Source organism: Phenylobacterium ferrooxidans, from assembly GCF_042714595.1.
In the GTDB taxonomy this organism is placed as follows: domain Bacteria; phylum Pseudomonadota; class Alphaproteobacteria; order Caulobacterales; family Caulobacteraceae; genus Phenylobacterium; species Phenylobacterium ferrooxidans.
In genome coordinates, this window is the sequence record NZ_JAOTJD010000030.1 from 1 (window position 1) to 54,040 (window position 54,040).

Annotated in this window: 57 protein-coding genes, 1 tRNA gene and 1 riboswitch (1 of these 59 cut by a window edge); of the genes, 33 read left to right on the top strand and 25 right to left on the bottom strand. The window is 67.9% G+C overall.

Annotated elements, in window-relative coordinates:
- Positions 1–114, top strand: a 114-nt coding sequence (locus tag OCL97_RS15055; protein WP_377370775.1) for a hypothetical protein, incomplete at its 5' end; no start/stop codon positions are given.
- Between the two features lie 9 nt (positions 115–123).
- On the opposite strand, the gene OCL97_RS15060 is transcribed toward OCL97_RS15055, so the two are convergent.
- A complete protein-coding gene (locus OCL97_RS15060) occupies positions 124–732 on the bottom strand; it encodes a TetR/AcrR family transcriptional regulator (RefSeq protein ID WP_377370720.1) in 609 nt (202 codons plus the stop codon).
- A 127-nt stretch (positions 733–859) separates the two neighbouring features.
- Here OCL97_RS15060 and OCL97_RS15065 point away from each other — a divergent pair, with 127 nt between their 5' ends.
- From OCL97_RS15065 to OCL97_RS15075, 3 genes are all read left to right on the top strand, one after another.
- On the top strand, positions 860–1,300 hold the full coding sequence (locus tag OCL97_RS15065) for a tautomerase family protein (protein ID WP_377370721.1): 441 nt from the start codon (positions 860–862) through the stop codon (positions 1,298–1,300).
- Between the two features lie 99 nt (positions 1,301–1,399).
- On the top strand, positions 1,400–2,935 hold the full coding sequence (locus OCL97_RS15070) for a long-chain-fatty-acid--CoA ligase (RefSeq protein ID WP_377370722.1): 1,536 nt from the start codon (positions 1,400–1,402) through the stop codon (positions 2,933–2,935).
- 16 nt (positions 2,936–2,951) lie between these two features.
- Positions 2,952–3,884: an alpha/beta hydrolase gene (locus OCL97_RS15075; protein ID WP_377370723.1), complete on the top strand. Its 933-nt coding sequence runs from the start codon at positions 2,952–2,954 to the stop codon at positions 3,882–3,884.
- Here OCL97_RS15075 and OCL97_RS15080 read toward each other — a convergent pair.
- Positions 3,881–5,134, bottom strand: a complete 1,254-nt coding sequence (locus OCL97_RS15080; RefSeq protein WP_377370724.1) for an adenosylmethionine--8-amino-7-oxononanoate transaminase — start codon at positions 5,132–5,134, stop codon at positions 3,881–3,883. The genes OCL97_RS15075 and OCL97_RS15080 overlap by 4 nt on opposite strands.
- Before the next feature lie 150 nt (positions 5,135–5,284).
- Here OCL97_RS15080 and OCL97_RS15085 point away from each other — a divergent pair, with 150 nt between their 5' ends.
- Both OCL97_RS15085 and OCL97_RS15090 read left to right on the top strand, forming a co-directional pair.
- Positions 5,285–6,196 carry a hypothetical protein gene (locus OCL97_RS15085; RefSeq protein WP_377370725.1) on the top strand — a complete coding sequence of 304 codons (912 nt, stop codon included), beginning with the start codon at positions 5,285–5,287 and terminating at the stop codon, positions 6,194–6,196.
- A 62-nt stretch (positions 6,197–6,258) separates the two neighbouring features.
- A complete protein-coding gene (locus OCL97_RS15090) occupies positions 6,259–8,196 on the top strand; it encodes a hybrid sensor histidine kinase/response regulator (RefSeq protein WP_377370726.1) in 1,938 nt (645 codons plus the stop codon).
- Between the two features lie 31 nt (positions 8,197–8,227).
- Here the strand turns inward: OCL97_RS15090 and OCL97_RS15095 are convergent, their stop codons facing one another.
- Complete coding sequence (locus OCL97_RS15095; protein WP_377370727.1) at positions 8,228–8,836, bottom strand: TetR/AcrR family transcriptional regulator; 609 nt, start codon at positions 8,834–8,836, stop codon at positions 8,228–8,230.
- A gap of 108 nt (positions 8,837–8,944) precedes the next feature.
- Between OCL97_RS15095 and OCL97_RS15100 the strand changes: the two genes are divergently transcribed.
- Positions 8,945–9,643, top strand: coding sequence for a DUF4386 family protein (locus OCL97_RS15100; protein ID WP_377370728.1), 699 nt, complete (start codon positions 8,945–8,947; stop codon positions 9,641–9,643).
- A gap of 72 nt (positions 9,644–9,715) precedes the next feature.
- Here the strand turns inward: OCL97_RS15100 and OCL97_RS15105 are convergent, their stop codons facing one another.
- On the bottom strand, positions 9,716–10,510 hold the full coding sequence (locus OCL97_RS15105) for an enoyl-CoA hydratase/isomerase family protein (RefSeq protein WP_377370729.1): 795 nt from the start codon (positions 10,508–10,510) through the stop codon (positions 9,716–9,718).
- 288 nt (positions 10,511–10,798) lie between these two features.
- On the opposite strand from OCL97_RS15105, the gene OCL97_RS15110 reads away from it, so the two are divergent.
- The 4 genes from OCL97_RS15110 to OCL97_RS15125 all read left to right on the top strand — a co-directional run bounded on the left by OCL97_RS15110 (position 10,799) and on the right by OCL97_RS15125 (position 14,689).
- Entirely contained in the window at positions 10,799–11,623 is an 825-nt protein-coding gene (locus OCL97_RS15110; protein ID WP_377370730.1) for an N-acyl homoserine lactonase family protein, read from the top strand.
- Positions 11,620–12,081 (top strand): GNAT family N-acetyltransferase, encoded by a 462-nt coding sequence (locus OCL97_RS15115; RefSeq protein WP_377370731.1) that lies wholly within the window; start codon positions 11,620–11,622, stop codon positions 12,079–12,081. Before OCL97_RS15110 ends, OCL97_RS15115 begins: the two co-directional genes overlap by 4 nt.
- A gap of 129 nt (positions 12,082–12,210) precedes the next feature.
- Positions 12,211–12,933: a hypothetical protein gene (locus OCL97_RS15120; protein ID WP_377370732.1), complete on the top strand. Its 723-nt coding sequence runs from the start codon at positions 12,211–12,213 to the stop codon at positions 12,931–12,933.
- 652 nt (positions 12,934–13,585) lie between these two features.
- Positions 13,586–14,689, top strand: coding sequence for an MBL fold metallo-hydrolase (locus tag OCL97_RS15125; protein ID WP_377370733.1), 1,104 nt, complete (start codon positions 13,586–13,588; stop codon positions 14,687–14,689).
- A gap of 72 nt (positions 14,690–14,761) precedes the next feature.
- On the opposite strand, the gene OCL97_RS15130 is transcribed toward OCL97_RS15125, so the two are convergent.
- The gene (locus OCL97_RS15130; RefSeq protein ID WP_377370734.1) at positions 14,762–16,321 is read right to left on the bottom strand and encodes an ATP-binding protein; all 1,560 of its coding nucleotides are present in this window, start codon (positions 16,319–16,321) and stop codon (positions 14,762–14,764) included.
- Between the two features lie 158 nt (positions 16,322–16,479).
- Between OCL97_RS15130 and bioF the strand changes: the two genes are divergently transcribed.
- The gene (bioF, locus tag OCL97_RS15135) at positions 16,480–17,631 is read left to right on the top strand and encodes an 8-amino-7-oxononanoate synthase (protein ID WP_377370735.1); all 1,152 of its coding nucleotides are present in this window, start codon (positions 16,480–16,482) and stop codon (positions 17,629–17,631) included.
- Positions 17,628–18,290 carry a dethiobiotin synthase gene (bioD, locus tag OCL97_RS15140; protein ID WP_377370736.1) on the top strand — a complete coding sequence of 221 codons (663 nt, stop codon included), beginning with the start codon at positions 17,628–17,630 and terminating at the stop codon, positions 18,288–18,290. Before bioF ends, bioD begins: the two co-directional genes overlap by 4 nt.
- Here the strand turns inward: bioD and nhaA are convergent.
- The gene (gene nhaA, locus OCL97_RS15145) at positions 18,276–19,463 is read right to left on the bottom strand and encodes a Na+/H+ antiporter NhaA (protein WP_377370737.1); all 1,188 of its coding nucleotides are present in this window, start codon (positions 19,461–19,463) and stop codon (positions 18,276–18,278) included. The genes bioD and nhaA overlap by 15 nt on opposite strands.
- An 82-nt stretch (positions 19,464–19,545) precedes the next feature.
- Between nhaA and OCL97_RS15150 the strand changes: the two genes are divergently transcribed.
- Entirely contained in the window at positions 19,546–20,958 is a 1,413-nt protein-coding gene (locus OCL97_RS15150) for a protein adenylyltransferase SelO (RefSeq protein WP_377370738.1), read from the top strand.
- On the opposite strand, the gene OCL97_RS15155 is transcribed toward OCL97_RS15150, so the two are convergent.
- The 3 genes from OCL97_RS15155 to OCL97_RS15165 are packed head-to-tail and all read right to left on the bottom strand — an operon-like array spanning position 20,955 to position 23,320.
- On the bottom strand, positions 20,955–21,842 hold the full coding sequence (locus OCL97_RS15155) for a DMT family transporter (protein WP_377370739.1): 888 nt from the start codon (positions 21,840–21,842) through the stop codon (positions 20,955–20,957). The two genes, OCL97_RS15150 and OCL97_RS15155, sit on opposite strands and share 4 nt — an antisense overlap.
- Complete coding sequence (gene gluQRS / locus OCL97_RS15160; RefSeq protein ID WP_377370740.1) at positions 21,839–22,681, bottom strand: tRNA glutamyl-Q(34) synthetase GluQRS; 843 nt, start codon at positions 22,679–22,681, stop codon at positions 21,839–21,841. The genes OCL97_RS15155 and gluQRS overlap by 4 nt, the downstream gene beginning before the upstream one ends.
- 9 nt (positions 22,682–22,690) lie before the next feature.
- Positions 22,691–23,320 carry a TetR/AcrR family transcriptional regulator gene (locus OCL97_RS15165; protein WP_304701742.1) on the bottom strand — a complete coding sequence of 210 codons (630 nt, stop codon included), beginning with the start codon at positions 23,318–23,320 and terminating at the stop codon, positions 22,691–22,693.
- 784 nt (positions 23,321–24,104) lie between these two features.
- On the opposite strand from OCL97_RS15165, the gene OCL97_RS15170 reads away from it, so the two are divergent.
- Complete coding sequence (locus OCL97_RS15170) at positions 24,105–24,665, top strand: HNH endonuclease (RefSeq protein ID WP_304701741.1); 561 nt, start codon at positions 24,105–24,107, stop codon at positions 24,663–24,665.
- On the opposite strand, the gene OCL97_RS15175 is transcribed toward OCL97_RS15170, so the two are convergent.
- Positions 24,662–25,312, bottom strand: a complete 651-nt coding sequence (locus OCL97_RS15175) for a 2-hydroxychromene-2-carboxylate isomerase (RefSeq protein WP_377370741.1) — start codon at positions 25,310–25,312, stop codon at positions 24,662–24,664. The genes OCL97_RS15170 and OCL97_RS15175 overlap by 4 nt on opposite strands.
- An 84-nt stretch (positions 25,313–25,396) precedes the next feature.
- Between OCL97_RS15175 and OCL97_RS15180 the strand changes: the two genes are divergently transcribed.
- On the top strand, positions 25,397–25,777 hold the full coding sequence (locus OCL97_RS15180) for a hypothetical protein (RefSeq protein ID WP_377370742.1): 381 nt from the start codon (positions 25,397–25,399) through the stop codon (positions 25,775–25,777).
- Here OCL97_RS15180 and OCL97_RS15185 read toward each other — a convergent pair.
- From OCL97_RS15185 to OCL97_RS15205, 5 genes are read right to left on the bottom strand one after another with little or no spacing between them, the layout of a single operon-like run.
- Entirely contained in the window at positions 25,774–26,967 is a 1,194-nt protein-coding gene (locus OCL97_RS15185; RefSeq protein WP_377370743.1) for an MFS transporter, read from the bottom strand. The two genes, OCL97_RS15180 and OCL97_RS15185, sit on opposite strands and share 4 nt — an antisense overlap.
- Positions 26,964–27,608, bottom strand: coding sequence for a GNAT family N-acetyltransferase (locus OCL97_RS15190; protein ID WP_377370744.1), 645 nt, complete (start codon positions 27,606–27,608; stop codon positions 26,964–26,966). Before OCL97_RS15190 ends, OCL97_RS15185 begins: the two co-directional genes overlap by 4 nt.
- Positions 27,605–28,168 (bottom strand): demethoxyubiquinone hydroxylase family protein, encoded by a 564-nt coding sequence (locus tag OCL97_RS15195; RefSeq protein ID WP_377370745.1) that lies wholly within the window; start codon positions 28,166–28,168, stop codon positions 27,605–27,607. Before OCL97_RS15195 ends, OCL97_RS15190 begins: the two co-directional genes overlap by 4 nt.
- Positions 28,165–28,680 (bottom strand): disulfide bond formation protein B, encoded by a 516-nt coding sequence (locus OCL97_RS15200; RefSeq protein WP_377370746.1) that lies wholly within the window; start codon positions 28,678–28,680, stop codon positions 28,165–28,167. Before OCL97_RS15200 ends, OCL97_RS15195 begins: the two co-directional genes overlap by 4 nt.
- A gap of 28 nt (positions 28,681–28,708) precedes the next feature.
- Entirely contained in the window at positions 28,709–29,287 is a 579-nt protein-coding gene (locus OCL97_RS15205; RefSeq protein ID WP_377370747.1) for a YqaA family protein, read from the bottom strand.
- A gap of 117 nt (positions 29,288–29,404) precedes the next feature.
- Here OCL97_RS15205 and hppD point away from each other — a divergent pair, with 117 nt between their 5' ends.
- From hppD to OCL97_RS15235, 6 genes are all read left to right on the top strand, one after another.
- Positions 29,405–30,499, top strand: coding sequence for a 4-hydroxyphenylpyruvate dioxygenase (gene hppD, locus OCL97_RS15210; protein WP_377370748.1), 1,095 nt, complete (start codon positions 29,405–29,407; stop codon positions 30,497–30,499).
- Positions 30,500–31,480, top strand: a complete 981-nt coding sequence (locus OCL97_RS15215; RefSeq protein WP_377370749.1) for an isoaspartyl peptidase/L-asparaginase family protein — start codon at positions 30,500–30,502, stop codon at positions 31,478–31,480.
- Positions 31,480–32,610, top strand: coding sequence for a homogentisate 1,2-dioxygenase (locus OCL97_RS15220; protein WP_377370751.1), 1,131 nt, complete (start codon positions 31,480–31,482; stop codon positions 32,608–32,610). The genes OCL97_RS15215 and OCL97_RS15220 overlap by 1 nt, the downstream gene beginning before the upstream one ends.
- Positions 32,611–32,676: 66 nt before the next feature.
- On the top strand, positions 32,677–32,985 hold the full coding sequence (locus tag OCL97_RS15225; protein WP_304701731.1) for a hypothetical protein: 309 nt from the start codon (positions 32,677–32,679) through the stop codon (positions 32,983–32,985).
- Positions 32,982–33,989 (top strand): fumarylacetoacetate hydrolase family protein, encoded by a 1,008-nt coding sequence (locus OCL97_RS15230; RefSeq protein WP_377370752.1) that lies wholly within the window; start codon positions 32,982–32,984, stop codon positions 33,987–33,989. Before OCL97_RS15225 ends, OCL97_RS15230 begins: the two co-directional genes overlap by 4 nt.
- Complete coding sequence (locus OCL97_RS15235; RefSeq protein WP_377370753.1) at positions 33,986–34,543, top strand: MarR family winged helix-turn-helix transcriptional regulator; 558 nt, start codon at positions 33,986–33,988, stop codon at positions 34,541–34,543. Before OCL97_RS15230 ends, OCL97_RS15235 begins: the two co-directional genes overlap by 4 nt.
- Here the strand turns inward: OCL97_RS15235 and OCL97_RS15240 are convergent.
- From OCL97_RS15240 to OCL97_RS15250, 3 genes are all read right to left on the bottom strand, one after another.
- Entirely contained in the window at positions 34,479–34,790 is a 312-nt protein-coding gene (locus OCL97_RS15240) for a hypothetical protein (protein WP_304775499.1), read from the bottom strand. The genes OCL97_RS15235 and OCL97_RS15240 overlap by 65 nt on opposite strands.
- Before the next feature lie 83 nt (positions 34,791–34,873).
- Positions 34,874–36,748: a ferrous iron transporter B gene (gene feoB, locus OCL97_RS15245; RefSeq protein ID WP_304775502.1), complete on the bottom strand. Its 1,875-nt coding sequence runs from the start codon at positions 36,746–36,748 to the stop codon at positions 34,874–34,876.
- The gene (locus OCL97_RS15250) at positions 36,745–37,071 is read right to left on the bottom strand and encodes a FeoA family protein (RefSeq protein ID WP_377370754.1); all 327 of its coding nucleotides are present in this window, start codon (positions 37,069–37,071) and stop codon (positions 36,745–36,747) included. Before OCL97_RS15250 ends, feoB begins: the two co-directional genes overlap by 4 nt.
- 140 nt (positions 37,072–37,211) lie before the next feature.
- Here OCL97_RS15250 and OCL97_RS15255 point away from each other — a divergent pair, with 140 nt between their 5' ends.
- Both OCL97_RS15255 and OCL97_RS15260 read left to right on the top strand, forming a co-directional pair.
- Positions 37,212–37,592 carry a hypothetical protein gene (locus OCL97_RS15255; RefSeq protein WP_377370755.1) on the top strand — a complete coding sequence of 127 codons (381 nt, stop codon included), beginning with the start codon at positions 37,212–37,214 and terminating at the stop codon, positions 37,590–37,592.
- A 56-nt stretch (positions 37,593–37,648) separates the two neighbouring features.
- Positions 37,649–37,732: transfer RNA gene (locus OCL97_RS15260), tRNA-Leu, on the top strand.
- 33 nt (positions 37,733–37,765) lie between these two features.
- Here the strand turns inward: OCL97_RS15260 and OCL97_RS15265 are convergent.
- Complete coding sequence (locus OCL97_RS15265) at positions 37,766–38,791, bottom strand: sterol desaturase family protein (RefSeq protein ID WP_377370756.1); 1,026 nt, start codon at positions 38,789–38,791, stop codon at positions 37,766–37,768.
- A gap of 106 nt (positions 38,792–38,897) precedes the next feature.
- Complete coding sequence (locus OCL97_RS15270; protein WP_377370757.1) at positions 38,898–39,275, bottom strand: DUF3597 domain-containing protein; 378 nt, start codon at positions 39,273–39,275, stop codon at positions 38,898–38,900.
- A 339-nt stretch (positions 39,276–39,614) separates the two neighbouring features.
- Between OCL97_RS15270 and OCL97_RS15275 the strand changes: the two genes are divergently transcribed.
- Together OCL97_RS15275 and OCL97_RS15280 are read left to right on the top strand one after the other, a co-directional pair.
- Complete coding sequence (locus OCL97_RS15275; protein ID WP_377370758.1) at positions 39,615–41,618, top strand: alpha-glucosidase; 2,004 nt, start codon at positions 39,615–39,617, stop codon at positions 41,616–41,618.
- A gap of 9 nt (positions 41,619–41,627) precedes the next feature.
- Positions 41,628–42,524, top strand: coding sequence for an alpha/beta hydrolase (locus tag OCL97_RS15280; protein ID WP_377370759.1), 897 nt, complete (start codon positions 41,628–41,630; stop codon positions 42,522–42,524).
- Positions 42,525–42,527: 3 nt separating this feature from the next.
- Here the strand turns inward: OCL97_RS15280 and OCL97_RS15285 are convergent, their stop codons facing one another.
- Positions 42,528–44,264 carry an N-acyl-D-amino-acid deacylase family protein gene (locus OCL97_RS15285; RefSeq protein ID WP_377370760.1) on the bottom strand — a complete coding sequence of 579 codons (1,737 nt, stop codon included), beginning with the start codon at positions 44,262–44,264 and terminating at the stop codon, positions 42,528–42,530.
- A 374-nt stretch (positions 44,265–44,638) separates the two neighbouring features.
- Here OCL97_RS15285 and OCL97_RS15290 point away from each other — a divergent pair, with 374 nt between their 5' ends.
- Positions 44,639–45,001: a hypothetical protein gene (locus OCL97_RS15290; protein WP_377370761.1), complete on the top strand. Its 363-nt coding sequence runs from the start codon at positions 44,639–44,641 to the stop codon at positions 44,999–45,001.
- A gap of 4 nt (positions 45,002–45,005) precedes the next feature.
- Here the strand turns inward: OCL97_RS15290 and trhA are convergent, their stop codons facing one another.
- Positions 45,006–45,656 (bottom strand): PAQR family membrane homeostasis protein TrhA, encoded by a 651-nt coding sequence (gene trhA, locus OCL97_RS15295; RefSeq protein WP_377370762.1) that lies wholly within the window; start codon positions 45,654–45,656, stop codon positions 45,006–45,008.
- Between the two features lie 151 nt (positions 45,657–45,807).
- Between trhA and OCL97_RS15300 the strand changes: the two genes are divergently transcribed.
- The 6 genes from OCL97_RS15300 to ypfJ all read left to right on the top strand — a co-directional run bounded on the left by OCL97_RS15300 (position 45,808) and on the right by ypfJ (position 51,766).
- Positions 45,808–46,755, top strand: coding sequence for a hypothetical protein (locus OCL97_RS15300; RefSeq protein ID WP_377370763.1), 948 nt, complete (start codon positions 45,808–45,810; stop codon positions 46,753–46,755).
- Between the two features lie 49 nt (positions 46,756–46,804).
- Positions 46,805–47,707 carry a DMT family transporter gene (locus OCL97_RS15305; protein ID WP_377370764.1) on the top strand — a complete coding sequence of 301 codons (903 nt, stop codon included), beginning with the start codon at positions 46,805–46,807 and terminating at the stop codon, positions 47,705–47,707.
- A 138-nt stretch (positions 47,708–47,845) separates the two neighbouring features.
- Entirely contained in the window at positions 47,846–48,400 is a 555-nt protein-coding gene (locus OCL97_RS15310; RefSeq protein ID WP_377370766.1) for a tetratricopeptide repeat protein, read from the top strand.
- A 37-nt stretch (positions 48,401–48,437) separates the two neighbouring features.
- Positions 48,438–48,788: a hypothetical protein gene (locus OCL97_RS15315; protein WP_377370767.1), complete on the top strand. Its 351-nt coding sequence runs from the start codon at positions 48,438–48,440 to the stop codon at positions 48,786–48,788.
- A 278-nt stretch (positions 48,789–49,066) separates the two neighbouring features.
- Entirely contained in the window at positions 49,067–50,842 is a 1,776-nt protein-coding gene (locus OCL97_RS15320) for an alpha/beta hydrolase family protein (RefSeq protein ID WP_377370768.1), read from the top strand.
- A gap of 75 nt (positions 50,843–50,917) precedes the next feature.
- Positions 50,918–51,766, top strand: a complete 849-nt coding sequence (gene ypfJ, locus OCL97_RS15325) for a KPN_02809 family neutral zinc metallopeptidase (protein WP_305703037.1) — start codon at positions 50,918–50,920, stop codon at positions 51,764–51,766.
- Here the strand turns inward: ypfJ and cuyB are convergent.
- The 3 genes from cuyB to OCL97_RS15340 are packed head-to-tail and all read right to left on the bottom strand — an operon-like array spanning position 51,755 to position 53,891.
- Positions 51,755–52,450: a cysteate racemase gene (gene cuyB, locus OCL97_RS15330; RefSeq protein ID WP_377370769.1), complete on the bottom strand. Its 696-nt coding sequence runs from the start codon at positions 52,448–52,450 to the stop codon at positions 51,755–51,757. The genes ypfJ and cuyB overlap by 12 nt on opposite strands.
- Positions 52,447–53,451: a D-cysteate sulfo-lyase gene (cuyA, locus tag OCL97_RS15335; RefSeq protein ID WP_377370770.1), complete on the bottom strand. Its 1,005-nt coding sequence runs from the start codon at positions 53,449–53,451 to the stop codon at positions 52,447–52,449. Before cuyA ends, cuyB begins: the two co-directional genes overlap by 4 nt.
- Before the next feature lie 50 nt (positions 53,452–53,501).
- Positions 53,502–53,891, bottom strand: coding sequence for a hypothetical protein (locus OCL97_RS15340; protein ID WP_377370771.1), 390 nt, complete (start codon positions 53,889–53,891; stop codon positions 53,502–53,504).
- A 72-nt stretch (positions 53,892–53,963) separates the two neighbouring features.
- A riboswitch (TPP riboswitch) is annotated at positions 53,964–54,040 on the top strand; it runs 31 nt beyond the window's last position.

Sequence of the window (54,040 nt, forward strand, 5' to 3'; positions counted from 1 at the left end):
TTCGGCGGCTACAAGATGAGCGGCAACGGGCGCGAGTGGGGCGATTTCGGCTTCCACGAGTTCCTGGAAACCAAGGCGATCCTCGGCTACGCGCCGAAGCCCGCCGCGGAATAGTTCAAGACCCTACCGACCCCCGGAGCTCAGCTCCGGGGGTTTTTGGTTCGCCTCGCCCGTCAGGCGCGCGGCGTCCGCTCGGCAGCTATCAAGCGCGGCGGCAAGCACCTCCCGACCCAAGTCTGATGACTCCGGCATCGCCCTGGCCAAGGCCAGCGCGCCCGCCATGCGCGCCAGCAGGGCGATGGCCTGCGCCCGCGCCTCCGGTCCCTCGGGCAGCCGCCCCGCCATCGACTCCACCATCCGCTCGAATCCCTCGGCGAAGACCTGTTTCACTGGTTCGCCCTGTCGCGACACGTCTCCCGCCAGGGCGGCGGCCGGGCACGCCTTCCCCGGCGCGCGGCGAGCGGCTTCCGACAGGTACTGGGCCAGCAAGTCATCCAGGCTCTCCACCCCGGCCCGGTGGTCATCCATCTGGCGGAAGGCCTGGTCCAGCGCCTGCGCCGACAGCGCCTCCTTGGACTTGAAGTGGTTGTAGAACCCGCCGTGGGTGAACCCGGCGGCCTTCATCAGGTCGCCTACCGCCACCCCGTCGAAGCCCCGCTCGCGGAACATTGAGGCCGCCGTGGTCACCACCCGGTCGTGGTTCTGTTGCGCCTGATCGCGGCTGATGCGCATGGCGTCACCCCTTTTTGCGTACAAGCATCATCAATAGAACCCAGGCTCCGCCTGGGCAATGACCCTCCGGTTTGACAGCCTCGATCCCTTATGATGATATTCATCATCATTGAAAACGGAGGCTCCCATGCCGCTCTGGAAGATCTATCATCCCGTCGACGCCTTCTCGGTGGAGGACAAGCACGCCCTGTCCCAGGCGATCACCGCCCTCTACAGCCGTCTGCCCAAGTTCTATGTCGGCGTGGTCTTCCAGGAGGTGGCGAGGGACTCCTTCTTCGTCGGCGGGGAACCGGCCGTCAGGTTCGTGCGCATCTGGGTCGACCACATCGCCCGCACCCTGCCGACCCCGGAGGCCAAGGCCTGGTGGATCAAGGCCTGCGACGAGGCGATGGCGCCCTTCATCCGCGACCGGGGCTTCGACTGGGAATTCCACATCGACGAGACCCCCTTCGACCTCTGGTCCATCCAGGGCCTGCGCCCGCCGCCGGCCAATTCGCAGGCCGAGGCCCGCTGGATCGCCGAGAACAAGGCCACCCCCTACGAGCTGTCGACTGCCGCCGCCACCTGACGTAGCGGCGCCCAAACCCGCCGTTGCCATCCCGGCCATCTGGTGCGAATTCAGATGGCCGGGCCCCCGTCTCGAGGGGCCGGCGAGCCGGGAGGATCGATGTCCCAGGACATCTCGTGCGTGGCCGACGTGGCGCGTCATCATGGGCGCGTTCGCCCTGACGCCCAGGCTCTCTGGTTCGAGGGCCGCGCCACCACCTATGCACAGCTCGACGTCCTGTCATCCCAGTGCGCCCAGGCCCTGATCGCCGCCGGCGCCAAGCCGGGCGACCGCATCGGAACCCTGTCCAAGGGAAACGACGACTTCTTCGTCCTCTGGTTCGGCTGCCTGAAGGCGCGGGTCTGCCTGACCCCGGTGAACTGGCGGCTCGCCGCCCCGGAGGTGGAGTTCATCCTCAAGGACGCCGGCTGCCGCCTCGTGGTGGTGGGTCAGGACTATGCCGACCTGCTGGCCGGTCTCGACCTGCCGGAGCTGGCCACCACCGTGGTCTTCGGCGAGGCCTTCCGCGCCTGGCTGGCGGAGCAGCCGGCTGTCGATCCGAACCTGACGCCGCTGCCCGACGACGACGTCATCCAGCTCTACACCTCGGGCACCACCGGCCTGCCAAAGGGCGTGCAACTCACCGAGACCAACTACGCCCACTGCTTCGATGGGGCCACCAAGGTCTGGGCGCGGTTCGAGCCCGGCGACGGGGTGCTGGTGGCCATGCCCCTGTTCCACGTGGCCGGCGCCAATCTCGGCATGCTGGCCCTGCTACAGGGCGCGCGCACGGTGGTCATGCGCGAGGTCGATCCGGCCTTGCTGCTGCGCCTGACTGGTGAGCACCAGATCCGCCACGCCTTCCTGGCGCCGGCCCTGATCAACATGCTCTTGCAGCATCCGGCGATGACCGACGCCGATCTCACCACGCTCGAGCACGTCTATTACGGCGCCTCGCCGATCTCCGAGGAGGTGCTCAAGCGCGCCCAGGACCGCTTCGGCTCGGAGTTCTCCCAGCTCTACGGCCTGACCGAAACCATCGGCGGCGGCGCCTACCTGCCGCCCTCGGCCCATGATCCCAAGCTCGGCAAGCTGCGCGCCTGCGGCAAACCCTCGCCGGGCTATGAGGTGCGCATCCGCCTCGACGGCCGCGACGCGCAAACCGGCGAGGTCGGCGAGATCGAGATCCGCTCGCCCGGCATCATGAAGGGCTACTGGAACCGCCCCGAGGCCACCGCCCAGGCCATCGACGCGCAGGGGTGGTTCCGCTCGGGCGACGCCGGCTTCTTCGACGCCGACGGCTACCTCTTCATCCACGACCGGGTGAAGGACATGATCGTCACCGGCGGCGAGAACGTCTATCCGGCCGAGGTTGAGAACGCGCTGTTCGCCCATCCCGATGTCGCCGACGCCGCCGTGGTGGGCGTGCCCGACGACCGCTGGGGTGAGGCGGTGAAGGCCATGGTGGTCCTGCGCCCCGGCGCGGCGGGAAATCCCGCCGACATCATCGCCCACTGCCGGCCGCTCATCGCCGGCTACAAGGTTCCCAAGAGCGTCGACTTCGTCGACGTCCTGCCCCGAAACCCCTCCGGCAAGGTGCTGCGCCGTGAACTGCGCGCACCCTACTGGGAAGGCCGCGACCGCCAGGTCGGCTAGCTCAAGGAAAGACCCCATGGATCCGCACATCAAAGCCATGCTCGACGCCGCCGAAGCCGCCTCGGCCGGGCAAGCCGCGCCGCCCCTGGACGCCATCCCGCCGGAGATGATCCGGGCCGGCTACCGCATGCAGCGCCAGGCCCAGAACCTGAACGCCCCCAAGGACGTCACCGCCAGCGACATCAAGGTCGACGGCGCCGACGGACAGGTGCCCGCCCGCCTCTACGTCCCGGCCGGCGCGCCGGCGGTCACGCCGCTGCTGGTCTATTATCACGGCGGCGGCTTCGCCATCGGCGACCTGGAGACCCATGACGGCCACTGCCGCCGCATGGCCGCCTATGCGGGCGTCCGGGTCCTGGCTATCGACTACCGCCTCGCCCCCGAGCACCCCTTCCCGGCGGGACATGACGACTGCCTGGCGGCCACCAAATGGGCCTTCGACCACGCCTCCGAGATCGGCGTCGATCCCACCCGCATCGCCGTGGGCGGCTGCTCGGCCGGCGGCAACCTGGCGGCCTCCATCAGCGTCGACATGAAGAACGACCCGCAGCGGAAGATCGCCTTCCAGATGCTGCTCTATCCGGGCATCTGGCCCGATGAGGAGACCCAGTCGCGCAAGGACCTCGACGGCCCCGTCCTGACCAAGGCCGCCATCGCCTGGTTCGATAAGTGCCTGGCCGCGCTTGGCCACCCCCAGGCCCACCGCGCCATGCTTGGAGCGGCCGACGTCGCCGGGACCCCGCCCGCCCTGGTGATCACCGCCGGCTACGACCCCCTCAAGGACGAAGGCCGCGACTTCGCCGCCAGGCTCAACGCCGCGGGCGTGAAGGCGACTCACAAGGAATACCCCGACATGGTCCACGACTTCCTGATCATGGGCGACGTCTCCCCGGCCATCGACACCGCCGCCCACGAAATCGCGGCGCAGCTGAAGGCGGCGCTGGCCTAGGCTCCCACCACAGCCCTGATCGCCCCGGTCAGCCGCGCCATCTCCGCGTCCGAGGTGACGAAGGGCGGGGTCAGGTAGACGACCTTGCCCATCGGCCGGATCCAGCAGCCCAGTTCGGCGAACCGCGCGCAGAGGCCGCCGGCGTCCACGGCCTGGTCGAACTCCACCACCCCGATGGCGCCCAGGGTCCGGACATCGACGACGCCGGGGGCGCCGCGGCAGGGCTCCAGGCCTTCGGCCAGGGCCGCGTTGATCCGCGCCACGTCGGCCTTCCAGCTGCCGCTCTCGAACAGGTCCAGCGAGGCGCCTGCCGCCGCGCAGGCCAGGGGATTGGCCATGTAGGTGGGGCCGTGCATCAGGGCCGCGCCGGCGTCGTCGGACCAGAAGGCCTCGAACACCTTGCGGCTGGCGATGGCCGCCGACAGGGGCAGGGTGCCCCCGGTCAGGGCTTTGGACAGGGTCACGATGTCGGGGATCACCCCGGAGCCCGAGCAGGCGAACAGGTCCCCGGTCCGCCCGAAGCCGGTGAAGATCTCGTCGAAGATCAGCAGCAGGCCATGCCTGTCAGCCAGCCGGCGCAGGGTCGCCAGCACGCTGTCGTCGTGCAGCAACATGCCGCCCGCCCCCTGCACCCGGGGCTCGACGATCAGGGCGGCGATCTCGTGGCCCTTCTCCGCCAGCAGGGCGTCCAGCGCCGCCTCGCTCTCCGCGTCGCGGGGCAGGCCCACCACGTGCTGGGCGGGCATGACCCCGGCGAACAGGCCGTGCATGCCTTCCTCCGGGTCGCAGATGGTCATCGTGGCCAGGGTGTCGCCGTGATAGCCGCCGAGGAAGCTGACGAACTTGGTCCGCCCGGCCACGTCCCGGTTGATCCAGTACTGCAGGGCCATCTTCATGGAGATCTCGACGGCGACCGATCCGCTCTCGGCGAAGAACACGTGGTCCAGCTCGCCGGGCAGCAGGGCCGCCAGGCGCGAGGCCAGCCGATAGGCCGGCTCGTGCGCCAACCCGCCGAACATCACGTGCGGCGCCCGGTCCAGCTGCGCCATCACCGCGGCCGCGATGTGGGGATGGTTGTAGCCGTGGCAGGCGGTCCACCAGGAGGCGATGCCGTCCACCAGCTCGCGCCCGTCCTCCAGGATGATCCGCGCGCCCCGGGTCCGAGCCACCGCCAGGGGCGCAGGCGCGGTCTTCATCTGGCAATAGGGCCGCCAGACATGGGGCGCGCCGTCGGTGAGCCACTGGGGCATGGGGGTGTCCTCCGCGGGTGTCGGGGCGGTGGTAGTCAACGCCGCCCGGTGCTGGCAAGGCGCCGGTGGGTCATGTCGCGACTCGGCCTTGTGTACCGCGTGGACGAGGCGGCCTAAACTTCGCTGATGATTCACCCGCCTCCAGATTCGGTGTCCCCGGCCATCGACAGCCGCCGGCTCACCGCCCGGCAGAGCGCGGAGTACTTCCTCAACATCGTGCGCCTGCTCGACCGGGCCGTGGACCGCGACCTGGTCACCACGCTCACCTTCCTGTCGATCGCGCGCGCCAACATGCGCCAGTTCACCCGCGACCCGGACCGGGCCATGCGCTACGCCGCGATGGACGCCGTTCCGCCCGACAGCGAGCGCGTGCCGGTCACGGTCTACGCCATCGCCAAGGAACTGGGCATTCCCTACGAGACGGTCCGCCGTCACGCCGCCAAGCTGCGCAAGGAGGACCTCTGCGAGGCCGTCCCCGGCGGCCTGATCATCCCCAACCGCGCCTTCTTCAGCGCCGCCATGCTGGAGGCGGTGGCGGCCCACTGGGCCCTGACCCAGGACCTGGTGAACAGCGCAGGCGGTTACGCCACCCCCGTCACCGACCCGCCGCCGGGCGATGTGAGCCGGCAGGTGGTGCGGCTGGGGGTCGACTATTTCCTCGACGTCCTCGCCCTGATCGGCCGCACCCTGGAGGTCGACGCCCTGGGCGCCCTGGTCATGCGCGCCGTCTCCTTCGTCAATGTCGAGCAGCACGCCTACGCCCCCTCGGCCTATCCTGATGTGCCCGTCGGTCCCGGCGACAGCGAACGCGAGCCGGTCTCGGTCTATGCCGTCGCCAAGACCCTCAGCCTTCCCTACGAGACCACCCGGCGCCACGTCCGCCGGCTGATGGAGATGGGCCTGCTGGAGAAGTCCGGAGCCGGGGTGATCGTCCCTGCGCGGGTCAGCGCGCGGCCTCAGGTGCTGATGGGCATCGGCGAACTGATGGCGCGCACGGAAACCTACCTCAGCCGCCTGGCCGAACTCGGCGTCCGTCCCGTCCCCGCGGCTGTGGAAGCCTAGGCCATGGGGGCGGAACCTCTCCCAAGCCTTGGTCGTTAGGTGCAGGTTGAGGGGGCCGGTGGATGCGTGAGACGGGCGAGAAGGCGGCGACCACCGGCGAGGGGGACCGCTACCGCCTGCTGATCGACGCCATCACCGACTACGCCATCTACATGCTGGACACCGACGGGCGGGTGACCAGCTGGAACGCCGGCGCCCAGCGGTTCAAGGGCTACGCCGCCGACGAGATCATCGGCCAGCATTTCTCCCGCTTCTATTCCGAGCCGGACCGCGCCGACGGCGCGCCGGCCAACGCCCTGCGCATCGCCAGCGAGGAAGGGCGGTTCGAGAAGGAGGGCTGGCGCATCCGCAAGGACGGCAGCCGCTTCTGGGCCCATGTGGTCATCGACCCGATCCGCTCCCCGCAGGGCGCGCTCATCGGCTTTGCGAAGATCACCCGCGACCTCACCGAACGGAAGATCGCCGAGACCGCCCTGCGCGCCAGCCAGGAGCAGTTCCGCATCCTGGTCCAGGGGGTCACCGACTACGCCATCTACATGCTGGACCCGTCGGGCATGGTGTCCAACTGGAACGCCGGCGCCGAGCGCATCAAGGGCTATGCCCCCGCCGACGTCATCGGCAGCCACTTCTCCCGCTTCTATACGCCGGAGGATCGGGCGACCGGCGCCCCGGGGCGGGCCCTGGCCATCGCCGCCGCCGAGGGCCGCTACGAGCAGGAGGGCTGGCGGGTCCGCAAGGACGGCAGCCGGTTCTTCGCCCACGTGATCATCGACCCCATCCGCGACGACGGCGGCGAGCTGATCGGCTTCGCCAAGATCACCCGCGACGTCACCGAGCGCCGCGCCGCCCAGAAGGCCCTGGAGGACGCCCGCGAAGCCCTGCTGCAGTCCCAGAAGCTGGAGGCCATCGGCCAGCTCACCGGCGGCGTGGCCCACGATTTCAACAACCTGCTGATGGCTATCCTGGGCAGCCTGGAACTGGTGCGCAAGCGCCTGCCGCACGATCCGCGGATCACCCCGCTCATCGACAACGCCATGCAGGGCGCCCAGCGCGGCGCGGCCCTGACCCAGCGCATGCTGGCCTTCGCCCGCAAGCAGGACCTCAAGCTCGACCCCGTGGACCTCCCCACCCTGGTGCGCGGCATGACCGGCCTGCTGCAGCGGTCCCTGGGGCCGGCCATGCGCATCGAGACCCACTTCCCGCGCGGCCTGTCCCTGGTGCTCACAGACCCCAACCAGCTGGAGAACGCCCTGCTCAACCTGGCGGTCAACGCCCGCGACGCCATGCCCGACGGCGGCGCGATCCGGATCGAGGCGCGGCCCGAGACCCTGGGCGAGGCCACCGAGATCGGCCTGCCGCCCGGCGACTATGTGCGGCTGACCATCTCCGACACCGGCCATGGCATGGACGCCGCGATCCTGGCGCGCGCCACCGAACCCTTCTTCACCACCAAGGGCGTCGGCAAGGGCACGGGCCTGGGCCTGTCCATGGTCCACGGCCTGGCCGAGCAGTCGGGCGGCCGGATGACCGTGCGCAGCCAGGTGGGCGAGGGGACGACGGTGGAGGTCTGGCTGCCCCAGGTGGCGGCCGGCGACGAGCGCCAGGTCTTCGTGGGCGCCGGCGAGCCGGAGACGATCCAGCCGCTGCGCAGCCTGACGGTGCTCGCGGTCGACGACGACAGCCTGGTCCTGCTCAACACCGTGGCCATGCTGGAGGACCTCGGCCACACGGTCTTCCCGGCCATCTCGGCCCGCGACGGCCTGGCGGTCCTGAAGCGCGAGAAGATCGACCTGGTGATCACCGACTTCGCCATGCCCCAGGTCACCGGCCTGCAGCTCGCCGACGAGATCCGGGCCAGTCACCCGAGCGTCCCGGTGATCCTGGCCACCGGCTATGCCGAACTGCCCCCGGGCGCCGACCCGACCCTGCCCAGGCTCGCCAAGCCCTTCCTGCAGAACGACCTGGCCCGCGCCCTCCAGGAGGTGGTGGCGCGCGGCTGAGACGCCGCCCTGATCAGGCGCTGCCCGTCGGTCATTCCCCGTACACCGCGCGGATGATGCGCACGGCCGCCGCCCGGACCCGGTCCCAATCGGCCTCGCTCGCCAGCGGCACGCCGGAGAAACTGCCCACGGCCGACGACGACAGCACCAACTGCTGCACGCCCGCGATCAGGAAGATGTTCAGGGCCGGCGCGTCCAGGCCCGCGGGCGACGCAAGGTCGCCCCGGGTCCTGGCCATCCAGGCGACCATGGCCGCGCCGCGCGCCGCCGTCAGCCGGGCCACCAGCGGGGAGGGGTCGGCGATCTCCCAGGCGGTGATGCGCTGCACCAGGACGTTGCCTCGCAGCGCATCCATGAAGCCGAGGATCAGGCGCTCCGACAGTTCGCCATAGCTGGCGGCGGGCGTGGCCGGGCCCAGGCTGTCCTCCAGCCAGGTGGCGAAGTCGGCCCCCAGCGCGTCCACCAGGCCCTCCAGCCCGCCAAAATAGCGGTAGATGAGCTGCTTGTCGCAGCCGGCGGCGCGGGCCACCGCATTGATCCCGAAGCCCTGGAAGCCATCGCGGGCCAGCACCTCGCGCGCGGCGGCCACGATGGCGGTCTCGGTTTTCGCGCGGTCGCGGCTTTTCGGGTCGGTGGCCATGACCCTTCATAAGCGCCGATTCCGCGCCATTGTCACCGGTCGGTGATAAATCGCATTGACATGTCTCCGCATGGTGATATTTGCGGTGTCACCGACTGGAGACATAACGTGAGCGGACAACGGATCACCGGCCTGGCGGCCATCGCCCTCGCCATCGGCTTCAACATCCCCTACGCGGCCCTGGCGTCGCTCTATGCCTATCCGGCCATCCTGCGCCGGCCGGCCGGGGAGGCGCTTGACCTGTTCGCCGCCGGCGGGCCGCCCCTCATCCTGGCCTGGATAGGCTTCATGCTGGCGGCGCTCGCCATGGTCCCGCTGGCCACGGCGCTCTCCATCACCCCACAGCGTCTGGCGGCGCGTCCAGCGCTCGCCGTGGGCGCCGCGGTCAGCGGGGCTCTGGCCGGGTTGGCCCAGGCCATCGGCCTGTCGCGCTGGGTGTTCGCCGTGCCGGCCCTGGCCCAGGCCCACCGCGCCGGCTCGCCGGAGGCGCAGGCCTCGGCCGAGCACGCTTTCGACCTGCTCAACGCCTGGGGCGGCGTCGCTATCGGCGAGCACCTGGGCCAGCTGCTTACGGCGGCCTTCGTCCTGCAGGTCGCCCTGCTACAGCGGGCCGAGCGGCGCACCATCGCCAGCCTGCTGGGGATCACCACGGCGGCCCTGCTGGTGGCCGGCGCGGCGGAGGGGCCTGCCATCGCCCTGGGCGCGTCCGGCGAGGCCTTCGCCCTGACCACCATCGGAGGCTTCCTCGGCCTCACCCTCTGGCTGATCGCCGCCGGCGTCGGTCTGCTGCGCGCGCCGCGCGCCTGATTTCCGGATCGGGATAGGCCGCCCAGCTCAAGGTCCTGGTGACCCTGGGCGAGATGGTCCCGGCGCTGGCGGCTACCGCCCGGTGAACACCGGCTTGCGCTTCTCCAGGAAGGCCGCGCGGGCCTCCTTGCCGTCCTGGCTGCCGAAGGCGCGGCCGATGTTGGAGACCTCGTAGCGAAGCTGCTGCTCCATGTCGTGGCTCTCCGAGGACTTCACCATGCCGCGCTTCAGCAGCCGCAGGGTGATGGGCGACCACTCGCACAGCGAGGCGCAGTACTCCGCCAGCCGCGCGTCGAACCTGTCCTGGTCCACCACCTCGCCGGCCATCCCCCAGTCCAGGGCCTCGGCCCCGGTCACCGTGCGGTTCTCCATCATGAAGCGCATGGCCCGCTCATAGCCCATGACCTGGGGCAGGGTGATGGTCAGGCCGGCGTCCGGCGAGCCGCCGATCCGGGTGTAGCCGGCCATCAGCCGCGCGTTCGAACTGATCAGCCGCACGTCGGTGGCCATGGCCAGGCCCAGGCCCGCCCCCACCGCCACCCCATTGATCCCGCCCACCACCGGCTTGTCACAGCGCTTGCGGATCGACAGCAGGAACTGCCCGACCCAGCTGATGTCGTCCAGCTGGGCGGTCATGGCCGGATGCGGCGAATAGGGCGGCGCGCCCGACAAATCGAGCCCCGCGCAGAAGGCGTCGCCGGTCCCGGTGATGGCGACGACCCAGACATTGTCGTCCTTGGCCGCCTCATCGACGGCGGCCACCACGCCCCAGGCCAGCTCCTGGCTGAGCGCGTTCTTCTTCTCCGGCCGGTTCAGCGCGATGGTCCGCACATGCCCCGCGTCGCTCACCTTCACCAGCGCGCCCATGATCGTCTCCCTCTGTTGTTGTCTGAAGGCTAGCACTGACCTGCGCACCCCAAAACCGCTCATCCCGGCGCAGGCCGGGACCCAGACTCATCCCGGACGGCTGCAGCTGGCCCACCGTTCGTGTGGTTCGTGTGGTTCGTGGACAATCTGATCAGCCTCGCGGCCCCACGACGGGTAGAAACGCAACCACGAACCACACGAACCACACGAACACAGGTCCTGACCGAAGGCCGGGAAGAGCAGAGAGAGGCGCGTGACTCTCCGCCGAACCCGAGGCAACCTCGCCCCATGAAGCTGATCCTCGCCCTCGCCGCCTTGCTGCTCGCCGCGCCGGTCGCCCAGGCCGCGCCGCTGGCCCTCTACACCCTCGACTGCGGTCTCATCCGCCAGGCCGACGCCGACTTCTTCGCCGACGACGGCGCCTATAAGGGCCAGGCCAAGGAGCTCATCGTCCCCTGCTACCTGATCCGCCATCCCAAGGGCGACCTTCTGTGGGACACCGGCGTGCCCCAGGCCATCGCCGACCTGCCCGGCGGCAAGGGGCCCGAGGGGGTCGAGGTCAAGCGCAAGCTGACCGACCAGCTCAAGCAGCTCGGCCTCGCGCCGGCCGACATCGAATATCTCTCCGTCTCCCACAGCCACTTCGACCACATCGGCAATGGCGGCCTGTTCGCGAAATCCACCTGGATCGTCCACGCCCGCGAACGCGCCCACGCCTTCCGGCCCACGGCCCGGACCGACAAGACCACCTTCGGCCACTACGCGGCCCTGGAGAACGCCAAGACCATCACCTTCGACGGCGAGGCGGCCTACGACGTCTTTGACGACGGCAGCGTCCAGATCGTGCCGACCCCGGGCCACACGCCGGGCCACACGGTCCTGCTGGTGCAACTTGAGAAGGCCGGCCCGGTCCTGCTCACCGGCGACATGTGGCACATCGCCGAAAGCCGCCCCGCCCGCCGGGTGCCGCGCTTCAACACCAACCGCGCCGACACCCTGGCCAGCATGGCCAAGGTCGAGACCCTGGCCAAATCCACCGGCGCCCGGGTGGTGCTGGAACACGCCCAGGCCGACTTCGACGCCCTGCCCAAATTCCCCGAGCCCCTGGATTGAGCCGGCTGGCGGCCGAGGACCCCCGCGCCCCCGACGTCGCCGCCATGCTGGCCGAGCTCGTGGACTTCATGGAAGACCTCTATCCCGAGGATGCCGAGGACCCGCCGGCCCCCTGGACCCATGACAGCCTGGCGGCCTTCGGCGCCTTCCTGGTGGCCCGCATCGACGGCCATCCCGCAGCCTGCGGCGGCCTGGCCCCCATGGCCGACCCGTCGACCCTCGAGATCGTCCGCATGTACGTCCGCCCCGCTCATCGCGGCGCAGGCCTCGCCGACCAGATCCTGACCGCCCTCGAAGCCGAGGCCCGCGCCAAGGGCGCCCACACCCTCCTGCTCCGCTGCGGCCCCAGGCAACCCGCTGCGCTCAGGGTCTACGCCCGCAACGGCTATCGGCGGCGCGCGGCTTTCGCGCACCACCGGGAACACGAGACGAACGTGTTTCTGGAGAAGCGGCTGTAGGGTGCGAAGCCTGAGAAGGGAATATCCTGCGCTTCGCCAAGTTAAATCTTGGGGGAGATCAATGGCCCCAACGCTCCCGCGGTACAATTCTTGCTTGCTCTCACGTCGATAGGGAGGCAACGGTCTGCCATGCGATATACGCCGGTGCTTCAGGGTGCATCAATCGTCTTGCTCGGAAACTTCAATCCGGCGATCTTTTCGCCGGCTTGGTTTGCGCTCCAGGATTTGATCCCAGATTTCGACCCACTTACCGCCGTGGTTCAAGTCATTCATGGCGAATATACAGAATTCTCGGCTGGTCCACTCAAGGTGTCCGTCCAGCCAGAGCGATTTGCCATTGAGACAATGGATGAGCCGTTTGTCAAAAGCCTGGATGTAGTTTTAGGTACTTTTGGCTCTGCCTTAGGTCACACTCCGATCAGGCAAGTAGGCATCAATTACATAATCCATTTTGCCCTCGATACGGCAGGGCAGAGGATGAAACTCGGTCGCGCGCTCGCCCCCGTTGAGCCGTGGGGAGGATGGGGGCAAGACGTCGGTGCTCAGTCGCCAGAGGTAGACACGCCTGGCGGTCTGCGCAGTCTGGTGATGGAAGAGAGTGAGCCCGAAGGTAGAAGTAAGGGTGGCTATCGGCGTGTGCATATTGAGCCCTCAGTACGCGAGGAGTTTGTGAATGCGCATGTTGGTGTCTATATGATTGTAAACGATCACTTTGTGATCGACCCAAGTACGGATGCCCCAATTGATGCGTCCAAGGGCATGACAATCCTTAGCGACAAATTTGATGGCTCAATCACGAAGTCAAAAAGCATCGTGAGCGACTTGATGGACTATGCGAGCAAGCTAAAGTGAGTGGTGTAACCGCAAGGCTGCTGCAGCCAAGTGGCGGAATAGCGGATGTGCCTAATCATGGGTATGGGGCAGAGCTGCGAAAGTCTCTCGTAGAGCAAGTCTCTGGTAAGCTTCGGGCCGGCAGGCGAGCGAATACCGGGGGTTCATCATTCGAATGGGCTCGCCCGACGCAGCCATCTAGGACCGATGTCCTTAAGTTACCGCAGGCTGCCGTGCGGCTTGCGCAGAAAGATGCTCTTGAATCTGCGAAGACCTTAGAGTCGACCGATGCCCGGCTTGCGAAGGTATTCGTCAGTGACTTGGAGTGGGACGGGGTCGTTCAAGAGATAACACAAGATAAAATTATCGGCGTTGCGAGAGATGTGGCCGACAAATTTGGATCTGAGAAGATTCTTACTATCCCGTTGAGCATGGTATCGCCATCTCAGCGGAAGTATGCCGTAGAAGGTGCTATCTTTCGTTTGTGCGTCGGATCTGAAGTCGACTACCGACGGAACAAGAAGGATCCTTCGAGGGTATCGACCCAGGCAAAACGAGACTCGAAAATATACTTCCGGAGGTATATCTATAAATCTCCGGAAAGGATCGCGCGGATGGGCCTAGGGATTGCCAATCTTTCTGCGCCTGACTTTCTGGAAAGCTAAGAGATAAATTGTCATCTCTTCCAGAGATTGATGAGATTGAGGTCTCAGTTCTTGGAAAGAACTTCGGTGAGTCGATTGTTATTCACGTCGGAGATTCCAAGTGGGTCGTTGTGGACAGTCTTCTGGACGATTCTGGAGTAAGCGCGCCGCTCCGATATCTGCAAGAGCGGGGCGTTGATGTTGCCGCTGACCTGCAGTTGTGCGTCGTGACGCACTGGCACGGCGATCACATCGGCGGCATGTCCTCGCTCCTTGAAGCCGCACCCAATGCGGAGGTCGCGCTCCCTGCTGTGTTTGGGCAGGATAACTTCAAATCTTACCTTGAATCTTGCTTAAAATCGAAGAACACAACTGATGAGCCCCTGCGGGAAATCGCCCGTATCGGAGAACTCCTGGCCCCCGGCAAGAGGCCGGCCCCGATCTATGCCCAAGGTACAACCCCGCTTCTCACGCTTGGTCCTGGGAGGACTTCCCATGGACTGTCTGTAACGCTGACAGGCCTCTCGCCAAGCAATCGAGACATGCACTATTTCTACCTCCGACTTAGCCCTGCTCCGCCTGGACCAGGTGCGGCGAAGCCAATGGCTCATCGCGAGAACGACGCTTCGATCGCAGCGTGGCTTACGATTGGAGAGGATGCCGTGTTGCTTGGTGCAGACCTCGAGACGGTCCTCGCGCCGGACCGTGGGTGGAACGCAATTCTCAGCTCCCCTCATCGACCACCTGGCAAGGCATCCATTTACAAAGTTGCACACCATGGATCCGTTACGGGGCACCACGAGGGAATATGGGTTGATCTCCTCCTTCCCGAGAATATCGCCGCCATTGCGCCTTGGAACAGGAATACGGGGCTACCCAAGTCCGCGGATCAAATGCGAATTCTTGATTTGTCTCCGCAAGCCTTCGTCACCGCCCAAGTATCAAGTCGAAAATTCAAGTCTACACCAAGTATAGATAAGACGTTGTCAGATTTTGGTATCCTAGTAGCAGATACTAATCATCGTGTAGGGACGATTCGATTTCGTAAGAAAATCTCTGCCCCTCCTGGCGATTGGGAGGTTGAGCTTTCAGATGGGGCGATCCCGTTGCGGGACTTTGTTGCCCGATCGTAGGCAAGCTTACGAAGAACCGTCGTCGCTGCCTCCCCCACACGGCTCGCACCCCGGCCGCCACGCTCGTCCCCCCTACCCCACCGCCACCGCCCCGACCCGCTCGAGCACCGTCTCGATGCCGTCCATCAGCAGGTGGGCGGTGATGGGCTTGGCGATGTGATGGTCGGCGCCGGCGGCCATGGCGTCGCGGCGGTGCTGGATCATGGCGTTGGCGCTCAGCATGATGATCGGGGTCCGTGGCCCCCCGCGCCGCCGTTCCTCGTCGCGTAGGGCCATGGTGGCGGTCAGGCCGTCCATCACCGGCATCTGCATGTCCATCAGCACCAGGTCGAAGAGGCTCGTCCGGAACGCGGCCAGGGCCTGGGCGCCGTCCTCGGTGACGGTGATCTCCGCCCCCAGGGGCGCGAGGATCAGCTGCACGACCTTCTGGTTGATGGGGTGGTCCTCGGCCAGCAGCACCCGCAGGGCGTCGACCCGGGTCAGCGGCGCCCCGGAGGCGTCATCGGCGGGACGGGCGTCAGGGTCGGCCGTCCGCACCCGGGGCAGGGGGAAGGTGGCGCGGAACAGGCTGCCGCGACCCGGCTCGGAGCTGGCGGAGATCTCGCCCCCCATCATCTCGACGATGGCCTTGCAGATCGACAGGCCAAGGCCCGTGCCGCCGAACCGCCGGGTGATGGTGGAGTCGGCCTGGCTGAACCGCTGGAACAGGTTGGCGCCCGTCTCCGCATCGAAGCCGACCCCGGTGTCGCGAATCTCCACGGTGAGATGGGCCGGGCCGTCGCCGGCCTCGGTCAGGCTGACCCGCAGCCGCACCCCGCCCTGCTCGGTGAACTTCACGGCGTTGGAGAGCAGGTTGCCCACCACCTGTTTCAGGCGGACGGAGTCCCCCAGGAATTCGCCGTGCGCGGCATCGTCGACGTCGGCGGCGAAGGCCAGGCCCTTTTCCTCCGCCTTCAGCCGGTTGATGTGCAGCACGCCCTCCAGCGCTTCGGCGAGATGGAAGGGCGCGGTCTCGATCTCCAGGCGCCCGGCCTCGATCTTCGACAGGTCGAGAATATCGGAGACCAGCCGCTCCAGGGTCAGGCCCGAGGTCTCGATCAGGCCCACCATCTCCCGCTGCGCGGGCGAGAGCTCGGTCTGGGCGAGCGCCGCCACCACCCCGATCACCCCGTTCAGGGGCGTGCGGATCTCGTGGCTCATATTGGCCAGGAAATCGGTCTTGGCCTGGTTGGCGGCTTGCGCCGCGGCATGGGCGGCCTTCATCTCGGCTTCGGCGGCTATCCGGTCGGTGACGTCACGCGCCACGGCGAACACCTGGTCCCCCGAGAGACGCGCCCGCCATTCCAGCTGCCGATAGCGGCCGTCGCGGTGGCGATAGCGGTTCACGAAGCCGACGATCTCGCCGTCCGACTGGATGGCCTTCATCAGGTCGGCGGTGGACGGGACATCGTCGGGGTGGATCAGCGGCAGCAACGGCTGGCCCACCAGCTCCTCGGCGGTCCAGCCCAGCACCGTGGTCCAGGACGGGCTGACCCGCACGAACCGGCCCGCCATGTCGCGGATGCACAGCATGTCGAGCGACACGTCGAAGAAGGTCGACAGGTCATCGGACGGCCCGGGGACGGATGACATGGACGCGGTACTCCAGGCTCTTACGGAACCACCCCCAATATGGGGTGGTAGGGGTCAACCATGAGTAAATTTTGGCGCTTGCGGTGTCACTATCGAGAGTGGTGTGACGCAGGGTTCCGTCTTCCCCCGATCCCCGGCCAGGTGCATATCGGCGCCCGATGACCGACAGCCTCACCGCCTTCGCCGCCGAGAAGCTCGATCAGCTGGAGACCCGCAGCCTGCGGCGGCGGCTGGTCCCCACCGACCGCCTCGACGGCCTGTGGGTCGAGCGGGGCGGTCGGCGCCTGCTGTCCTTCTCCTGCAACGACTATCTGAACCTGTCCCACCACCCGGCGGTGAAGGCCGCGGCCATGGCGGCGGTCGAGCGCTACGGCGCCGGCGCCGGCGCCTCGCGGCTGGTGACCGGCGACCATCCGGTGTTCGGCGAGCTGGAGGCGCGGCTGGCGGCGCTGAAGGGCAAGCAGGCGGCCTGTGTCTTCGGCTCCGGCTACCTGGCCAACGCCGGCATCATTCCCACCGTCATGGGGCCCGGCGACCTGATCCTGGCCGACGAGCTGGCCCACGCCTGCATCTGGTCGGGCGCCCAGCTGTCGGGCGCGACCGTGCTGGCCTTCCGGCACAACGACATGGCCGACCTGGCGCAGAAGCTGGCGGCCCAGCGGGGGGCGGCCGCCCGCTGCCTGATCGCCACCGACGGGGTCTTCTCCATGGACGGCGACCTGGCGCCCCTCGATGCAGTCAGCTCTCTTGCACGTGCAAATGACGCCTGGCTGCTGGTGGACGACGCCCACGGCCTGGGCGTGGTGGGGCCGGGGGGCGCGGGCGCGGGCTCGGTCTATCCCACCGCCCACATCGACCTTTCCATGGGCACCTTCTCCAAGGCGCTCGGCGGCTACGGCGCCTATGTCTGCGCCAGCGCCCCGGTGATCGACCTGATCAAGACCCGAGCCCGGACCTTCGTCTACACGACCGGCCTGCCGCCGGCGAACGCCGCCGCGGCGCTCGCCGCCCTCGACGTGATCGCCGACGACCCGGACCTGGTGGCCGGGCCGCTCGCCAACGCGCGGCGCTTCACCCGCGCGCTCAACCTGCCGGAAGCTACATCCGCCGTCGTCCCCATCATGATCGGCGAGGCCGACCGCGCGCTGGCCGTGGCGCAAGTCCTTGAATCCGCAGGCTTCCTGGCCGTCGCCATCCGCCCCCCCACCGTACCCGCCGGAACCGCCCGCCTGCGCCTGGCCTTCACCGCCGGCCACACCGCGCGGGACATTGACGGTCTGATGTCGGCCATAGTCGGCCTGGTCCCATGAGGGCCGTTTTCATCGCCGGCGCCCACACCGACGTCGGAAAAACCTGGGCCGCCAGCGCCTTGCTGAAGGCCGCCCGCGCCCGGGGCCTGACCGTGGCGGCCTTGAAGCCCGTCGTAACGGGTTATCTTCCATCCGTGGCCACCGACACGTCCGATCCCGGTCGGCTCCTCGCGGCCCTGGGCCGGGACCTGACGGCCGAAGCCCTGGAGGCCATGTCCCCCCTGCGCTTCGAGGCCGCGCTTTCGCCCCCCATGGCCGCCCGGCTGGAGGGGGTGACCCTGACCCTGGACGACCTCCTGGCCGTCTGCCGCCCGGTGCTGGCGGCCCAGACCGCCGACCTGCTGCTGGTGGAGGGCGCCGGCGGGGTGATGAGCCCCCTGGCCGAGGACGCCACCGGCCTGGACCTGCAGCTGGCGCTCGGCCTGCCGACGGTCCTGGTGGGCGGCTCCTACCTCGGCGGGGTCAGCCACACCCTGACGGCCCTGGAGGTCCTGCGCGCGCGGGGCCTTGCGGTGCTTGGGGTTGTCGTCAGCCAGAGCGCCGATCCGGGCGCCCCCGACTTCCCCCAGACCGTCGCCGCCATCGCCCGGTTCGCCGGCGACGTCCCGGTCCTTGCCGCCCCCCGCGACGACGAGTCCTGGGCCTCAGCCCTGCTCTAGGTTCCGCCGCGCCTGGGACCAGGCCAGCACCCCCATGCCGAGCGCGGTGGACATCAAGGTCCCCACGATCACCCCGATCCGCACCTCGGTCTGGCCGGCCACGTCACTCGGGCTGAAGGCCAGGGCCCCGATGAACAGGCTCATGGTGAAGCCCACCCCGCACAGCACCGCCACCCCATAGAGCTCGATCCACTTGGCCCCGGTCGGCCGCCGGGCCAGCTTCAGCCCCATGGCCAGGGCCGCGGCCCCGAACACCCCCAGCTGCTTGCCCAGGAACAGCCCCAGCGCGACCCCCAGGGCGACCGGACTGAACAGCTCCTTCAGGGACAGGCCGCTGAACGAGAACCCCGCTGCGGTGAAGGCGAACAGCGGCAGGATCAGGAAGGCCACGTAGCCGTGCAGGCTCTCCATGAAGTAGTGCAGCACCCCGGCCTGGCCGGCCCGCCGTGGCTCGATGGGCACGGCCATGGCGGCGGCGACCCCGGCCAGCGAGGTGTTGACCCCGCTCTTGAGGGTGAAGGCCCAGATCAGGGCGAAGCAGCAGGCATAGAAGAAGTAGGGCGCGGTCTTCCAGCGCCCCAGCAGGAACATCAAAGCCAGGGTGGAGGCCGCCCCGCCCAGGGCCAGCAGGTTGACCTTGGCCGTGAACAGCAGGGCGATCAGCACCACGGCCGCCAGGTCGTCGGCGATGGCCAGGGTCAGCAGGAACACCCGCAGCGACGGCGGCAGCTGGCGGCCCACGATGGCCAGGGCCGCCAGCGCGAAGGCGATGTCGGTGGCCGTCGCCGTGGGCCAGCCCTGCGGCGCCCCGCCGGGGCCCATGTTCAGCAGCAGATAGACGGCCGCCGGCGCCGCCATCCCGCCGATGGCCGCCAGAACCGGCAGAGCCAGCCGCCGCGGATTGGACAGCTCGCCGCGCAGGATCTCGAACTTGATCTCCATGCCAACGACGAAAAAGAAGATGGCCATCAGGCCTTGCTTCACCCAGTCGGTGACCGAGTGGGTCTCATTGAAGGCGCCCACCTGGATGGTGAGTTCGCGGGAGATGAAGCTGAAATAGTGCTGCGACCACGGGGAGTTGGCCAACAGGATGGCCGCCAGCGCGGCCGCCGCCAGGATCATGCCCGAGGCGGCTTCGGTCTTCAGGAAATCGAGGGTGATGCGACGCGCCATGGCCGACCGGTAGCATGGGTCGGGAGGTGCGAATATAATCGCCGCGCTTGCTCCGGAGGGTTTTCACCTCCATCTGGCGACCATGCCCGTCTCCCCCGCCTACCGCCCAGATCCGCGCCTGCCCGGCCTCGGCCCCGAGTTCGCCGATCCCGTCGCGGCGGCCGATTTCCCCCAGACCCTGCTGCGGTTCCGCAATGATCGGGCCGCCGCCACGGTGGGCCTGGACACCCTGACCGACGCCGAGTGGGTCGCGCACTTCGGACGCTTCCAACCCCTGCCGGGCAACATCGAGACGCCGCTGGCGCAGCGCTATCACGGCCACCAATTCCGGGTTTACAACCCCGACCTCGGCGACGGCCGCGGCTTCACCTTTGCGCAGCTGCGGGAGGTCGGGAGCGACCGTCTGCTGGACCTCGGGACCAAGGGGTCTGGGACCACGCCCTGGTCGCGCGGGGGCGACGGGCGCCTGACCCTGAAGGGCGGCATGCGCGAGGTGCTGGCCACCGCCATGCTGGAGGCCCTGGGCGTCCCCACCTCGAAGTCCTTCTCCCTGATCGAGACCGGCGAGGCCCTGGAGCGGGGTGACGAGCCCAGCCCGACTCGTTCGGCGGTGCTCACCCGGCTGTCCCACAGCCACATCCGCTTCGGAACCTTCCAGCGGCAGGCCTTCCTGGAGCAGCCCCAGGAGATCGTCCGCCTCGTCGACTACGTGATCGAGACCTACTACCCGGAACTGGACAATGCGCCGGACCGCCCCTCGGCCCTGCTGACGGCGGTGGTGGAGCGGGCCGGGACGCTGGCCGGCTCCTGGATGGCCGCGGGCTTCGTCCACGGGGTGCTCAACACCGACAACATGAACATCACCGGAGAGAGCTTCGACTACGGACCCTACCGGTTCCTGCCGCACAACGACCCTAACTTCGTCGCCGCCTATTTCGACCAGCAGGGACTCTACAGCTTCGGCCGCCAGCCGGAGGCGGTGTTCTGGAACCTGCAGAACCTCGGCGGCTGCCTCTCCATCGTGGCCGAACAGCAGCCCCTGGTGGACGCCCTGAACGGCTTCGCCGACGCCTATCGTAGCGGCCTGGCGGGCGCGATGCTCAAGCGTCTGGGCCTGAAGAGCCGGGGCCGCGAACTGGACGCCGGTCTGGTCAACGCGGCCTTCACGGCGCTCGCGGCCGGGGGCGAGCGGCTGCGCTGGGAGCCCTTTTTCTTCGACTGGTTCTGCGGCGACGTGGGCCGCGCCATGGCCAGCCCCCGGGGGGACATCTACGGCGGCCAGCCCTTCGCTGACTTCCGACGCCGCGTCGCCGAGACCGAGCCGGAGCGCCCGGGCCGCCTCCTCGATCCCTATTTCGCCAAGGCCGAACCCGAGGAGCTGCTCATCGACGAGATCGAAGCGATCTGGGACCGCATCGCCGCCGAGGACGACTGGACCGACTTCCACGCCAAGCTGGCCCGCATCGAGGCCGCCCGAGGAGCCTGGGACCTCTAGGCGGGCTCGGCGGGTTTCGGACGGCTGGCCCATTGCGCCAGCACCACGCCGGCCAGGGCGACAGCGGCCCCCACGGCGGGCCAGGTTCCCAGCAGCTCGTTGAACAGCATCCAGCCCAGGGCGGCGGCCACCACCGGCTGGATCAACACCACGACGGAGGCGGTGGCCGCCGGCAGCCGCCCCAAGGCCCAGGCGATGGAGCCTTGCCCCGCCACGTGCATGAGGCCCAGGCCCGCGCAGGCCGCCCAGCCGCCCAACCCGGTGGGAATGATCTGCTCCCCCAGGCCCAAGGCGGCCAGCAGCAGCAGGGGCGCGCCGACCAGGGTGGACCAGAACATGATCCGTGTCGCCGACATCGACTGTCGGGCGCTGGAGACCACCAGGAAATAGATCGAGTACCAGACGGCGGTCGCAGCCGAGAGGGCGTCGCCCAGCGGTGGATTGACCCCCGTCGAACCCGCCCCCTTGGTCAGGGCCATTGTCCAGGCGCCCGCCACCGCGAAAGCCACGGCCAGCAGGAACAGGCGGCGAGGCCGCTGTTTCAGGAAGATCCAGGCGAAGGCCGTCACCAGGACCGGGGTGAGGTTGGACAGCACGGTCGCCTTGGCCACGGAGGTATAGGCGATGCCGTAGTGCCAGAAGCCGAGATCAAGCGCGAAGGCGACGCCGGCCAGCACGGCGGCCATGGGCGCCGTGCCGATGCCGCCACCAGCCTTCTGGGCCATCACCGCCAGCAGGGGCAGGGCGAAGACCAGCCGCCAGAAGCCCGCGGCCGCCGGCCCCGTCTCCGACAGCCGCACCAGCACCGGGCCAACCCCGATCACACAGGCGCCCAGCAGCAGCATGGCCAGGGCCTTGCCGCGATCCTCGGGGGCGTCGGTCACAGGCCCATCTCCGCGCGCAGCTGCTGCGGCGTGACGCCGGCCGTCCTCAGCTCGGCCAGGGTCTGGGCGTGGTCGCGCTTGGCGTAGCGCTTGCCGTCAGGACCGGTCAGCAGGCGGTGGTGGCGATAGACCGGGGTTGGCAGGTCCAGCAAGGCCTGCAGCAGCCGCTGGACGTGGGTCGCCTCGAACAGGTCCTCGCCGCGGATCACATGGGTCACGCCTTGCAGGGCGTCGTCCAGGGTGACGGCCAAATGGTAGGCGACGCCGACGTCTCGCCGCGCCAGCACCACATCGCCGCCCAGTTCAGGCCGCGCGGGGATGAGACCGGTTTCCCCATTCGGGCCGGAGCCCTCCTCGGTGAAGGTGAGCGGACCGGCCTGCGCCAGGGCCGCGTCCAGGGACAGCCGCCAGGCGAACGCTTCCCCGGCGGCCAGTCTGCGCGCCTCCTGGTCGGAGGGCAGGGGCGAGCCGCGCCAGGTGTCCATGGTCCCATGAGGCGCCGAGGCGATGGCCTCAGCGATCTCCTTTCGGGTGCGGAAACAGCGATAGAGCAGGCCTCGCTCGGCGAGTCGCTCGATGGCGGCCTGGTATTCGGTGAGGTGTTCCGACTGTCGGCGCACCGGCTGCTCCCATTCGAGCCCCAGCCAGGCCAGGTCCCCGTAGATCGCGGTTTCGAAGGCGGGCCGGCAGCGAGTGGCGTCGATGTCCTCGATGCGCAGCAGGGAGCGGCCGCCGGCGGCGCGGGCCGCGTCATGGGCGGTGAGCGCCGAGAAGGCATGCCCACGGTGCAACAGCCCGGTGGGCGAGGGGGCGAAACGGGTGGTGAAGGGCGCGGTCACGCCCCTTGTCTACTTCCCGTGGTCGTCGGCGAAAATCCTCATGTGGTCGAAGACGCCGCGCAGGAAGGCCTCTTCGCTGCCGAGGGCCAATTTCAGGGTGTCGAACTGCTTGAACGAGGCCATCTCAGCCAGGCCGTGGGCGGCGCACCAGGCCGCGGTGGTGGCGAGTTCCAGGGCGATCTCATCGGTGGGATCGGCGCCGGCCTCCACCAAGGTGTCGCGCACCTGGCAGTAGGCGCTGTCGTCCTCCAGGTGAACGTGGGAGGGCAACTCCTCCTTGTTGCGCGAGCCGTCGTACATGATGCGATAAAGGCTGGGATTTTCGCGCGCGAAGACCACATAGGCGACGCCCAGCGCGGTCAGCTTGTCCTTCACCGAATTGGCCGACTTCCGCGCCGCCGCCAGCGACTCGTTCAGCAGGTCCCAGCCCTCGGCGGCCACAGCCTCCAGCAACTCGCCCTTGTCCTTGAAGTGGTGATAGGGCGCGGCCGGGCTCACACCCGCCTCTCGCGCCACAGCGCGGAGCGACAGGGCCGAAGGGCCCTCGGATTCCAGCAGGCGGCGGGCCGCGTCGATCAGGGCGCGGCTGAGATCGCCGTGGTGATAGGGCCGGGACTCGGCGGCTGCAGTTTCTCTCATCGGGCTCACTGTAAAAGTATATCTGGACGCCGTAAAGATCATCTTGACGGCGTTCAGATCGCTGCTATCTTAGCATTGTTCAAATAACAAACGCCCCGCCTCCCCGCGGGTTCAAACTTACAAGGTGTGTGTCATGTCTCTCGCAAACTTCGAACGCTTCTTCGACCGCGTCGCCCCCGCCATCCTCCTGGTCCTGGGCCTCACCGTCGCCGCCGCCACCGCAGTGGCCGGCGCCTAGAAGTCAAAGTCGATCCCTGATCGCAAGGGCCCCTTCGGGGGCCCTTTTTTCTTGCGCCATATTCGTCCGCAAAGGCCATGCATAAACGCATAGCGTACAGTGTAAAATGTATCTGTACATTGTTCAGATGGAGGGTATCTTAGCGTTGTTCACATGAACAACCCGACCGGGGGCCTCCGGCAGACCAGGGACCATCCTCATGTTCATCCACGCCGATCACGCCTTCGCCCGCTTCGTAGACACCACCGTCGTCGTCGCCTTCGCCGCCCTCAGCTTCCTGCTGGCCGGCGCCACCGCCATCGTCGGCGCCTGAGTGCTCTCCGGCGCCGCCCCGCTCGCTTGAGCCCAAGGGTCGCGAGCGGGGTCCAGCCGGCCGCCTCGCCGTCATGGCGATGTCTCAGAATCTCTCCTATAATTCTCCCGCGTCGGGAATCTGGGGCCTGAGGGCCCCAACCGGTTCGCCGATAGAGCGGTTGAGAGTGAGGGCTTCGTCTTCAGTTTCCACGCGTACCCATCTGGCGCTGTAGCGCACCGGGATGACCGGCGATGAAGGTGCTCACCCACCCGCCGTCCGGTTGGCCGTGCCTCGTGCTGAACGCGGATTTCAGGCCGCTCAGCTACTATCCCCTGTCGCTCTGGCCCTGGCAGGATGTGATCAAGGCGGTCTTCCTGGATCGAGTCGACGTGGTCTCCACCTACGACCAGGAAATCCATTCCCCGTCCTTCGCGATGAAGCTGCCCAGCGTGGTGTCGCTGAAGCAGTACGTCACCCAGGACCGTCCGCCGGCCTTCACGCGGTTCAACCTGTTCCTGCGCGACGCCTTCACCTGCCAGTACTGCCACTCGGGCGCGGACCTGACCTTCGACCATGTCGTGCCCCGCTCCCGGGGCGGCCGCACGACCTGGGAAAACATCGTCACCGCCTGCGCCCGCTGCAACCTCACCAAGGGCGGCCGCACCCCGCAGGAGGCGCACATGTTCCCGCGTCACAAGGCGCGGCGTCCCAGCGCCCACGAACTGCAGGAACGCGGCCGCAAGTTCCCGCCGCACCACCTGCACCAGAGCTGGCTCGACTACCTCTACTGGGACATCGAGCTCGAGGCCTAGCGGGCCTTCAGACCCTGCTGCTCCAGTCGCCATTTGAACTGATCGAAGCGGTCCTGGCCGAAGAAGGGTTCGCCATTGAGGGCGATCATCGGGACGCCGTAGTGGCCCGCTGCGCGCTGGGCGACCTGAGACTCTTCAATCACCGCGTTGAGACGCTCGGACTCGGCGTCAACCGTGGCGGCGAAGGTGGCGGGATCCAGGCCGGCCCGCGCCGTGGCCTGGGCGATGTGGTCGCCAAGGTGCCAGTCGTCGACTGTCCCGCTCCAGATCGTCTTGCTGACCTCGTCAAGGAAGGCGAGGCCTCGACCCTGCTCAGCGGCCAGCGCCCCCATCTGGGTCAGGCGGTGGATGTGCGGCTGATCCTTGGGATAGGTCCGGGTCGTCATGTCCATGTAGACCGGGTCGGGCCGGGGCCAGCGGAAGGGCAGGCCCAGGAACTCGGCCTCCCGGTGGATGTCAGCGAAGAAGTAGCTGAACCAGAGCGGGTCGCGAGTGTCGAAGAACTCCGGGGTGCGCACCGCCAGCGGATAGACCGGCCGCACATTGCAGGCGACATCGTAATCCCGCTCCAGCGCCGTCAGCCGGTGCATGATCATGTAGGAGTAGGGCGAGCGGAAGGACCAGTAGAGGTCGTAGGTCAGGGTCATGAGGTTCTGTCGCCCGCGTGGTTTCGCTCTGTCGTGAAATAGTGGCATGTATCGCGCCACAATCAAGCGATCTGGAATCCTGACATGCTCCGACTCCTGCCCCGCCTGCTCATCGGCGCGCTCGGCGTCCTCGCCCTGCTCGGCGCCCTGCGGCTGTGGATCGACCCCACCCTGCCGGCCGCGACCCTCGGCCTCTCGCCCATCGGCGGCCTGGGCCTGGCGACGATGCGGGCCGATGTCGGCGGGTTCTTTGGCGGCATGGGCGCCTTCGCTCTGGCCGCGGCGCTGCGCAATGACCGGCGCCTGGTGACCGTGCCCCTGGCGCTGGTCAGCCTGGCCCTGACCGGCCGGCTGATCACCGCCGGCATGGAGGGCCTGGCGCCCGACATGGTCATGCCGATCGTGGTGGAGGCCGTGCTGGCGGCCCTGTTCGCCATCGGCCGCCGGACGCTCGGGACGCGCTAGTCCATCTCCTCCGGCGGCTTCACGGTCCGGAACATCAGCAGCAACAGCAGGTCGTAGCCGATCTTCAGGCCGCCGCCGATCAGCAGCGGCCAGGCGAAGGGACTCAGCGTCAGCAGCAGGCCGGCAATGGAGGGGCTGAGCGCCGAGGCCAGGCTGCGGGGCACATTGGTAAGGCTGGCCGCGGCGGCGCGTTCGGGCGGCGTGACGATGGCCATGACGTACGACGACCTAGCCGGCACATCCATGGCCGAGAGGGTGGAGCGCACCAGCAGCAGGCCCATGGCGACGGCCAGATTCGGCGCGAAGGCCACCAGCATCAGGCACAGATTGGCCGGAATGTGGGTGAAGACCATAGTGTTCACCAGGCCGATCTTCTTGGCCAGTCGTCCGGAGGCCAGCTGCGAGAAGGCGGTCAGCACCCCCATCCAGAAGAACAGGGTCGCGGCGGTGGTCAGTGACAGGCCGTAGTGCTGGAAGAGATAGAGGGCCAGCAGCGACTGGACCAGAAAGCCGCCGCCGAAGCTGTCGATGCTGAACAGGCCCGCCAGCAGGAAGACGCGGTTGCGGGAGGGGCCGAGCGGCGTGCGCGCCTTCTCCGCGTCGCTCTCCACGGCCGGCAGGCCCCGGTAGAGGACCATCACCACCAGACCCAGCAGGCCATAGAGCACGAACATGCCGCGCGCGATGTCGAGGCTGGTCCAGGCGAAGTGATGGCCCAGCTGCTCGGCCAGGCCCACGGCCAGGGCGCCGCCGGCCACCATCAGCGAGCCGGTCAGGCTGTAGCGGGCGAACAGGCTGGTGCGCTCGGCGTCCGGCGCGCTGTGGGCCAGCATCGACTGCTCCAGCGGCAGGAAAGGGCTGACGTCGCCGCCGGAGGGATTGAGGGTGCCGACGCAGCCCACGATCACCAGGGGCCAGAAGCCGCCAAGGCCCGCGAAGGCCAGGCCGGTGAGGAACATCAGACCCGAGACCGCGATCAGCAGGCGGCGCGTACTGACCTGATGGGCCACGGCGCCGACCGCCAGGGTCAGGGCCGCCGAACCCAGCAGGGTGGCGGTGGTGAGCATCCCCACCTGCAGCGGGGTGAAGCCCAGGCCGATCAGATAGACGGGGAGCAGAAGCGCGACGAAGCCGTCCCCGAAGGCGCGGATTCCCCGGGTCAGCAGCAGGGTGCGGGCGGGACCGGTCACACCGCCTGGGGCTCGCGCCACATCGCCCAGGCAGGCGGGGCGTCGGGACGGGCGCGGAACTCCTGCATCACCTCGAAGCCGTGGCGACGATAGAGAGGCACGTTGGCCTCGCTTGAGGATTCCAGATAGGCGGGCAGCCCCTGGGCGTCGACCTTTGCCAGGCCCGCCTTCAGCATCCGGGATCCGACCCCCAGGCCCTGCGCCTCGGGCCGAACCCCGAGGAACCACAGATAGGCGTGAGGCCGGTCCATGGGGTGCAACGCGTCCATCGCCTTGCGCATGGCGGCGAGGCGATCGATCCGCCCAAGGCCCGTCGCGCCCAGGATGGTGGGGAACATGCGCAGCTCCTGCATCAGGCTGTTGGGTCCCAGAGCCTGAGAGGAAATCCAGATGGAGACCGCGCCGCCGCCGGGGGGGCGGCTCACCTCGCCGGTGGGGAGGGCGATCTCCTTCACCAGCATCTTCATGAAGCGCAGGCGGGCGGCCTCGCGGCCCGCGTCGTCGCGAAGGAACCAGCAGAACTGCGGGTCCGTCCGGAAGGCCTCGTTCAGATCGTCGGCGACGGCGTCGAGGTCGGCCGAGCCCGCCAGGACGGGGGCCTCGGCGCCTCGGCGCAGGGCTTCGATCTGCGCGTCGGTCATAGCTTCTCGCTGATCTTGATGGCGGCCTTGCAACCGGCGCGTATCACCGCAGCCAGGATCGGATAGCCCAGGGCGTCGCGGGCGCCTTCCTGCACGGCGTGATCGCGATGGGCCAGCTCCTCGTCGCGGAACTTCGAGAGTTCGGCCGCCAGGGCCGGTTCACGATCGCTGAGCTCGGCCACCTGGCTGGCATAGTGCTGCTCGATCACGTCCTCCACCGCCTCGGTGCAGGCATGAGCCGCCTTCTCCCCCAGCAGCGCGGTGCCGGCGCCGAGCGCGAAGGCGGCCAGCCGCCAGACCGGGGTCATGGCGGTGGGGCGCACCCCGTGGTCGGTGAGCAGGGTGTCGAAGCGGGCCAGGTGAACGGCCTCGTGGCCCTCCATCTCGGCCAGTTGGCCGACGATCCGTTCATGGCCCTTGGAGCCGCCGAGCACGGCGCGCTGGCCGCGATAGATCTGCACCGCGGCCATCTCGCCCGCGTGATCGACCCGCAGGATCTCGGCGAGCCGCGCGGCGGTGGCCCCCTGGCCGGGGCGCGGCGGAATGGGTTTGTCGCTCATGACCGGGGCCGCTCGCGGAGCGCCGCCCAGGCGCTGTAGAAGGTGAGCTTCAGCGAAATCAGCGCGTTCCAGCCGGCCATGGAGAGGCCCAGGAGTCGCCAGGCCGCCTCGTCGCAGGCCGGGGGCTGGATCTTCGCCCCGCCCAGGAGGTCGCTCATGGCCTTGGTGCTGACGCCGCCGCCGGTGGACGCACAGGTGGAGGGGCCAGGCCACCACTTCCACTCCGCGCCGCTGTGATAGACCGCGACCGCCACGCCGACGGCGAAGACCAGGGCCAGGGCGGCGTAGAACAGCCAGCGCCAACGCAGGATCTTGGGCAGCTTCACCGCCAGGATGCAGGCCAGGGCGACCGTCCCGGCCACCCAGTAGACCTCCCGGGCCCGCAGGCAGAGCGTGCAAGGCGCGTAGCCGCCGAAGGTCTCGAAGGCGTGGGCGATCGCCAGCATCAGGGCGGCGGAGCCCAGGGCGAAGAAGGCCCAGCGGTCGAGGACGGCGCGGATGAGCTGCATCATGGCGCGCGATATGAGCGCAAAACCCGGCTCAGCCCAAGACTTTCAGCGCAACAATGCCGCCGACCAGAACGGTCAGGCCGATCACGGTGTACAGGGTCAGGCGCTTTTCGACCTCCTCGCGCACCGCCGGGCCGAAGTATTTCAGCAGGGTGGCGGTGAGGAAGAAGCGCGCCCCGCGGGTCACCACGGAGGCCCAGACGAAGGTAAAGAAGGAGAACTCGGCCAGGCCCGAGGCGATGGTCACCAGCTTGTAGGGAATGGGCGTCAGGCCCTTGATCAGGATCACCCACAGGCCCCACTGCTCGAACCAGGACTTGAAGGCGGCGTCGCCCTCGGGGTGGCCCATCAGGGCCAGCAGCCAGTGGCCGAGGTCTCCCAGGTGGTAGCCGATGAAGTAGCCCAGGCACCCGCCCAGAACCGACGACAGGGTGCAGAGGCCGGCATAGACAAAGGCCCGCTCCGGCCGCGCCAGGACCATGGGGGCCAGCATCACGTCGGGCGGGATCGGGAAGAACGAACTTTCCGCGAACGAGACGCCGCACAGCATGACGGGCGCGTGGCGCGACCCGGCCAGGTTCATGACCCAGTCGTACATTTTGCGAAGCATGGCGATCCGAGGAGGCTGTTCACTCGTTTGCTATCAGCGCCAGACGCCCTTGTCTCCTGGGCGCGGTTCAGGCAAGTGGTTTCATATGATACTATCTCTCCGGGAAGGAGTGCGCAGATGAACGCCCAGGCCACCAGTCGTGACCTCTTCGACAATCCGCTCGGCACCGACGGCTTCGAGTTTGTCGAATTCACCGCCCCCGAGCCGGATCTGCTGAAGGGCCTGTTCGAGAAGATGGGCTTCACGGCGGTCTCCAGGCACCGCTCCAAGAGCGTCATCCGGATGCGCCAGGGGGACATCAACTTCCTGCTGAACATGGAGCCCAGCGGCCAGCCTGCGGACTTCCGCCAGATTCATGGCCCCTCGGCGAACGCCATGGCCTTCCGGGTCAAGGACGCGGCCAAGGCGATGGCGCTCGCTCTCGAGCGCGGCGCCAAGCAGGTGCTGGGGCCGGTCGGCCCCATGGAGCTGAACATCCCGGCCATCGAGGGGATCGGCGGCTCGAACCTCTACCTTGTGGACCGCTATGGCGCCCAGGAAATCTACGACGTCGACTTCGTGCCGATCCCGGGCGCTGCGGAGGCGGAGGCGACCAACAGTGTCGGCCTGACCTACCTCGACCACCTGACCCACAACGTGTTCCGCGGCAACATGGGCAAGTGGGCCGACTTCTACGAGCGCATCTTCAACTTCCGGGAGATCCGCTATTTCGACATCGAGGGCGCCCAGACCGGCCTGATCTCCAAGGCCATGACCAGCCCCTGCGGCAAGATCCGCATCCCGCTGAACGAGAGCCAGGACGACCACTCGCAGATCGAGGAGTTCCTCAAGGACTATCACGGCGAGGGCATCCAGCACGTGGCGCTCGGGACCGGCGATATCTACCACGCGGTGGAGACCATGCGGGACCGGGAGGTCCGTTTCCAATCGGTGCCGGAGACCTACTACGAGCAACTCCCCGACCGGGTGAAGGGCCACGACGAGAACCTGCAGCGTCTGCGCGCCGATCAGATCCTGATGGACGGCGCCCCCACCGAGGGTCAGGGTCTGCTGCTGCAGATCTTCACCGAGAACATGATCGGGCCGATCTTCTTCGAGCTGATCCAGCGCAAGGGCAATGAGGGGTTCGGCGAGGGCAACTTCAAGGCGCTGTTTGAGTCCATTGAACTCGACCAGGTGCGCCGCGGCGTCCTGCCGGCCAAGGAGGGCTGATTGCCGCCGAAGTGGGCCATTGTCGTGCACGGCGGGGCAGGCGTGATCGAGCGCGCCCACCTCAAGCCTGAGCAGGAGGCGGCCTATCGCGCCGCCCTGACCAAGGTGACCGAGGCCGGCGCCCAGGTCTTGAAGGCGGGCGGCCTTGCCCTGGACGCCTGCGAGACCGCCGTCCGCCTGCTGGAGGACGATCCTCTGTTCAACGCTGGCCGGGGCGCGGTCTTCACCGCGGAGGGCCGCAACGAACTGGACGCCGCCATCATGGAGGGGCGCACGCTGAGGGCCGGCGCCGTGGCCGGCGTTACAAGAGCCCGGCACCCGATCACGCTGGCCCGCGCGGTCATGGAGCGCTCGCCCCATGTCATGCTGATCGGCAAGGGCGCCGACGACTTCGCCGCCGACCAGGGCGAGGAGTTGGTGGAGCCGTTCCATTTCCATACCGCGCGCCGCTGGCGCAGCCTGACCAATTTCCTGAAGGCCGAGAAGCTGCCGATCCCGGAGGAGCCGGTCGGCGCGGACCGGCCTGATCCCGCCCAGGGATTGGCGCACGACGAGGGCAAGCATGGCACCGTGGGCGTTGTCGCCCTCGACATCCACGGCGACGTGGCCGCCGCCACCTCCACCGGCGGCACCACCGGCAAGCGCTGGGGGCGGGTGGGGGACAGCCCCCTGATCGGGGCGGGGACCTATGCGTCGAACGCCGGCTGCGCGGTGTCGGCCACCGGGACCGGCGAGTACTTCATCCGCCTGACCGTGGCGCGCGACATCTCGGCCCTTGTGGAGCTGAAGGGGCTAAGCCTGCAGGCCGCCGCCGACAAGGTGGTGCAGCACCGGCTGACCGCTCTGGGCGGCGACGGCGGGGTCATCGCTGTCGCGCCGGATGGTCAGATCGCCTGGAGCTTCAACACATCGGGCATGTACCGCGCCCAGGCGTCGGAGGGGCGTCCGATGGCGGTGGGCATCTACAAGGACGAATTCTGATGGCTCGAAACTGGATCCCGGTGCGCGGCGCCCAAGGTGTCCACTCCCGCCAGGCCCACGCCGATATGCCAGACGGCACCTATGAGCGGGAGATCTCCAAGGAGGGCTTCTTCGGCCCCGCCGCCTTCCTGCACCATCCGCGCCCCCCCACTGGCTGGACCAATTTCGAAGGGCCGCTGCGCCCCCGCGCCTTCGACCTCTCCCGCCTGAACGAGGCGCCGGGTTCGCCCTGGAGCGCGCCCGTCGTGCTGCACAACGCCGCCGTGGAGATGCGCTTCTGGAAGCTGGCCTCGCCCATGCCGGCGCTCGCCCGCAACGCCGATGGCGATCAGTTGCTGTTCGTGCATGAGGGCGCCGGCGACCTGTTCTGCGACTACGGCCGTATCGGCTACGCGGCCGGCGACTACCTCTATCTGCCGCGCGGGACCATGTGGCGGCTTGCGCCCAGCACGCCCACGGCGGTGCTGATGATGCAGGCGACCAACACCCATTTCTCGTTGCCGGACAAGGGCATGCTGGGCGGGCACGCCCTGTTCGATCCCGCCATGCTGGACACGCCCGCCATGGACGAGGCCTTCCGCGCTCATCAGGCGGAACCCGGCGAATACCGCGTGGAGATCAAGAAGCGCGGCCAAGTCTCGGTGGTGACCTACCCCTACAATCCCATCGACGCGGTGGGCTGGCATGGGGATCTGGCGCCGGTGCGCCTGAACGTGAAGGATCTGCGGCCGGTGGTCAGCCACCGCTACCACCTGCCTCCCAGCGTCCACACCACCTTCGTCTCTGACCGCTTCGTGGTCTGCACCTTCGCGCCGCGGCCGTTCGAGACCGATCCGGGGGCCTTGAAGGTCCCGTTCTTCCACAACAACGACGATTTCGAGGAGGTGCTCTTCTACCACGCCGGCGACTTCTTCAGCCGCGACGGCATCGACGCCGGGATGATGACCTTTCATCCGTCGGGCTTCACCCATGGCCCGCACCCCAAGGCGCTGAAGAACATGCTCAGCCAGCCCAAGCCCGCAACCGATGAATATGCCGTGATGATCGACACCCGCGACCCGTTGGAGGTTGGCGAGGCCGCCGCGACGGTTGAGAATGCCGCCTATGTCGACAGTTGGAAGACCGCCTAGGTGAAAGTCCCCCTCGACCGCAACAAGCGCAGCCTCGCCGCCGTCCCCATGGACGTGCGTATCTGAATGCCCAGCGTCGACCGCCAGCAGGATTTGGCGGACGCCGCCGAGGAAGAACTGGCAAGGGCCTGCGATCTGGGCTGGCGGGAGCTCTCCCAGGTCACCCCCTGGGGCGACACCTACGAAGGCTTTACTCCGGCCGGCCGTTCCGCCGAGTTTGAGCGCAACTACCTTTGGGTCGATGAGCCCAAGGGCGACATCTGCGTCGAGGTCGTCGTCTATCAGCCTCAAGCCTATGAGCGCGGGGTGCGCCTGACCCGCGTCATCCCGCACCGCAATTCAACGAAAACAGAAATGATGGGAGACCAGGAATGAAGCTCGCTTCACTCAAGTGGGGACGCGACGGACGTCTCGTGGTGGTGTCCAGCGATCTCGCCTGGTGCGTGGAGGCGACCAATATCGCCCCCACCCTGCAGGCGGCCCTCGACGACTGGGAGCGGTGCGAGCCGCTGCTGAGGGGGCTGGCCGAGAGCCTGGACCATGGCTCGATACCGCGGGTGCGCTTCCACGAGCACGACGCCGAGAGCCCCTTGCCGCGCGCCTACCAGTGGGCGGACGGCTCGGCCTATGTGAACCACGTGGAACTGGTGCGCAAAGCGCGCGGCGCCGAGATGCCCGCCAGCTTCTGGACCGAGCCCCTGATGTATCAGGGTGGTTCCGATGGCTTCCTGGCGCCCCGCGACCCCATCCCCTTGGCCGACGAAGCCTGGGGCTGCGACATGGAAGGCGAGATCGCGGTCATCACGGGCGACGTGCCTCAGGGCGCGAGCCGGGAGGAGGCGCTTGCCGCCGTCCGGCTGGTGATGCTGGCCAACGACGTGTCGCTACGAAACCTGATCCCCGACGAGCTGGCCAAGAACTTCGGCTTCTTCCAGTCCAAGCCGGCGTCGTCCTTCTCCCCCGTGGCGGTGACCCCCGACAGCCTGGGCGACGCCTGGGTCGATGGCCGCCTGACGGGCGCCCTGGAGGTGGAGCTGAACAGCAAGCCCCTGGGTGAGGCCGACGCCGGCGTCGACATGACCTTCGATTTCGGGACCCTGATCGCACACGCCGCCAAGACCCGGGCGCTGGGCGCGGGGACGATCATCGGCTCCGGCACCGTCTCGAATCGTGGTCCCGACGGCGGTCCAGGGAAATCGGTGTCCGAGGGCGGCGTCGGCTATTCCTGCCTCGCGGAGCTGCGGACCGTCGAAACCCTGGCCGGCGGCGCGCCAAAGACCCCGTTCCTCAAGGCCGGAGACTGCGTTCGGATTGAAATGCGCGACGCCCGCCGTCACTCCATCTTCGGCGCCATCGAACAGGAGGTCGCGGCCAGATGACCGTTCAGTCCCAGCCCACGGATGCCGCAGCCGTCCCGGGGCTGAAGCTGGACGCCTATCTGCCCTACCGGTTGTCGGTGGCCTCCAACGCGGTCTCGGGCCTGATCGCCCGGGCCTACGAGGATCGCTTTGGCCTGACCATCCCGCAGTGGCGGCTGATCTGCGTGCTGGCGGAGGATGGCGGCCTGACCCAGGGCGCCATCGTCTCACGCACGGGCATGGACAAGGTGACGGTGAGCCGCGCGGCCCAGGGCTTGTTCAAGCGCCGCCTGCTGGAACGGTCGGATCACCACGCCGACGGGCGCTCGCATGTCCTGGCCCTGACCCAGGAGGGCTCGCGTCTCCATGCGGAGATCGCCCCCCTGGCCCTGGCCTATGAGGCGGCCCTGATATCTGGGCTCGCGCCTGACGAGGTGTCGCTGCTCAAGCGGCTCTTGAACCGCCTGCAGATGGCGGCCAACGCCTTGGCCGGCGACACGGGGGAGGCGCTTAGTGCGCCGTCTCCGGCATCCGGACGCCCCAACGGTGGGAGCCCTCGCCGAACCGCAGAGTGAAGCCGAAGCTCTCGCGCTTCTCGGTGTCGTTCCAGGCCGCCTCGAAGCTGGTGATGACCGTGGTCTCCAGCTCCTCGGGGATGTTGCGGACATCGACCCCTGAGTCGCGGGCCATCTGCATGATGACCTCCCGCCGGTGCGCCTCGCCGCCGAACTGCATCAGGGTCTGCCGGATGCGCTCGGCCACGGCCTCCGCGCTGGTCTTGGGGCGCGGCTTCCGCCGCCGTTCGGTTTGGATCTTTTCCATGATCACGCCTCCACCTGAGGAGGGTGCGCTCGGGTCGTTTATCGCGTCGTTAAGGCTCACGCTTAACTTGTGTTTGCGACGTTCTACCCGCCGCCCAGCGCCACGGTGAGCTGGTAGACGATCAGGGCGGCGATATAGGCCAGGGTGATCATGTAGACGAACATGACCGTCGGCCAGAGCCAGCTGTTGGTCTCGCGCTTCACCACCCCCAGCGTCGCCACGCACTGCGGAGCGAACACATACCAGGCGAGGAACGACAGGCCCGAGGCGAGGGACCATTGCTCCGCCAGCCGGGCCGAGAGCCCGCCGGTGTTGGTCTCGGCGTCGCCCACCGCATAGACGGTGCCCAGGGCCGCGACAGCGACTTCCCGGGCGGCCATGCCGGGGACCAGGGCCACCGACATCTGCCAGTTGAACCCGATGGGGGCCAGGAGGGGCTGGATGAAGTGGCCGATCGTGCCGGCGAAGCTGTAGTCGATGGCCGGGCCTGTCGCGCCCGCCGGCGGATAGGGGAAGGTCGACAGGAACCAGACGAGCACCATCAGGGGCAGGATGATGCGGCCCGCTCGGCTCATGAAGATCTGACCTCGCTGCAGCAGACTGCGCGCGACATTGGTGGGGTCGGGCTTCTTGTAGGTGGGCAGCTCCATCATGAAGGGCTCGCTCATGCCCCGCCACAGGAAGCGCCGGATGACGAAGGAGACGCCCAGGGCCGACAGGATGCCTGCCGCATACAGGCCGAACATCACCAGGCCCTGGAGGCTGAAGACCCCGCCCACCACCTTGGCCGGGATCACCGCGCCGATGATCAGGGTGTAGACCGGAATGCGCGCTGAGCAGGTCATCAGCGGCGCCACCAGGATCGTGGTCAGCCGGTCGCGCTTGGAGTCGATCACCCGCGTCGACATGACCCCGGGGATCGCGCAGGCGAAGGAAGACAGAAGGGGGATGAAGGCCCGGCCGTGCAGCCCCGCCCCGCCCATGATCTTGTCCATCAGGAAGGCGGCCCGGGCCATGTAGCCGGAGTCCTCCAGCATGATGATGAACAGGAACAGGATCAGGATCTGCGGCAGGAAGACCAGGACGCTGCCAACGCCGGCGATGATGCCGTCGACGATCAGGCTGCGGACCAGACCCTCGGGGATCGCCAGGGCCACGAGCCCGCCGAGGCCCGTCATGCCGGCGTCGATCAGGTCCATCAGGGGCGTGGCCCAGGTGAACACCGCCTGGAACATCAGCAGCAGGATGGCCAGCAGGATGGCCAGGCCCCAGACGGGATGCAGCAGCACGCCGTCAACCTTGCCCGTCAGGGTGTCGGGACGCTCAGGTGGCCGGACGTGAGCCTTCATCAGGCGCTGGGCCTCGCGGTGGGCGTCGCGGATCTCGCCGGCGTCGGGCGCGCGCCATTCTCGGGCGACGGTCGCCGCGGCCTCCAGGGTGGTGGCGTCGATCTGGGCCACCAGTTCCTCGATGCCGCGCTTGCGGGTGGCCACGGTGGTGACGATCGGCGCGCCGATGTCGCGGGCCAACCCCTCCAGGTCGATCCGCAGGCCCTGACGCTGGGCGATGTCGAACATGTTGAGGGCGAGAACCAGCGGCCGGCCTACCTGCTTCAGCTCCAGGATCAGGCGCAGCACCAGGCGCAGGTTGGTGGCGTCGGCCACGCAGACGATGGCGTCGGGAGGGGTCTCGCCGGCCAGCTGGCCGAGGACCGCATCACGGGTGACCGCCTCGTCCGGGCTTCGGGCCCGCAGGGAATAGGTGCCGGGCAGGTCCAGCACGTGGATCGTGCGGCCCGAGGCGGCGGTGACCGTCCCTTCCTTCCGCTCCACGGTGACGCCGGCATAGTTGGCCACCTTCTGGCGGCTGCCGGTCAGGGCGTTGAAGAGGGCGGTCTTGCCGGAATTGGGATTGCCGACCAGGGCGACCCGGGCTGGCGACAGGGCGACGTCGCTCATGGACGGTCCAACAGGATGATGACGTCACCGGCGTCGCGGCGGCGCAGGGCGACGCGCATGTCGTCCAGGCGCACGGCGATGGGATCGTGGCCGATCGCGCCCTCGTGGATCACCTCGACGCGGGCCCCTTCCACGAAACCGAACTCCAGCAGGCGGCGCTGCAGCTCCTCGATATCGACGCCATGATCCTTGCCGTCGTCATCGGCGCGTACATCGATGATCACGCCCCGATCGCCGACGGAGGCGTCGCTCAGCCGAAGGGTGATCCCCACCTCGGGGATGGCCTCGGCGATCTCCACACGGTCGATCGACAGATTGTTCATGCTGACGCCCTCACTCGTTGCGAGTGATTATCATTCGGACGACGGCGCGTCGAGAGCGCGACGCTGCTTGCGGCGAAGCGTCTCGCCGGAACCTGGCGACGGGTCAGGAATTGGCTGCTCCAGAGCTGGAGGAAATCGACTTGGACCTGGTCATCGTCAAGCGCGCCCTGGGCGTCGTCAGTCTCGGCCTGGGCCTGGTGGCCGTCGCCGCGCCACGGCAGTTCGCCAAATTCGTGGGTCTGGCCTCCGACGAGGAGAAGGTCGCCGCCTTCGGCGCCCGCGAGATCGCCGCCGGCGCCGGACTGCTGTCGCCCGTTCGACCGGGTCCCTGGCTGTGGCTCCGGGTCGGCGGTGACGCCATGGACCTGCTTACGCTCGGCAAGGCCACCGGTCGCGAGAACCCCCGCCGCCAGGCCGCCATGGCCGCGGCCGCCGTGGTGGGCGCCATCGTAGTGCTGGACATCGTGCTGGCCGCCCACGCCGCCCTGCATCGCGACGAGGACGAGGCCGCGGCCAAGTAGGTCAATCGCCGCTTGCGGCGGCGAGTCCCGCCGCTACATTGCCGGCCGCTCCTGGGGCCCCAGTGGCGAAATGGTAGACGCGGCAGACTCAAAATCTGTTGCCGAGAGGCGTGTTGGTTCGAGTCCGACCTGGGGCACCAAACTAGAAGTCAGGGACAGGCCTACGGCCGTCCTCAGTCGGCGCGCTTCACCACGAAGCCCGACCAGAAATGCCAGTAGTCGCGCAGCAGGTCGGGGACGATCCAGAAGCCGTGCCGGTAGGGCTGCGCCACGCCGATCGCCAGGGTGGGATCAGCGGTTCCGCGCCAGGTGCCGAACAGCCGGTCCCAGATGGGGGCCATGGCGAAGTGGCCGGTGGGTTCGGTCATGTCCAGCTTGTGGTGCAGCCGGTGGTGCAGGGGCGACTGGAGCACCCAGCGGCCGACCCAGCCCCAGTCGGAGGTGAGCTGGGAGTGAATCAGGAACCCGACCGTGGTCACCAGGACACTGACGAAGATCATCACGCTGGGGGTGGCCCCCAGGATGGCGAGCGGCAGGTTGATCACGAAGAAGGCGCTGAACGCGGCTGGATGCTGGCGCGCTGAGGTCGCCACACAGAAGTCTTTGGCCGAGTGGTGGAAGCGGTGCAGCGGCCAGAAGAACCGGCTGTGGTCCAGCCGGTGCGTCCAGTAGTCGAAGAAGGTGTAGATGTAGAAATAGACCACCAGCTGGGCCGCGAAGGGCAGGCTGGTCAGGTCCGCCGCAAAGCCCGTCTGAGCCTGGATCCAGTCGCGGATCGCCATGCCGGAGATCATCGAGAGGCCCAGCATCATGGCCTTGCCCACCACCTCCAGCACAAAGGCCTGACCCAGGACCAGGACGGCCAGGTCGGTGCGCATGGACATGGTGGGAGCGAAGATCAGCGCGCGAGCGGAGCTCTTCTCCCACCCGACCACCAGGCATTCGATCCACAGCGCCGTCGGCAGGATGGCGGCCACCATGCCGACGCCGGCGAGGCGGTCATGCACCCCCGATACGGTCTTGGATTCGCCGAAGGCCTGTAGGGTGATCTGATCGGGCAGCAGGCTGGCCACCGCCCACCAGGCCGCGCCGAGCAGGGCCGCGTAGACAACCAGCCCAAGCACGATAGCCGCGCGACCCACCGCGGCCCGGGGGCGGGTGTCGCCCTCGAGTGTCATCGAGGTGTCGGCAAGCGCCATCGGCTATGACTCCAGTTGGGCGGGCGGCCCAATAGAGCAAGTCGTCGTTGAATGGCCGTTAACAGCGCGGCGAAAGGCGTCCGCCGCCCTTCGCCGCCTTGTGCTGTCAGTCCTTGAGACTGGCCGGGACCTTGCCGCTGTTCTCGGCGAGCTTCTTCCAGACGGCCTTCTGCAGGGCGATGTTCTGCTCGGCGCTGCCGTGGGCGCCGGCGTTGACGCCGAGTTCCCCGGCCAGCTCGGTGCGGGCGTCCAGGCTGGAATCCAGGTCGAGCATCTTCAGCAGGTCGACGATGGAGGTGCGCCAGTTGCCGCCGCCACCCTTCTGTGCGGCGAGCTCAGTGAGCACAGCCTCGACATCAACGGGCGCAGGGGCCGGAGCCGCGGCCGGCGCGGCGGCGGGGGCGGCCGGCTTGGGTGCGGGAGCCGGAGCGGCCACCTTCTTGTGATTGAAAATCTTGTCGAAGATCTTGCCGAAAATACTCATGAGCGCCTCGCTGGAATGTGAGGACAGAAAGCTCCGGAGGCCGGCTGGGTTCCGCCGCGAGCGGAATGAGAAGCGCCTGGGCCGCACGCGCTGCGCACCGCCCAGGGCTGGATCGTCTTAGCCGCCGAAGTTGGCGCGAATCGTGACGCCGTAATAGCGCCTGACGGTTTCCCGATCAGGGGCGGCATACCCGCACCATGAGTTGGGAAGCCCCACAGTTATATGGTTATATGACATATTCCTTGATGGGGCTGTCTCGCGAACGCAGCCCGCGCCGATCGGCCGACCGCATGTGAATTGTACGCGCGGACCCCAGGGATTCTGGGCAGAGGAGTTTGTATGCAGCTGATCGAGCGGCCCACGGGCTTTGACATTGTCGAGGCCGGGCGGGTGATCCTGCGTCACACCGCCGAGGCGCCCTGCGTCTTCGTCGGCCGCGGCGAGCCTGAGGTCGAGATGCTGCGGGGCAATTTCAAGATCGCTGATTATGTGATCGAGCGCGTGCCGCTGCGCGCCGCCACCGTCATCCGGGAGGGCGAGGCGGTCTCCATCACCTTGGCCCCATCGGCCGCCGAGACGCCCCTCCTGGTCGTGACGATCGCCGCAGGCGCCATCGCCATGCAAGCGACCGATCCGACCCTAAACCGTATGTGGATCCGTACGGTGGCCGAGGTCGGCGAGCATGTCTGGGGCGGTGGCGAGCAGATGTCCTATTTCGACATGCGCGGCCGACGCTTCCCCCTCTGGACCTCCGAGCCCGGTGTGGGGCGCGACAAGAGCAAGATGATCACCCTGCAGGCCGACCTGGCCGGCGCGGGCGGGGACTATTTCAACACCAACTATCCGCAGCCGACCTATGTCTCGTCGCGGCTCTACGCCCTGCACGTGGACACCACGGCCTACAGCGTCTTCGATTTTCGCCATGACGGCTTCCACGAGATCGAGGTCTGGGAGATTCCGGCCAAAATCGAGGTCTGGGCGCGCGACACCTTCGTCGAGATCGTCGGGGTTCTATCGGAGCGTTTCGGCCGCCAGCCGCAGCTTCCGACCTGGGTGCTGGAGGGCGCCATCGTCGGCCTGAAGCAGGGCGCCGAAAGCTTCGACCGTCTGCAGAACTTCCTCGACGCCGGCGTGAAGGTCGCAGGCCTGTGGTGCGAGGACTGGGTGGGCCTGCGCATCACCTCCTTCGGCAAGCGGCTGTTCTGGGACTGGAAGTGGAATCCCACGCGCTATCCCGACCTGGACACCCAGATCGGCGAGCTGCGAGCCAAGGGCATCCGTTTCCTTGGCTACGTGAACCCCTATCTGGCGGTGGACGGCAGCTTCTATGAGGTGGCCAAGGCCAAGGGCTATCTGGCCCTGACCCTCGACGGCGCCGGCCCGTACATCGTCGACTTCGGCGAGTTCGACTGCGGCGTGGTGGACTTCACGATCCCGGAGGCCTGCGAGTGGTTCGAGGAGGAGATCATCGGCCGCCAGATGCTGGACTTCGGCCTGTCAGGCTGGATGGCCGATTTCGGCGAATACCTGCCCACCGACGCGAGGCTGGCCAACGGCGTCGACGGCATGCTGATGCACAACGCCTGGCCGCCCCTGTGGGCGGAGGTCAATGCGCGCGCCGTGGCCAAGCGCGGCATGACCGGCGAGGCGCTGTTCTTCCTGCGGGCCGGCTATACCGGGGTCCAGGCCCATTGCCCCCTGCTGTGGGCCGGTGACCAGTCGGTGGATTTCAGCCGCCATGACGGCCTCGGCACTGTGATCTGCGGAGCCCTGTCCTCGGGCCTGCTGGGCAACGCCTACCATCACAGCGACATCGGCGGGTACACCAGCCTGTTCGGCAATGTCCGCACCGCCGAGCTGCTGATGCGCTGGTCGGAGATGGCCGCCTTCACGCCGGTGATGCGCTCCCATGAGGGCAACCGGCCCGACGAGAACCTGCAGCTGGACGGCGATCCCAAGGTGCTGGCCCACTTCGCCCGGATGACGCGAATCTATCGCCACCTCGCCCCCTATGTGGCGGGGCTATCGGCGGAGGCGGCGGCCACCGGCCTGCCGCTGCAGCGGCCGATGTTCCTGCACTTCCAGGAGGATCGCGCGACCTATGTCGACCAGACCCAGTACCTCTACGGCGCTGACCTGCTGGTGGCGCCGGTGATCCGTGAAGGAAAGCTCGAGCGGGAGGTCTACCTGCCGGCCGGCGTTGTCTGGGTGAATGCGTGGACCGGCGACACGCACAGCGGCGGCGGCGCGATCACGGTTGTCGCAGAGCTGGGCTATCCGCCGGTCTTCTACCGTGAGGGCTCGCGGGACACGGCGTTGTTCGCCGGCCTTGGCCAGATCTAGGATTACTCCATGACCGACACTGATCTTCGCGGCCTGCTGGCCGCCGGGCTGTTGACCCCCGCCCTGATGGGCGCGACCTCGGCCAAGGCCGCCGCCAAGCCGAGCGAGGGCCAGATGATCGAACTGTGGCCCAACGGCGCCCCGGGCGGGTCCCAGGTCACGGTGACGGAGAAGGCGACCGACGTCGTCGACAAGGGTCAGACCGGCCGGGACATCTCCGGGATCACCAGGCCGCGCTTCAGCCTGCACCGGCCAAAGAAGAAGACTGACACCGCCATGCTGGTGATCGCCGGCGGCGCCTTCAATCGCGTGGTGTTCGACAAGGAGGGCGAGGAGGTCTGCCGCTGGCTGGCCGACAACGGCGTCGCCGCCGGCGCCCTGCTGTACCGCCTGCCCGGCGACGGTTGGGACGCGGGCCAGGATGCGCCGCTTCAGGACGCTCAGCGCGCCCTGCGCCTGCTGGTCCAGGAAACCGGCGCCAAGCGCGTGGGGATCATGGGCTTCTCGGCCGGTGGCACCATCGCCGCCGCCTTGGCCGCGCGCGCCGCGGAGGCGCTTTACCCGCCGGTGGACGCCGATGACAAGCTGAACGCCACGCCAACCTTCATGTGCCTGGGATACCCTTACCTGAACGTGCCGAAGAGGCCCCGCGAGAACATGTTCCCGGGCTTCACCAAGGCCACGCCGCCGACCTTCTTCTTCCACGCCGCTGATGACGCCCGCGTCCCGGTGGCCAACTCGATCCAGCCCTTCCAGGAACTGCGCGCCTTCGGCGTGCCCGCGGCTCTGCACGTCTATGAGAGCGGCGCCCATGGTTTTGGCCTACGGGCGCCCGAGGGCTCGTCCGCCTCGCACTGGCCCGAGCACTTCCTGACCTGGGCCAGGGCCGGCGGGCACATCGGCTAGGCGCTACTCCGCCGCCTGGGCCATCGGCGAGGCTTGCGGCCCACGGATCAGCCTGCCGGGCATCTCGCCGGTGGCCTCGCCGTTCTCGAAGGTGACCACGCCCTCGACGATGGTGGCGACATAGCCCTGGGCGCGCTGGATCAGGCGGCGGCCCTGGGCGGGCAGGTCGAAGGCCATCTCCGGGGCCAGGATGGCCAGTTTCTCGAAGTCGATCAGGTTGAGGTCGGCTTTCATGCCGGGCGCGAGCGTCCCGCGGTCGTGCAGCCCGTAGAGCCGCGCGGTGTCGCGCGTCTGCATGGAGACCACCTTCTCCAGGCTCAGGCGCGCGCCGCGCGAGCGGTCGCGGACCCAGTGGGTCAGCATGTAGGTGGGGAAGCTGGCGTCGCAGATCACCCCGCAATGGGCCCCGCCGTCCGACAGGCTGAGCACCGTGTTGGAGTGGGTCATCATCTCGTGGATATGGTCGAAGTTGAACTCCGCGTAGTTGAGCAGCGGCAGGTAGATGTAGCCCTGGCCGTCCTTCTCCATGAGCATGTCGTAGACGATGGCGTCGGGCGCCTGGCCGGTGGTCTTGGCCAGGGCCGCGATGGAGTCCTCGGCGCGGGGTTCGTAGTCCAGGCCGCCCGCGTGCTCCAGCCGGAACATGCGATCGAATCCTTGGGTCAGGATCATGCCGATGGCGCCCATGGGCCGTGACGGCTCGGCCAGGATCCTGGCCCGGACCTCGGGGTCACGCAGCTGCACGATGCGCTCGGCGAAGGGCAGGGCGGCGAGCTGGCGATAGGTGTCTCGGCCGATGAAGGGATGCACCGTGCTCTGCCAGCCAAGCACCATGCCGGTCGGACGGCAGGCGATCTGGGCGGTGATCTGGGCGCCCTGCGCCCGCGCCTCCTCGGTCAGCTGCAGCAGCCGACGCCAGCCGTCGGCCTTCACTGGGGACTGCAGCAGCCCAAAGGTGACCGGCACGCCTGTCTCGACCGACAGCGACCGCATCCAATTGAACTCGTTCTCGGCGGGCGCCATGTCGGACGCCATCTCGAAGACCCCGTGGCCGGCTTGGCCCATGGCCCGGCCGATACCCAGCAGTTCGTCCTCGGCCGCGAAGGTGCCCGGCACCGGCTCGCCGTCCTTGGCCAGGTGCAGCATGGTGCGCGAAGTGGAGAAGCCCAGGGCGCCGGCCGCCACGCCCTCGCCGACGATGCGCGACATTTCGGCGATGTCTTCAGCCGTCGCGGGTTCGTTGCGCGCGCCGCGCTCGCCCATGACATAGGCCCGCACCGCGCCGTGCGGCACCTGGGTGGCCACGTCGATCACCCGAGGCTGGCCCTCCAGGCTGTCGAGATATTGCGGGAAGGTCTCCCAGGTCCACTTGATGCCTTCCGACAGCGCCGCGCCGGGAATGTCCTCGACGCCTTCCATCAGTTCGATCAGCCAGGCATGGCGGTCGGGACGCACCGGCGCGAAGCCGACGCCGCAATTGCCCATCACCGCGGTGGTCACCCCGTGCCAGCTCGACGGCGCCAGATAGGGGTCCCAGGTCACCTGACCATCGTAGTGGGTATGGATATCCACCCAGCCGGGGGTGACGATCAGGCCGCCGGCGTCGATCTCTCGGCGTCCGGCCTGTGGGATCTTGCCCACCGCGGTGATCTTGCCGTTGTCGATCGCGATGTCGGCCAGGAAGGCCGGGGTCTCGGCGCCGTCCACCACGCGTCCGTTTCGGATCACCAGATCGTGCATCGTCCGCCCTCGGTCGAGGTTCCACGCAGACATCATTCCGGCCGCGCCTGCGGACCCAACTTGGGGCAGCATGGACCCAAGTTGCGAGGCCGAAAAGTGTGACCCAACGTCAGGCCGCCCAGGGTCCTTGAGCAGCGTGGGCGCCGATGTCGGCGATGGCGGCCCAGACCTTGTCGGCCGGGGCGTCGATGATAACTTCCTTGTGGATGGTGGCCATGGGGGCCTTCAATCAGGTTGAAGCAGGACCCGACGATGGGGGAGGGTAGGCCACTCGTCTGGCCGATTCCGGACACGGTCACGTCGCCTTGGAACCGACACGTGTTCGCGAAATTGTCAGCATGCTGCGTTATTTCCTCCGGCGGATTTGGCGCGACATGACCCCTTTCACCCTGCTCCTGACCCTTGGACTCGCGGCGGCGCCCATGGCGGCTCTTGCAGCCGAACCCTTGCCGCTGGCCCACGCCTTCGGCAATACGGTGGTCTCCACCTATCCCGATGGCCGCACCGCCCTAGTGTGGCTGAAGAAGGACGGAACCTATACGGGGAAGACCCGCCGCCGCACGCCCTCCAGCGGGACGTGGAGCCTGAAGGGCGAAAAGGTCTGCCTCAAACAGGCCAAGCCCGTGGCCGTGCCGTTCAACTTCTGCACCGAACTGCCCGCCAGCGAAAGTTGGAAGGCCAGGGCGGTCACTGGCGAGCCGGTCACCATGAAGGTCGTGAAGGGTGTGGCGCCTTAGGCCCTCAGTGCTGGGCCAGAACGACGCCGGTCAGCACGGCGACATACTGCAGAGCCGCGCCGCCCACCACGTGGCCGTGCCAGATGGCGCGGCGGAACCGCAGCTTGTCCAGGAGGTAGAAGACCGCGCCGGTGGAATAGATCGCGCCGCCCAGGGCGAGCATCAGCAGCGAGATCCACGAGAGGCCGTCGATCATCGGCTTGATGGCCACCAGCACCAGCCAACCCAGGGCGAGATATAGTCCCACCCAGAAACGCCGCCCCAGGCCGGGGAGGAACAGCTTGCCGAGAATGCCCATCGCCGCCAGCGACCAGACCGCCGTGGTCATGGCGACGGACCAGGCGCCGGTGAGGTTCTGGGTCGTGAACGGCGTGTAGGAGCCCGCGATCATCAGGAAGATGCCCGCGTGGTCCAAACGGCGCAGCAGCGGCCGCCAGCTCGGCTTGGCGAAATTGTAAGCCAGTGACAGCGCCAGCATCGCCACCATGGCCATGCTGTAAACGGCCACCGCGGCCACCTGGCCGAGGGTTCCGATCTTGACCGACAATCCCAGCAGGATGCCGCCGCCGACCAGGGCCAGGGTCAAGCCGGTGATATGCACCACCAGGTCGGCGCATTTGGCGGCGGGCGTGGGATAGTGGCGCGGCGGAAACATGGCCTCACCATATCCGCGGCCTGTGTCGCGTCCATGACCAATCTTGGGCCGTATCATCTGCGATAACTTCGACCATGCAGGCCGCGGCCCGCCTTGGCGTCGAGAATCTCGATAACCTGGGTTCCTGAACCCGCCATTCCCCAGGATCTAGATGTCAGACCCGGACGCCCCGACATTTCCCCCCGATGTCCGCCGTCACGTCGTCCGCCTGGCCGGGGACTTCTTCCTGAACACAGCGCAGGTGATCACCTCGGCCATTGATACTGACCTGGTGACGGGGATGATCTTCCTGGCCATCGTTCGCGCCAATGTCCGGCACATGCTGGACGATCCGGAATTGGCCCTGGCCTATTTCGAGCCCGGCGACCGGCCGCACGAGGTCTTCCGCAAGCCCGTGAGCGTCTACGCCATCGCCCGCGAGCTTCGCCTGCCCTACGAGACCGCGCGCCGCCATATCGGCAAGTTGCTGGCCAAGGGACTGTGCGAGCGCCTGGGCGATGGCGGCGTGGTGTTCCCGCCCGAGGTCAACGATAGGCTCGAGGTTCGCCAGGCCGTGGCCACCAACTTCCACGCGACCGTCCGCTACGCCCAGGCGCTGGCCGATGCCGGGGTTGTCGCGACATGCCGCCCGGGGGCCGAAGCCCAGGACAAGGCGGCGTACATGCCGCGAGAGGTGGTGCGGCTCTCCAGCGACTACTTCCTCAACACCGTCGCCCTGCTCACCACCAACCTGGGCCTCGATCTGGTGGAGGGCCTGATGTTCCTTGCGATCGTTCGGGCCAACACCTTGCACGTGACCCTAGACCCCACCCTGGCGGCCACCTTCAGCGGCCTGGACGAGATTCCTCCCGACGCCCTACGCCGCAGTGTCAGCGTCTACGCCCTGGCCCGCGAGCTGCGACTGCCCTACGAGACCGCCCGCCGCCATGGCCGCAAGTTGCTCGACAAGGGACTTTGCGAACGGGCAAGCGACCGCGGCCTGGTGACGCCGAGCCACGTTCACGCGCGCGACGACTTCAAGGCGAGCGTCGAGAACTACGGGCGGATCACCCAGGCCTTCGTAAATTCCCTGGCCCAGGCGGGACTGGTTCTGACCTAGGCGCCCTCCAGGGATGGCGCCCGCCCTCCGAACGCCCTAAGGCCGTGGCATGACCCGCAAGCCCGCGCCCGCTCACATGACCGTGCAGAACAACGGCATGGGCATCGCCCTGCGGGTGGCGGCGATGGTCTGCATGGCGGGACTGGCCGCCTTGGTGAAGTGGTGCTCCAGCCGGGGCGTCCCGGTGCTTGAGATCATCTTCTTCCGCAACGCCTTCGCCTTCGTGCCGGTGTTGATCTACATCGCCCGGACCACCGGTTTCTCGGTGCTGAAAACCAAACGGCCCCTGGGCCACCTGATGCGTTCGACGGTCGGCCTGACCGGCATGGTCTGCGGCTTCACCGCGGTCAGCCTGCTGCCGCTGACAGAATCCACGGCGCTGTCCTTCTCCGCCCCCTTGTTCATGACCGCCCTGTCGGCGCTGATCCTCAAGGAGACGGTCGGTCTGCATCGTTGGGGTGCGGTCCTGGTGGGCCTGGTCGGGGTCCTGATCATGATCAACCCCGACCCCTCCCATATGGCGGTGAAGGGCACCGTCTTCGCCCTGGTGGCCGCCGTCGGCTCGGCCGGCGCCATGATCGCCATCCGCGAGATCGGCCGCACCGAGCCCGGCGCAACCATCGTCTTCTATTTCACCCTAGCCGGCATGGTGCTTGGCCTGGCCAGCCTCCCCTTTGGCTGGGTCATCCCCGACATGACGACCCTGGCCCTGCTGATCCTCGCCGGCCTGATCGGCGGGGTTGGGCAGCTCTTCCTGACCGAGGCCATCCGCCGAGCGCCGGTCGCCGTGGTGGCGCCCTTCGACTACACCCAGCTGATCTGGGCCAGCATCATCGGCTTCCTTGTGTGGGAGGAAACGCCGCGCCTGGCCACCCTGGCGGGCGCCCTCGTTGTGGCCGGTAGCAGCATCTACATCCTCCTTCGCGAGACCCGCCGCTTCCGCGCATCCTGAAGGGCCTCATCGCGCGAAGGGCTTTAGAAACCCTGCGTTGACAGACCTGAGGTACGGGAAGATTCTGCTGGCCAAGTCAGGTTCCTTTCAGGGCCTTCGGCGCTCGGAACCCGGCTCCAGGTCAGATGGAGGCCAGGCATGATCAGGACAGTATCGGCGGCAGGCGCCTTGGCGGTGGCTCTTTGCGCAGGCTCGGCCCAGGCCGCGGTGACAGTGATCGGCGGCGGGATGGCTGAGGCCTGTTCCGATGCGGCGATCGGTGGCGAAAGCGACATCAAGTTCCAGCAGCTGTGCACCGACGCGCTGGATAGCGAATTCCTGAACGCGCGCGACCGCGCCGGCACCCTGGTCAATCGGGGCGTGCTGAAGCTGCGGCGGGGCACCTATCCCGAGGCGACCCGAGACTTCGACCAGGCGGTGAAGCTCCAGCCTGGCATGGGCGAGGCCTATGTGAACCGCGGCGCCGCATCGATCGGCCAGCGCCGCTACGCCGACAGCCTGCCCGATATCAACAAGGGGCTGGAACTGGGCCTGCTCGAACCGGCCAAGGCCTATTACAATCGGGCGCTGGCCTATGAAGGCCTAGAGGACGCCAAGTCGGCCTATTTCGACTACCAGAAGGCGTTGGAGATGCAGCCGGAGTGGGCCGCGCCCCGCGAGCAACTGGCCCGGTTCAGCGTGTCGCGGCGCTAGGGACCCAAGCAGAGGTCTCGCGCGTTTCAGGTGTGAGATGCACGCCCTGTTCACATCCATAGTTGTCGCGGCGGTCTGCGCCGGCCCTGCCCTGGCGCAGGACGCGAACTTCAACGCCTATTACGAGGCGATGTGGCAGGAGCAGCAGGCCGCCAACCGGATGGCGCAGCAGCGCTCGGTCGCCCTGGAGAACCAGGTCGGCGCTCTTGAAGCCCAGATGCAGACTGAAACCCGGCTGCGTGATCTTGAGGGTCGGCTAGTGGCCTCGCGCCTCCCCGCCACGGACGCCACACAGGCCGCGTCGCCTGCCATCTTGCCGGCCAACATCGACGCCTGGATGGCCGAGTCCAACGCGCGGGTCCGGGCCGCCGCGGCGAACAGGCGCTAGCAAGCTTCACAATTGCGGCTTGCACGCGCGGCGTGCGCCGGGAATAACGTAGGGGCTACCCATGGTGGTGGCCTGCTTGCGTTCTAGTGTCCCGGGGGGGCTTCATGTTTCGGATGTTGACGGTCGCGCTGTGCGCGGCGCTCTTTGCTTGGCCCGCCGCCGCCGCCCCGCCGCCGATAGAGATCTACGGGCGCCTTCCGACCCTGGAACAGGTGCTGGTCTCGCCGGATGGAACCAAGCTGGCCTATGTCCGCCCTGAGGGCGAGAGCCGCAAGATCATGGTGCAGAACCTGGCGGATGGGAAAATGCTCGCCGGGGTGGCCGTGGGCAACGAGAAGCTGCGCGACATCTTCTGGGTCGGAAATGGACGGATCGCCTTCTCGACGTCCACAACGGCCCGCATCCGAAGCAACAGCTCGTCCGTCGAGTTCACTGGGCGCAATGAGATTTGGCAGACTCGAGTCTACGACATCGAGAGGCGCACCTTCCAGCTCGTGCTCGACAAGACGCCTGGCGTCGGCAACTTCACCAATGGCGCCGTTAACGTGGGGATCGTTGATGGCGTTCCCAGCATCTACGCCGTCGCGATGAGGATCAGCGGTGTCGATAGCCTGCAAAGCCTCTATCGCGTCGACGTCGCCGGTGGCCCCACGCGGCTGCTGGATTCCGGCCCAAGCATAGGGGACATCAGCACGAACTGGGTGCTGGACGGGGCCGGCGCGACGATCGCCAAAACCGAATATGACCGCAAGGACGGCGACTGGAGATTACTCGTTCGGGTCGGCCCGAAATGGTATCCGGTGCTTTCCGAGAACGCGCCGCTGGATGAGCCGTCCGTCATTGGCCTTGGCCCGGCGCCCGACACCTTGCTGATCGCGCGGATCGATGAGGGCCACTATGTCTTCAAGCCTCTCTCCCTGAAGACCGGTAAGGAGGGGGAGCCGCTGGCGCTGAAGAACGGCGTCCTGGAGTTCCTGTTCGACGGCGTCACGCGCCGCATCATTGGTGTCGTGGAAAATGACGACGCCAACACCATGACCTTCTTCGCGCCGGAAGATCAGGCGAGCTGGAACAAGATCAAGCGTGCCTTCGGCAGTGAGCGGGTGACGCTGGAGAGCTGGTCCGACAACCGAAAGCAGGTGGTGGTCAAGGTCCAGGGCGCGAAGACTGGCGCAGCCTACATGTTTGTCGATCTCGCCGCCGGTCGCGCCTCGATGGTGGATGACATGCAGGCCGGCCTGGGTCCTGACGAGCTCTCCGTCACGACCATGATCACTTACAATGCCGCGGACGGCCTGGAAATTCCCGCCGTCCTGACAATGCCCAAGGGCCGCGATCCCAAGAACCTGCCGCTGGTGGTGATGCCTCATGGCGGGCCTCAGTCCTTCGACACCGTCGACTTCGATTGGTGGCGGCAGGCTCTGGCATCCCGCGGCTATGTCGTGCTGCAGCCGAATTTCCGCGGATCCGAGGGCTACGGCCCCAGCTTCACGGCCGCTGGCTACGGAGAGTGGGGCCGCAAGATGCAGACCGACCTTTCCGATGGCGTGAAGCACCTGTCGACCCAGGGCGCCATAGATCCCAAGCGGGTGTGCATCGTCGGCGGGAGCTACGGCGGTTATGCCGCCCTGGCGGGCGTCGCCCTGGAGCCTGGGGTCTACCGCTGCGCCGTGGCGGTTTCGGGGATTTCAGATCTCCGTCGCTTCCTGATGTGGAAGCGGGGCAACCTCGGAGGTGGCCGAAACGACACCCTGCGCTTTTGGCGGCGTTTCATGGGCGTGGAGGGCGAGGATGAAAGCGGGCTCGACGCCTATTCCCCGGCGCGCCAGGCTGCCAAGGTCAAGGCGCCGGTGCTGCTGATCCATGGCAAGGACGATCTGGTGGTGCCCTTTGAGCAAAGCCAGTTCATGGCCGACGCCCTGACTGCGGTTGGCAGGCCAGTGGAGCTGGTGACCCTCAGCGCCGAGGACCACTGGCTGTCTCGGGGCGCGACCCGCACACAGATGCTGCAGGCAACGGTGACCTTCCTCGAAAAGGTCAATCCGCCGAACTAGCTGACAGCGGCGCCGTTCCGCCGCATCCTCGGCCAGTCTGGCGCGTTGAGGCGGCCAGGGTTGGAGGAGATGGCCATGCGTTGGGACGGTGGACGCCGCGGCGGCAATGTTGAGGATCGGCGCGGGCTCGGGCCTGTTGCGGGGGGCGTCGGGATCGGCGGCCTGCTGCTGGCGGCCGTGGGCTACTTCGTGTTCGGCATCGACCCCTCGACGACCCTCAGCGTGGTCAACGGCGCGGGCGGCGGGGCTGAGCAGCAGGAGGGCGTGCGCGGCACGCCGGCCGATCGCGACGCCCAGTTCGTCGACGTTATCGAGACCTCCACCAGCGATGTCTGGACCCAGATCTTCAAGGCCTCCAATCGCAGCTACGACCCCCCCGCGGGCATCGTGATCTATGACCGCGCCACCGGGACGGGCTGCGGCATGGGACAGTCGGCCATGGGGCCGTTCTATTGTCCGCCGGACCGCAAGGTCTATCTCGACCTCTCCTTCTGGCAGGAACTCTCAGGTCGCTTCGGCGCTCAGGGCGACGCGGCGCGGGCCTATGTCATCGCCCACGAGGTCGCCCACCACGTCCAGAACATCACCGGCCAGATGGACAAGGCCAAGCAGTTCGGCGCCAAGGGCGTGGACTCAGGCTCGGTGCGCCTGGAGCTGCAGGCCGACTGCTATGCCGGCGTTTGGGCGGCCCGGGCGTCGGAAGCTTCCGGCGGTCAGGTGGCGCTCGATCCCAAGGATATCGAGGACGGCTTGAACGCCGCCGCCGCGGTCGGGGACGACACCCTTCAAAAGCAGTCCCAGGGCCGGGTCATGCCTGACGCCTTCACCCACGGCACCAGCGAGCAGCGCATGCGCTGGTTCCGCGCCGGGGTGCAGAACGGCGATCCCGCCAACTGCGATACGTTCGGCGCTTCACGTCTCTAGAATCGGGACCGGCTCATAGCCGAGGCAGACGTCCACGCAGCGCCTGGCGAGCAGTTCGCCGGCGTCGAGAAGCGGCCTGCCGACGTCCTTGGGACCCAGCACCAGCGGCACTTCAGTGCAGCCGGCGATGATCGCCTCGGCCCCGTCCGCAACCAGGATCTGGGCCAGGTCGGCCATGCCCTGGCGGACCTCGGCGCCGACGTCGCCCGCCTTGATCTTGGCCAACAGGGTCATGAAGCCCTCCTGGGCCTCAGGCGGCAGGGTGACCAGACCCATGCCCTGGGCGGCCAGATATTCGCGGTAGAGCCGGATCGCCTGCTTGGTGCCCAGCACACCTGCGCGCCGGGCGCCGGTGTCCCGCGCGGCGTGCGAGGCCGTCTGGATCATGTCGATCAGCGGCAGACCCGAGGCCCGGGTGATCAGGTCGGCATGGGCGTGAGCGGTGTTGCAGGCGATGGCCAGAACCTCGGCGCCCGCGCCATGCAGGGCGCCGGCCATCTCGGCCAGGACCGGCCCAGGCTTGGCGAAGGGATCGTTGCGGTCTGGAACCTGGGGGTTGATGTCAACGATCACCCGGATGTGGTCCTTCTCCTGCTTCACGGGGGTGAAGGCCTGGAGCTTGGTGAGGAAATCGAGGGTGGCGGCGGGGCCCATGCCCCCGAGGACGCCGAGGACGAGGCTCATGCCAGGGTTCCTTCCAGTTCGGTGGCGTAGCCGAACAGCCCCTGGGCGCCGCCGGTGTGCAGGAACACCACCGTCTCGTCCCGGAAGGCGCCGGCCTTGGTGAGTGCGATCAGGCCCTTCATCGCCTTGCCGGTATAGACCGGATCCAGCAGCAGGGCCTCGGTGCGGGCCACGAGCTTCAGGCCGTCGATCACCGCCTGGTCGATGAGGCCGTAGCCCGCGCCCACATAGTCGCAGTCGGCGACGGTCATCTCCCGGGTGACGCGCTCGCCATGACCCAGCATCGTGGCGGTCTCCAGCGCCAGCTTGTGGACATTGGCCTCCTGGATCTCCTTCGGCGCACGGACGCCGATGCCGAGGACGGGGATGTCGGCGCCGATCAGGGCCAGGCCCGCCACCAGGCCGGCATGGGTGCCGGCGCTGCCGGTGGCGGTGATGATGCGGTCGATGACGATCCCCTGCTCGTCGGCCTGGCGCACCAGTTCGATGGCGCAGTCCACATAGCCCAGGGCGCCAATAGCGTTGGAGCCGCCGCCGGGAATGATGTAGGGCACGCCGCCCCTGGCCCGAACCTCGTCAGCCACCTTGGCCAGCTCGGCGTTCATGTCGGTCCCGGCGGGGACGTTGCGCAGCTTGCCCCCCAGAAGCCGGTCCAGCAGCACATTGCCGGAGGTGTTGTAGTCGACCGCCGTGGAGCCGGTCCGTTCCTCCAGGATGATCTCGCAGACCAGGCCGAAGCGGGCGGCGGCGGCGGCCGTCTGGCGCACGTGGTTGGACTGCACAGCCCCCTGCTTCACCAGCGTGTCGCAGCCCTGGTCCAGGGCGTCGCCCAGCAGGAATTCCAGTTTTCGGGTCTTGTTGCCGCCCCCCGCCAGACCGGTGCAGTCGTCGCGCTTCACCCACAGTTCCGGACCGCCCAGGGCGGCGCTCAGGCCGGACATGGGCTCCAGGGGCGTGGGCAGGTGCGCGAAGCGCGCGCGCGGGAAACGGGCCAGATGCATGGGGAACTCCTAGGCCCCCTGACTAGCATGCCGACGCCGCGTTTCGCGAGCTACGGCTTGAGCTTGGGCGGCAGGCTGGCGATCTGCGGCGGGGTCAACCTGGTGATCGACTTCACGATGCAGGGCGAGAGGCCGATGGTCCCGGCGACCTTCAGGCTGAGGTCGATCGGGCGGCAGACCAGGTCGTTGCCGCCCACGGTCTCGATCACCAGGGGATCGCCCATGCTGGCGCCGGCCAGGCAGGATCCGTTCATCTCGATTCGGAAGACGTCCTTGTTGCGGACGCCGACATAGAGGGTCTTGGGATCGCCCACCGTATGGCCGTCCATCTGGCTGACGCGGAAGCACTGGCGGCCGGGGGCGGGATCGGCGGCCAGGGCCTGGGAGGCGCCGGCGGAAAGCGCCGCGGCGGCGAGGACGAGAGGGAGCAGGCGGATCATGGGGCGCTTCCTTGCTGGGTGTCCGAGATCAACGCAGGACGATGGCATTTGTCGGGCGATCGCGGTAGCGTGGGACCTTCTCCGGGGAGTCGCCGCAGCGGCTGAGAGGCGGGTCCGTCCCCGCGACCCGCCGAACCTGATCCGGGTCA

What these genes read in the sequence shown, in the direction of transcription:
- OCL97_RS15060 (WP_377370720.1), bottom strand. Translation starts at nt 732, where the DNA reads ATGCGCATCAGCCGCGATCAGGCGCAACAGAACCACGACCGGGTGGTG.
- OCL97_RS15065 (WP_377370721.1), top strand. Translation starts at nt 860, where the DNA reads ATGCCGCTCTGGAAGATCTATCATCCCGTCGACGCCTTCTCGGTGGAG.
- OCL97_RS15070 (WP_377370722.1), top strand. Translation starts at nt 1,400, where the DNA reads ATGTCCCAGGACATCTCGTGCGTGGCCGACGTGGCGCGTCATCATGGG.
- OCL97_RS15075 (WP_377370723.1), top strand. Translation starts at nt 2,952, where the DNA reads ATGGATCCGCACATCAAAGCCATGCTCGACGCCGCCGAAGCCGCCTCG.
- OCL97_RS15080 (WP_377370724.1), bottom strand. Translation starts at nt 5,134, where the DNA reads ATGCCCCAGTGGCTCACCGACGGCGCGCCCCATGTCTGGCGGCCCTAT.
- OCL97_RS15090 (WP_377370726.1), top strand. Translation starts at nt 6,259, where the DNA reads ATGCGTGAGACGGGCGAGAAGGCGGCGACCACCGGCGAGGGGGACCGC.
- OCL97_RS15095 (WP_377370727.1), bottom strand. Translation starts at nt 8,836, where the DNA reads ATGGCCACCGACCCGAAAAGCCGCGACCGCGCGAAAACCGAGACCGCC.
- OCL97_RS15105 (WP_377370729.1), bottom strand. Translation starts at nt 10,510, where the DNA reads ATGGGCGCGCTGGTGAAGGTGAGCGACGCGGGGCATGTGCGGACCATC.
- OCL97_RS15110 (WP_377370730.1), top strand. Translation starts at nt 10,799, where the DNA reads ATGAAGCTGATCCTCGCCCTCGCCGCCTTGCTGCTCGCCGCGCCGGTC.
- OCL97_RS15120 (WP_377370732.1), top strand. Translation starts at nt 12,211, where the DNA reads ATGCGATATACGCCGGTGCTTCAGGGTGCATCAATCGTCTTGCTCGGA.
- OCL97_RS15130 (WP_377370734.1), bottom strand. Translation starts at nt 16,321, where the DNA reads ATGTCATCCGTCCCCGGGCCGTCCGATGACCTGTCGACCTTCTTCGAC.
- bioF (WP_377370735.1), top strand. Translation starts at nt 16,480, where the DNA reads ATGACCGACAGCCTCACCGCCTTCGCCGCCGAGAAGCTCGATCAGCTG.
- bioD (WP_377370736.1), top strand. Translation starts at nt 17,628, where the DNA reads ATGAGGGCCGTTTTCATCGCCGGCGCCCACACCGACGTCGGAAAAACC.
- nhaA (WP_377370737.1), bottom strand. Translation starts at nt 19,463, where the DNA reads ATGGCGCGTCGCATCACCCTCGATTTCCTGAAGACCGAAGCCGCCTCG.
- OCL97_RS15150 (WP_377370738.1), top strand. Translation starts at nt 19,546, where the DNA reads ATGCCCGTCTCCCCCGCCTACCGCCCAGATCCGCGCCTGCCCGGCCTC.
- OCL97_RS15165 (WP_304701742.1), bottom strand. Translation starts at nt 23,320, where the DNA reads ATGAGAGAAACTGCAGCCGCCGAGTCCCGGCCCTATCACCACGGCGAT.
- OCL97_RS15170 (WP_304701741.1), top strand. Translation starts at nt 24,105, where the DNA reads ATGAAGGTGCTCACCCACCCGCCGTCCGGTTGGCCGTGCCTCGTGCTG.
- OCL97_RS15175 (WP_377370741.1), bottom strand. Translation starts at nt 25,312, where the DNA reads ATGACCCTGACCTACGACCTCTACTGGTCCTTCCGCTCGCCCTACTCC.
- OCL97_RS15180 (WP_377370742.1), top strand. Translation starts at nt 25,397, where the DNA reads ATGCTCCGACTCCTGCCCCGCCTGCTCATCGGCGCGCTCGGCGTCCTC.
- OCL97_RS15190 (WP_377370744.1), bottom strand. Translation starts at nt 27,608, where the DNA reads ATGACCGACGCGCAGATCGAAGCCCTGCGCCGAGGCGCCGAGGCCCCC.
- OCL97_RS15195 (WP_377370745.1), bottom strand. Translation starts at nt 28,168, where the DNA reads ATGAGCGACAAACCCATTCCGCCGCGCCCCGGCCAGGGGGCCACCGCC.
- OCL97_RS15200 (WP_377370746.1), bottom strand. Translation starts at nt 28,680, where the DNA reads ATGATGCAGCTCATCCGCGCCGTCCTCGACCGCTGGGCCTTCTTCGCC.
- OCL97_RS15205 (WP_377370747.1), bottom strand. Translation starts at nt 29,287, where the DNA reads ATGCTTCGCAAAATGTACGACTGGGTCATGAACCTGGCCGGGTCGCGC.
- hppD (WP_377370748.1), top strand. Translation starts at nt 29,405, where the DNA reads ATGAACGCCCAGGCCACCAGTCGTGACCTCTTCGACAATCCGCTCGGC.
- OCL97_RS15220 (WP_377370751.1), top strand. Translation starts at nt 31,480, where the DNA reads ATGGCTCGAAACTGGATCCCGGTGCGCGGCGCCCAAGGTGTCCACTCC.
- OCL97_RS15225 (WP_304701731.1), top strand. Translation starts at nt 32,677, where the DNA reads ATGCCCAGCGTCGACCGCCAGCAGGATTTGGCGGACGCCGCCGAGGAA.
- OCL97_RS15230 (WP_377370752.1), top strand. Translation starts at nt 32,982, where the DNA reads ATGAAGCTCGCTTCACTCAAGTGGGGACGCGACGGACGTCTCGTGGTG.
- OCL97_RS15235 (WP_377370753.1), top strand. Translation starts at nt 33,986, where the DNA reads ATGACCGTTCAGTCCCAGCCCACGGATGCCGCAGCCGTCCCGGGGCTG.
- OCL97_RS15240 (WP_304775499.1), bottom strand. Translation starts at nt 34,790, where the DNA reads ATGGAAAAGATCCAAACCGAACGGCGGCGGAAGCCGCGCCCCAAGACC.
- feoB (WP_304775502.1), bottom strand. Translation starts at nt 36,748, where the DNA reads ATGAGCGACGTCGCCCTGTCGCCAGCCCGGGTCGCCCTGGTCGGCAAT.
- OCL97_RS15250 (WP_377370754.1), bottom strand. Translation starts at nt 37,071, where the DNA reads ATGAACAATCTGTCGATCGACCGTGTGGAGATCGCCGAGGCCATCCCC.
- OCL97_RS15265 (WP_377370756.1), bottom strand. Translation starts at nt 38,791, where the DNA reads ATGGCGCTTGCCGACACCTCGATGACACTCGAGGGCGACACCCGCCCC.
- OCL97_RS15270 (WP_377370757.1), bottom strand. Translation starts at nt 39,275, where the DNA reads ATGAGTATTTTCGGCAAGATCTTCGACAAGATTTTCAATCACAAGAAG.
- OCL97_RS15275 (WP_377370758.1), top strand. Translation starts at nt 39,615, where the DNA reads ATGCAGCTGATCGAGCGGCCCACGGGCTTTGACATTGTCGAGGCCGGG.
- OCL97_RS15280 (WP_377370759.1), top strand. Translation starts at nt 41,628, where the DNA reads ATGACCGACACTGATCTTCGCGGCCTGCTGGCCGCCGGGCTGTTGACC.
- OCL97_RS15285 (WP_377370760.1), bottom strand. Translation starts at nt 44,264, where the DNA reads ATGCACGATCTGGTGATCCGAAACGGACGCGTGGTGGACGGCGCCGAG.
- OCL97_RS15290 (WP_377370761.1), top strand. Translation starts at nt 44,639, where the DNA reads ATGACCCCTTTCACCCTGCTCCTGACCCTTGGACTCGCGGCGGCGCCC.
- trhA (WP_377370762.1), bottom strand. Translation starts at nt 45,656, where the DNA reads ATGTTTCCGCCGCGCCACTATCCCACGCCCGCCGCCAAATGCGCCGAC.
- OCL97_RS15300 (WP_377370763.1), top strand. Translation starts at nt 45,808, where the DNA reads ATGTCAGACCCGGACGCCCCGACATTTCCCCCCGATGTCCGCCGTCAC.
- OCL97_RS15305 (WP_377370764.1), top strand. Translation starts at nt 46,805, where the DNA reads ATGACCCGCAAGCCCGCGCCCGCTCACATGACCGTGCAGAACAACGGC.
- OCL97_RS15310 (WP_377370766.1), top strand. Translation starts at nt 47,846, where the DNA reads ATGATCAGGACAGTATCGGCGGCAGGCGCCTTGGCGGTGGCTCTTTGC.
- OCL97_RS15315 (WP_377370767.1), top strand. Translation starts at nt 48,438, where the DNA reads ATGCACGCCCTGTTCACATCCATAGTTGTCGCGGCGGTCTGCGCCGGC.
- OCL97_RS15320 (WP_377370768.1), top strand. Translation starts at nt 49,067, where the DNA reads ATGGTGCAGAACCTGGCGGATGGGAAAATGCTCGCCGGGGTGGCCGTG.
- ypfJ (WP_305703037.1), top strand. Translation starts at nt 50,918, where the DNA reads ATGCGTTGGGACGGTGGACGCCGCGGCGGCAATGTTGAGGATCGGCGC.
- cuyB (WP_377370769.1), bottom strand. Translation starts at nt 52,450, where the DNA reads ATGAGCCTCGTCCTCGGCGTCCTCGGGGGCATGGGCCCCGCCGCCACC.
- cuyA (WP_377370770.1), bottom strand. Translation starts at nt 53,451, where the DNA reads ATGCATCTGGCCCGTTTCCCGCGCGCGCGCTTCGCGCACCTGCCCACG.
- OCL97_RS15340 (WP_377370771.1), bottom strand. Translation starts at nt 53,891, where the DNA reads ATGATCCGCCTGCTCCCTCTCGTCCTCGCCGCCGCGGCGCTTTCCGCC.